41 protein-coding genes (1 of these 41 running past the window's edge) are annotated in these 48,630 nt (G+C 30.4%); 27 read left to right on the top strand and 14 right to left on the bottom strand.

Features of this window, described 5'->3' with window-relative positions:
* Positions 1-100 precede the first annotated feature (100 nt).
* The 4 genes from MC378_RS12625 to MC378_RS12610 all read left to right on the top strand — a co-directional run bounded on the left by MC378_RS12625 (position 101) and on the right by MC378_RS12610 (position 4,479).
* Positions 101-487 carry a hypothetical protein gene (locus MC378_RS12625; RefSeq protein WP_242179124.1) on the top strand — a complete coding sequence of 129 codons (387 nt, stop codon included), beginning with the start codon at positions 101-103 and terminating at the stop codon, positions 485-487.
* A gap of 4 nt (positions 488-491) precedes the next feature.
* Complete coding sequence (locus MC378_RS12620) at positions 492-2,486, top strand: TonB-dependent receptor plug domain-containing protein (protein WP_242179123.1); 1,995 nt, start codon at positions 492-494, stop codon at positions 2,484-2,486.
* Positions 2,487-2,503: 17 nt separating this feature from the next.
* On the top strand, positions 2,504-3,376 hold the full coding sequence (locus tag MC378_RS12615) for an MbnP family protein (RefSeq protein ID WP_242179122.1): 873 nt from the start codon (positions 2,504-2,506) through the stop codon (positions 3,374-3,376).
* Positions 3,377-3,453: 77 nt separating this feature from the next.
* Positions 3,454-4,479 carry a cytochrome-c peroxidase gene (locus MC378_RS12610; protein WP_242179121.1) on the top strand — a complete coding sequence of 342 codons (1,026 nt, stop codon included), beginning with the start codon at positions 3,454-3,456 and terminating at the stop codon, positions 4,477-4,479.
* Positions 4,480-4,505: 26 nt separating this feature from the next.
* Here the strand turns inward: MC378_RS12610 and MC378_RS12605 are convergent, their stop codons facing one another.
* From MC378_RS12605 to MC378_RS12595, 3 genes are all read right to left on the bottom strand, one after another.
* On the bottom strand, positions 4,506-5,480 hold the full coding sequence (locus MC378_RS12605; protein WP_242179120.1) for a bile acid:sodium symporter family protein: 975 nt from the start codon (positions 5,478-5,480) through the stop codon (positions 4,506-4,508).
* 113 nt (positions 5,481-5,593) lie between these two features.
* Positions 5,594-6,886 carry an aminopeptidase P family protein gene (locus MC378_RS12600; protein WP_242179119.1) on the bottom strand — a complete coding sequence of 431 codons (1,293 nt, stop codon included), beginning with the start codon at positions 6,884-6,886 and terminating at the stop codon, positions 5,594-5,596.
* 57 nt (positions 6,887-6,943) lie between these two features.
* Positions 6,944-8,260 carry a DEAD/DEAH box helicase gene (locus MC378_RS12595; protein WP_242179118.1) on the bottom strand — a complete coding sequence of 439 codons (1,317 nt, stop codon included), beginning with the start codon at positions 8,258-8,260 and terminating at the stop codon, positions 6,944-6,946.
* 163 nt (positions 8,261-8,423) lie between these two features.
* Between MC378_RS12595 and MC378_RS12590 the strand changes: the two genes are divergently transcribed.
* From MC378_RS12590 to MC378_RS12570, 5 genes are all read left to right on the top strand, one after another.
* Positions 8,424-11,249 (top strand): VPS10 domain-containing protein, encoded by a 2,826-nt coding sequence (locus MC378_RS12590; protein WP_242179117.1) that lies wholly within the window; start codon positions 8,424-8,426, stop codon positions 11,247-11,249.
* A 44-nt stretch (positions 11,250-11,293) separates the two neighbouring features.
* Entirely contained in the window at positions 11,294-11,914 is a 621-nt protein-coding gene (locus tag MC378_RS12585; RefSeq protein ID WP_242179116.1) for a DUF6973 domain-containing protein, read from the top strand.
* Positions 11,915-12,017: 103 nt separating this feature from the next.
* The gene (locus MC378_RS12580; RefSeq protein WP_242179115.1) at positions 12,018-12,695 is read left to right on the top strand and encodes a succinate dehydrogenase cytochrome b subunit; all 678 of its coding nucleotides are present in this window, start codon (positions 12,018-12,020) and stop codon (positions 12,693-12,695) included.
* 12 nt (positions 12,696-12,707) lie between these two features.
* Positions 12,708-14,720 (top strand): fumarate reductase/succinate dehydrogenase flavoprotein subunit, encoded by a 2,013-nt coding sequence (locus MC378_RS12575; protein ID WP_242179114.1) that lies wholly within the window; start codon positions 12,708-12,710, stop codon positions 14,718-14,720.
* Between the two features lie 8 nt (positions 14,721-14,728).
* Positions 14,729-15,469, top strand: coding sequence for a succinate dehydrogenase/fumarate reductase iron-sulfur subunit (locus tag MC378_RS12570; RefSeq protein ID WP_242179113.1), 741 nt, complete (start codon positions 14,729-14,731; stop codon positions 15,467-15,469).
* A gap of 121 nt (positions 15,470-15,590) precedes the next feature.
* Here MC378_RS12570 and MC378_RS12565 read toward each other — a convergent pair whose 3' ends face one another.
* Both MC378_RS12565 and purN read right to left on the bottom strand, forming a co-directional pair.
* Positions 15,591-16,226, bottom strand: a complete 636-nt coding sequence (locus tag MC378_RS12565; RefSeq protein ID WP_242179112.1) for a ribonuclease H1 domain-containing protein — start codon at positions 16,224-16,226, stop codon at positions 15,591-15,593.
* Positions 16,219-16,791: a phosphoribosylglycinamide formyltransferase gene (gene purN / locus MC378_RS12560; RefSeq protein ID WP_242179111.1), complete on the bottom strand. Its 573-nt coding sequence runs from the start codon at positions 16,789-16,791 to the stop codon at positions 16,219-16,221. Before purN ends, MC378_RS12565 begins: the two co-directional genes overlap by 8 nt.
* A 171-nt stretch (positions 16,792-16,962) precedes the next feature.
* On the opposite strand from purN, the gene MC378_RS12555 reads away from it, so the two are divergent.
* From MC378_RS12555 to pyk, 5 genes are all read left to right on the top strand, one after another.
* On the top strand, positions 16,963-17,199 hold the full coding sequence (locus MC378_RS12555) for an acyl carrier protein (protein WP_004569249.1): 237 nt from the start codon (positions 16,963-16,965) through the stop codon (positions 17,197-17,199).
* Between the two features lie 7 nt (positions 17,200-17,206).
* A complete protein-coding gene (fabF, locus tag MC378_RS12550; protein WP_242179110.1) occupies positions 17,207-18,460 on the top strand; it encodes a beta-ketoacyl-ACP synthase II in 1,254 nt (417 codons plus the stop codon).
* A gap of 3 nt (positions 18,461-18,463) precedes the next feature.
* Positions 18,464-19,201, top strand: a complete 738-nt coding sequence (gene rnc, locus MC378_RS12545; RefSeq protein WP_242179109.1) for a ribonuclease III — start codon at positions 18,464-18,466, stop codon at positions 19,199-19,201.
* 91 nt (positions 19,202-19,292) lie between these two features.
* Positions 19,293-19,763, top strand: coding sequence for an IPExxxVDY family protein (locus MC378_RS12540; RefSeq protein ID WP_242179108.1), 471 nt, complete (start codon positions 19,293-19,295; stop codon positions 19,761-19,763).
* A gap of 2 nt (positions 19,764-19,765) precedes the next feature.
* Positions 19,766-21,193: a pyruvate kinase gene (gene pyk / locus MC378_RS12535; protein ID WP_242179107.1), complete on the top strand. Its 1,428-nt coding sequence runs from the start codon at positions 19,766-19,768 to the stop codon at positions 21,191-21,193.
* 68 nt (positions 21,194-21,261) lie between these two features.
* On the opposite strand, the gene MC378_RS12530 is transcribed toward pyk, so the two are convergent.
* The gene (locus MC378_RS12530; protein WP_242179106.1) at positions 21,262-23,559 is read right to left on the bottom strand and encodes a M28 family peptidase; all 2,298 of its coding nucleotides are present in this window, start codon (positions 23,557-23,559) and stop codon (positions 21,262-21,264) included.
* 103 nt (positions 23,560-23,662) lie between these two features.
* Between MC378_RS12530 and MC378_RS12525 the strand changes: the two genes are divergently transcribed.
* Positions 23,663-24,130, top strand: a complete 468-nt coding sequence (locus tag MC378_RS12525) for a CBS domain-containing protein (RefSeq protein ID WP_242179105.1) — start codon at positions 23,663-23,665, stop codon at positions 24,128-24,130.
* Between the two features lies 1 nt (position 24,131).
* Here MC378_RS12525 and MC378_RS12520 read toward each other — a convergent pair whose 3' ends face one another.
* A complete protein-coding gene (locus tag MC378_RS12520; protein WP_242179104.1) occupies positions 24,132-24,434 on the bottom strand; it encodes a hypothetical protein in 303 nt (100 codons plus the stop codon).
* A 1-nt stretch (position 24,435) separates the two neighbouring features.
* Complete coding sequence (locus tag MC378_RS12515) at positions 24,436-24,789, bottom strand: hypothetical protein (RefSeq protein WP_242179103.1); 354 nt, start codon at positions 24,787-24,789, stop codon at positions 24,436-24,438.
* A 157-nt stretch (positions 24,790-24,946) separates the two neighbouring features.
* Between MC378_RS12515 and MC378_RS12510 the strand changes: the two genes are divergently transcribed.
* From MC378_RS12510 to MC378_RS12500, 3 genes are all read left to right on the top strand, one after another.
* Positions 24,947-25,282, top strand: coding sequence for a single-stranded DNA-binding protein (locus tag MC378_RS12510; protein WP_242179102.1), 336 nt, complete (start codon positions 24,947-24,949; stop codon positions 25,280-25,282).
* Positions 25,283-25,426: 144 nt separating this feature from the next.
* Positions 25,427-25,888 (top strand): (2Fe-2S)-binding protein, encoded by a 462-nt coding sequence (locus MC378_RS12505; protein ID WP_242179101.1) that lies wholly within the window; start codon positions 25,427-25,429, stop codon positions 25,886-25,888.
* A gap of 19 nt (positions 25,889-25,907) precedes the next feature.
* Positions 25,908-28,103, top strand: coding sequence for a xanthine dehydrogenase family protein molybdopterin-binding subunit (locus MC378_RS12500; RefSeq protein WP_242179100.1), 2,196 nt, complete (start codon positions 25,908-25,910; stop codon positions 28,101-28,103).
* A 369-nt stretch (positions 28,104-28,472) separates the two neighbouring features.
* Here MC378_RS12500 and MC378_RS12495 read toward each other — a convergent pair whose 3' ends face one another.
* Positions 28,473-30,854: a hypothetical protein gene (locus MC378_RS12495; protein ID WP_242179099.1), complete on the bottom strand. Its 2,382-nt coding sequence runs from the start codon at positions 30,852-30,854 to the stop codon at positions 28,473-28,475.
* A gap of 161 nt (positions 30,855-31,015) precedes the next feature.
* Complete coding sequence (gene metG, locus MC378_RS12490; protein ID WP_338048450.1) at positions 31,016-33,085, bottom strand: methionine--tRNA ligase; 2,070 nt, start codon at positions 33,083-33,085, stop codon at positions 31,016-31,018.
* 92 nt (positions 33,086-33,177) lie between these two features.
* Between metG and MC378_RS12485 the strand changes: the two genes are divergently transcribed.
* From MC378_RS12485 to MC378_RS12460, 6 genes are all read left to right on the top strand, one after another.
* Complete coding sequence (locus MC378_RS12485) at positions 33,178-34,203, top strand: S66 peptidase family protein (RefSeq protein WP_242179097.1); 1,026 nt, start codon at positions 33,178-33,180, stop codon at positions 34,201-34,203.
* Positions 34,204-34,247: 44 nt separating this feature from the next.
* Positions 34,248-34,607, top strand: coding sequence for a YraN family protein (locus MC378_RS12480; protein ID WP_242179096.1), 360 nt, complete (start codon positions 34,248-34,250; stop codon positions 34,605-34,607).
* A 99-nt stretch (positions 34,608-34,706) separates the two neighbouring features.
* On the top strand, positions 34,707-37,625 hold the full coding sequence (locus MC378_RS12475; RefSeq protein ID WP_242179095.1) for a sensor histidine kinase: 2,919 nt from the start codon (positions 34,707-34,709) through the stop codon (positions 37,623-37,625).
* A gap of 3 nt (positions 37,626-37,628) precedes the next feature.
* Complete coding sequence (locus MC378_RS12470) at positions 37,629-38,381, top strand: LytR/AlgR family response regulator transcription factor (RefSeq protein WP_242179094.1); 753 nt, start codon at positions 37,629-37,631, stop codon at positions 38,379-38,381.
* 97 nt (positions 38,382-38,478) lie between these two features.
* Entirely contained in the window at positions 38,479-43,083 is a 4,605-nt protein-coding gene (locus tag MC378_RS12465) for a T9SS type A sorting domain-containing protein (RefSeq protein WP_242179093.1), read from the top strand.
* A gap of 107 nt (positions 43,084-43,190) precedes the next feature.
* On the top strand, positions 43,191-43,511 hold the full coding sequence (locus MC378_RS12460; protein WP_242179092.1) for a hypothetical protein: 321 nt from the start codon (positions 43,191-43,193) through the stop codon (positions 43,509-43,511).
* 77 nt (positions 43,512-43,588) lie between these two features.
* Here the strand turns inward: MC378_RS12460 and MC378_RS12455 are convergent, their stop codons facing one another.
* The gene (locus MC378_RS12455; RefSeq protein ID WP_242179091.1) at positions 43,589-44,953 is read right to left on the bottom strand and encodes a TlpA disulfide reductase family protein; all 1,365 of its coding nucleotides are present in this window, start codon (positions 44,951-44,953) and stop codon (positions 43,589-43,591) included.
* Positions 44,954-45,060: 107 nt separating this feature from the next.
* Between MC378_RS12455 and MC378_RS12450 the strand changes: the two genes are divergently transcribed.
* Positions 45,061-45,855, top strand: coding sequence for an SDR family oxidoreductase (locus tag MC378_RS12450; protein WP_242179090.1), 795 nt, complete (start codon positions 45,061-45,063; stop codon positions 45,853-45,855).
* Here the strand turns inward: MC378_RS12450 and MC378_RS12445 are convergent.
* Positions 45,852-46,208 carry a hypothetical protein gene (locus MC378_RS12445; RefSeq protein ID WP_242179089.1) on the bottom strand — a complete coding sequence of 119 codons (357 nt, stop codon included), beginning with the start codon at positions 46,206-46,208 and terminating at the stop codon, positions 45,852-45,854. The two genes, MC378_RS12450 and MC378_RS12445, sit on opposite strands and share 4 nt — an antisense overlap.
* An 81-nt stretch (positions 46,209-46,289) precedes the next feature.
* On the opposite strand from MC378_RS12445, the gene MC378_RS12440 reads away from it, so the two are divergent.
* On the top strand, positions 46,290-46,805 hold the full coding sequence (locus MC378_RS12440; protein WP_242179088.1) for a CvpA family protein: 516 nt from the start codon (positions 46,290-46,292) through the stop codon (positions 46,803-46,805).
* A 46-nt stretch (positions 46,806-46,851) separates the two neighbouring features.
* Positions 46,852-47,241, top strand: a complete 390-nt coding sequence (locus MC378_RS12435; protein ID WP_242179087.1) for a hypothetical protein — start codon at positions 46,852-46,854, stop codon at positions 47,239-47,241.
* 39 nt (positions 47,242-47,280) lie between these two features.
* On the opposite strand, the gene MC378_RS12430 is transcribed toward MC378_RS12435, so the two are convergent.
* Positions 47,281-47,907 carry a carbonic anhydrase gene (locus tag MC378_RS12430; RefSeq protein WP_242179086.1) on the bottom strand — a complete coding sequence of 209 codons (627 nt, stop codon included), beginning with the start codon at positions 47,905-47,907 and terminating at the stop codon, positions 47,281-47,283.
* Between the two features lie 9 nt (positions 47,908-47,916).
* Positions 47,917-48,630 carry the final stretch of a SulP family inorganic anion transporter gene (locus MC378_RS12425; RefSeq protein WP_242179085.1) on the bottom strand. It continues 1,149 nt past the right edge of the window, so the window shows 714 of its 1,863 coding nt (coding positions 1,150-1,863); the start codon falls outside the window, past its right edge — the gene reads right to left on this strand; the stop codon is at positions 47,917-47,919.

Here is a 48,630-nt window from a genome sequence, read left to right as displayed (position 1 = left end):
ACTTTTCTTGTTAATATTAATTTTAAATGTAATTAATTCTAACAAAGTATTTAACACTTGACAAACATAGGATGACAACGAGCAGTATTTTATTGCTTTGGTGGCTCCACAAAGTCCAAATGTAGCAGAAAATGATTTAGTTGCTGGCATTTACAAATACAATCAGCCTACAAATATCGCAGGAGATTTTCCAGATCCAACACAGTTTTCGTATTCCGTTGTCGAAAACCACACGTTATTAATAGATCCGAGAATGTCAGAACCTTCTATGGGGAATCATTCTTCGTTAAATAACGTCGATTTAACGCAACAAGACGATAATCTGTACCATGGAGTGGTAAATTATACAATGACCGGAAATTGGACCTTAAATTTCATTTTAAAGGATGAAAATAATGAAGTTGTAAAAGGAACAGAAGTCTCTACAGATTTTACACCCGGAATTGAAGGTGAAAAAGGAGAATTATTTATTGACATCTTATTTTAAAACAATGAAAAGAATAACCTTAGTAATTCTTTTGGTAGCATCTTTTGCAAATGCACAAACTAAAGAAACTGTTCAAAAGAAAAAAGACAGTTTAGGAGGTGTTTTAAAGGAAGTTGTAATTATCGCGGCTAAAAAAAAGAAAATAGAAACAGATATGAAAATGGCAGTTTCTGTGGATGAGTTTTTAGCCTCTTCAGATAATATCAGTTTTATTAAACGTGGTGCATATGCGTGGGAGCCTTTATTAAACAATATGAGCACAGAACGCTCTATAATCACTGTTGATGGAATGCACATTTTTGGTGCTTGTACCGATAAAATGGATCCCGTAACTTCTTATGTAGAAAGTAATAATTTATCTGATATTGATATAAAATCAGGACAAGAAGGTAGTCTGCATGGTGCAACTGTAGCGGGTAGTATCGATTTAAAAAGGAAAAGCACTGCTTTTGGACGCATTCAAAAATGGAGTGGATCATACCAAACAGGTTTCGAGTTTAATAATAAGCAGTTTTTAAATCTTGGGAATGTTTCTTATTCTAGTGATAAGTTGGTTGTAGACGGTAGTATTTCTAATAGAAAAGCAGAAAATTATTCGGATGGTAATAATGAGGAAGTACATCATTCTCAGTTCGAAAAATTAAATGCTTCTATAGGTGTTGCTTATAAAACGAGCGATTTATCTTCTCTAAGAGTAGACGCCATTTTTGATAGAGCAAAAGACGTAGGTTTTCCTGCATTGCCAATGGATTTATCATTGTCTAGAGCATTGATTACATCCGTTGCATACAAACAATTTTTTGAAAAAGGAATTGTAAAAGTATGGGATTCTAAAGTGTACTTTAATGCTGTAGAACATTATATGGATGATACAACACGTCCAGAAAATTTGGTTCATATGGACATGCCAGGTTGGAGTACAACCTATGGTTTGATTTCTAAAGTGAATCTTCAAAAAGAAAATGTATCTTCAGAAGTGCAGTTGAATGCATACAATAATGTATCGATTGCAGAAATGCGTATGTATCCGCAAGACAGAAGTAAACAAACCATGTTTGCCTATAGTTGGCCTTGGGTTACTACAACTTATGTCGGACTTTCCATGAATAATTTATGGGATATTTCTGACGCAAGTCAGTTAAGTTTTGGAGGCTCTTTAGGTGTGAATTACAATTATTCTAAATATGTAGAATTCAATTGGATTTTTCACCCAGGAACACCACAAGAAAAAACGAGGTTTTTACCAAGTTTAAACGCAAGTTATAACCTAAACGTAGGAAATTTTAATTTTTCTGCTGGTGGTGGTTATGGCCATAGAGCGCCTTCTGTTTCTGAGGGTTATGGGTATTATATTTATAACAGTTTCGATCGGTACGATTACATTGGAAATCCGGATTTGAAAAATGAAATTTCTTATGAAACCAATGCAAGTGCAGGTTTTAAAAATGAAAAACTGAGTGTACAAGCCAAAGTGAACTACTTCTATATTCAGAATTATATTATAGGAAGAATTTTAAGTTTGGGGAGTCCTATGAATTATCAATCTGTAGGTGTAAAAGGATATACCTCTTTAGATTATGCCACACTTTTTAATTTTTCATTAAACACCAAGTACACACTTTTACATAATTTGCATTGGGATGGAACTTTAACTTATGCTAGAGGTTTGGATGATAATCAAAAGAATTTACCATTTATTCGTCCTTTAAGTTACCAAAGTTCCTTGCATTTTTCACATAAAAAATTCAGTGTATTAACCTCGTTAAATGGCGATTTAAAACAGAAGAATTACAGTCCAGAATTTGGAGAAGATGAAACACCTTCTTACAAAAACTGGAATGTTTCTGCAGATTATACTTTTTATATTAAAGATTACAAAACAGTTTTTCAGGTAGGTGCGGAAAACTTGTTTAATGAATATTATAGCACTTATGCAGATTGGGGAAATATCCCAAGAATGGGGCGTAATTTTTTTACGTCTTTAAAAATAATTTTTTAAAATTAAAATAATACAAAATGAAAAACTTAAAAAAATACCTTTTACTATCATTCATCTCTTTAGGAATTATATCTTGTAGTGAAGATAGTATACCCGTTGCAAATGAAGTAACATTAGAGTTTAACAATACGTTTGGAAATAACACAATTGTTTTAGGAGATGCTACTTCTTCAGAAGCTACGGTAAATACTTCTGTCGCAGGACAAACACACCATTTTTCTGAGTTGAAATACATAATCAGTAATATTCGTCTTATAAACTCAGAAGGTGTAGAGTTTCCTTATAACGTAAATAATTTAGACAATGGAGCAACTATTGTAGATCAATCCAATCCTGCAACATTACAATATGTTTTAAGTAATATTCCAACTACTGAGTATACCCAAATAAAATTTGGTTTAGGAGTAAAAACAGCATTAAACACGTTAGACCAAGTAAGTTTTCCAAATTTTTATGCACAAGCAGAAGAAAATGATACAGAAATGATGTGGGAATGGGGAACAGGATATCGTTTTACAAAAATTGAAGGTTTTTATGATACAGATAATAAAAAATTATCGATCCATACAGGTAGCACACTTGATGAAGACCCTAATGGTGGAGATGATTTAGTTATAGGTGTTGATGCTTATAGAGATATTACCTTAGATTTGACTACAAATGCTAAGGTTGGTAGTAATGCACCTAAAATTGTTATTAAAGCAGATTTTGATAAATTATTAAGTGGAGATAACGAAATAATTACACTAAGTTCAGGAACTGGTATGTCTAACAATGCAACACCTAATATTCATACAGCTGTTCAAATGACAAAATTTGTTAATAATATCGGTGGTAATAGTTCTACAAATACTAAAGGAATGTTTTCTATAGAACGTGTAGAAAACTAAATTAAAATGATAGAGCTGGCTTAGGTTTTATACTCTAGCCAGCTTTTTTAATATTTTACTCAACTAATTTATTTGTAATGAAAAACTTTATAAGAAACATCTTTATCTTGCTGCTGCTTGCTTCTTGTGCGAACGAAGATTATGACCCTATTTCTTATGATAATCCAGAAGTAACATTAAATATTCCTGCTGATTTTCCAGATTTAAATACTTTTTTTTATGACAATGTACCTACAAAATATGGGGTTGAATTAGGAGAGAAATTATTTAAAGAAAAGAGATTGAGTACAGATAATACGATTTCTTGTTCTAGTTGTCATATGCAAGAAAATGCCTTTGCCGATCATAATGCAATAGGGATTGGAATTGAAGGAAGAGTGGGGCTTAGAAACACACCTCCTATTCAGAATCTGGCTTTTATGCAATTTTATAATTGGGATGGGAGCAAACGTCAATTAGAAACTCAGCCTTTAGTTCCTATTATTACACATGAAGAAATGGATTCTTCTATATTAGAAGCAATAGGTAAAATAGCAACCGAAGAAGACTATATCAATTTGTTTTATAAAGCTTTTGGAGATGAGGGTATTACGCCAGAAAAAATTTACAATAGTATTGCTCAATATGAATATACTTTAATTTCAGCCAATAGTAAATACGATAAAGTAAAACGAAATGAAGGAGGAACTTTTACAGAAAAAGAAGAAAAAGGATCTATAATTTTTCAGCAAAAATGTGCAAGTTGTCATGGCACAGAATTATTTACAGATCAAAGTTTTAGAAATATAGGTTTTCCTGTAAACCCAAATACAGATGAAGCTGGACGTGCAAGAGTAACAGGAAAAAATGAAGATTTGTATCGTTTTAGAGTCCCTACTTTAAGAAATATAGAATACACTGCTCCTTACGGAAGTTTTGGGCAATTTGCTACTTTAAAAGAAGTGTTAGATTATTTAGATAGGGGTGTTTTAGATGCCGATAATTTGGATCCAATTTTGAAAGATAACAACAATAGAATTCCACTTACAGAAGATGAGAAAGAGAGCCTTATTTCATTTCTAAAGACATTAAGTGATGTCGATTTTGTAAGTTCTGAAGAGTGAAAAAAGTAATTTTTATTGAATTATTTCTACAATTCAGCACTTTTTCGCTTTGCGAGTTTTGATGCAACAATACTAATAATTAAAATTTGTGTAGCATGAAATAACATTAAAGGCAAAAGAATAATACCAATAGAAGCCATATTACCAAACAGTATTTTAGAAAAAACCGTCCCATGAACTAAGGATTTTTTAGTCCCACAAAACTGAGCCGTAATCTTATCTTCTATATTCAATGATGCTTTATTCGCTATAATACCGGTTACAGAAAAAGCAACAATAAACAAAATAACAACACCTCCAAAAATTAATAATAAATCTAAAAAAGAAACGGTACTAAAAATATCTCCACTAAAAGATTCTGCAAAACTTTTATAGATGATTAATAAAATAATCGATTTATCAAATAGTGTTAATTTACTACTGTGTTTGTAGGCAAACTTTCCTAAAAAACGTTGTAATAAAAGTCCTAAAACTACAGGTAAAATAATTTGAACAATCAACTTGATGTATATACTTGTAAAATCAAAATCGGTTTGCGCATTATCAACAAACAACCCCATCCAAAGTGGTGTAATTGCAATTCCAATAATTCCCGAAATACTGGCATTAAATATAGCTGCAGGAATATTACCTTTTGCCATAGAAACCATAACCACAGACGACGATACTGTAGATGGTAAAGCTGCCAAGAAAAAGAACGCTAGCCAAATGGTTTCTTGCTCCTCATTTTGAATAAATGGATGGGCTAACAATACCAATAACGGAAACATTAAAAACGTAGCACTTTGTACTAAAAGGTGTAATTTCCAATTTTTAAGTCCTGCTTTTAATTGTGTCGGATTTAATTTTAACCCGTAAAAAAAGAAGATAAGCGAAATTCCTATCGCACTAATCGTGTCGATAGGAATTTTACTCTCTTGTACTCCCCATTTCGGAAAAAAATAGGCTACTATTATAGTCCCAATTATAGAAAGGACAAGCTTATCAATTTTTAATTTCATGTTTATTTTCGATACGTTTATTAGTAAGAAAAAAGATAGTTTAAAAATCAATTCAAAAATTATGAAGAAAAAAGCGAGTCTTAAAACTCGCTTTTTTTATTTATTTCAAAGATTTAACCTCGCATCAAATCTTCAATTTCATCTGCTTCAATAGGAATATTTCTCATTAAATTAAAAGGTTCTCCTTTTTCTTGTACAACAACATCATCTTCTAAACGAATTCCAAAACCTTCTTCCGGAATATAAATTCCTGGTTCTACAGTAAAAACCATATTTGCTTGCATTTTTTCATGTAACAAACCATAATCATGTGTGTCTAAACCAATGTGATGTGAAGTTCCATGCATAAAATATTTTTTATATGCTGGCCAATTTTTATCTTCATTTTGTACATCAGCTTTGTCTAACAATCCAAGTTTTAATAATTCAGAAGTCATAATATTACCAACTTCTACATGATATTCTTTCCATAAAGTTCCCGGAACTAATAGCTTTGTAGCTTCTTTTTTAACATGATTTACAGCATTATATACAGCTTTTTGTCTATCGGAAAACTTACCAGATACAGGTACAGTTCTAGACAAATCACTTTTATAATTTGCATATTCTGCAGCAATATCAAATAAAATTAAATCGCCACTTTTACATTGTTGATTGTTTTCTATATAGTGTAAAACATTGGCATTATTTCCACTAGCAATAATTGGTGTGTATGCAAATCCCTTAGACCTGTTTCTTATAAACTCATGTAACAATTCTGCCTCAATTTCATACTCCCAAACACCAGGTTTTATAAAGTTTAAAATTCTACGGAAACCTTTTTCTGTAATATTACAAGCATGCTGCATTAAATCCAATTCTATTTGATCTTTTACAGAACGCAACCTTTGTAAGATAGGATTGCTTTTTGCAACAGCATGTGCAGGATATTTTGCTAACAACCATTTGGTAAAACGATCTTCACGAGTTTCTGTTTCTACACGTGCTCTATAATGTTCATTTGTGTTGATGTAAAAAGTATCCGCATAAGTAGACATTTCAAATAAGATTTTTTCTAAATCTTGTAACCAATAAACGGTTTTAATTCCACTTGTTTTAAAAGCAGCTTCTTTTGTAAGTTTTTCTCCTTCCCAAACAGCAATATGATCGTTTGTTTCTCTAACAAACAAGATTTCTCTTAAATTTTCATTTGGGCAATCTGGAAATAACATTAGCACACTTTCTTCTTGGTCTACACCGCTTAAATAAAATATATCTCGGTGTTGTTCAAAAGGCATTGTACTATCTGCACTTATTGGATAAATGTCATTAGAATTAAAAATCGCTAAACTATTTGGCTTCATTGCTGCAGCAAAGTTTTTACGATTTTTGATAAAAAGGGCTGAATTTATTTGGTGATATTTCATCTGAATTTATGTTTAATAACACAAATGTAGGAATAATATCACCAACAAAAAATGATGTTAGAAACGTTTCTTTTTTGGAGCACCGGTTCTTCCTCTTCCAGAAGTACTTGTGGGTTTATTTCCTTTAAAATGAGGCTTTCTTTTGGCTTTGTTTCCCTCCGAAGAATTTGAGTTTCCAGGTCTTTTCTTTTTTCCAAATGAACCTTTACTTTGAGATGCAGCTCTTTTTGGAGGGGCTGTATCTGTAGGTTCAAAACCTTCTACGATGTTAGATTTTAGTTTTTCGTTTAGTAGTTTTTCTATTTCATTTTGATATTCTGTTTCTTCACTACAAACTAAAGAAATAGCTTCTCCTGCTGCTCCTGCTCTACCTGTTCTACCTATTCTATGTACATAATCTTCGGGTACGTTTGGTAATTCAAAATTAATAACATGTGGTAATAACGGAATGTCTAAACCACGCGCAGCAATATCTGTAGCAACTAAAATTTTAATAGAATTGTCTTTAAAATTCTTTAATGCTTTTGTTCTTGCTCCTTGACTTTTATTTCCGTGAATTGCTGCTGCAGAAATTCCAGCTTTTATCAGTTTTTCTGTTAATTTATTGGCGCCATGTTTTGTTCTTGTAAAAATTAAAACTTGGTTCCAATTATTGTCTTTGATCAATTTAATTGTAAACTCCGTTTTTTTATTTTTATCAACTTTAAAAACTTTGTGAGTTACCTTTTTAGCTGTTGAGTTTTGTGGAGCTGTTTCTACAGAAACAGGGTTTCTTAAAATCCCTTCGGCTAATTTTTTTATATCTTTAGAAAAAGTTGCAGAAAACATTAGGTTCTGACGCTTTTCTGGCATAAAGCTAATGAGTTTGTTAATGTCTCTAACAAATCCCATGTCTAACATTCTATCGGCTTCATCTAAAATAAGCACATCAATTCTTTTAAAAGAAACTGCTTTTTGATCATGTAAATCTAACAACCTTCCTGGTGTTGCAACTAAAATATCTACTCCACTTTTTAGTGTGGCAATTTGTGGTTTTGCATTTACACCTCCAAAAACTACAGCAGATTTTATATTTACATATTTACTATATTCTCTAACATTATCATAAACTTGCGCAGCTAATTCTCTTGTTGGGGTTAATACTAATGCACGTAAAGGTCTGTATTTTGGGTGTTTTGTGTCAGATAGATACTGTAAAACAGGTAAAGTAAACCCTGCAGTTTTTCCTGTTCCGGTTTGTGCAGAAGCTAAAATATCTTTTCCTTCTAAAATATGCGGAATTGCTTTTTCTTGTATTGGTGATGGTTTTGTGTACCCTTTTTCTTCAACAGCTTTTATCAAAGCTTCTTTTAATCCTAATGATTTAAACGACATAAATTCTATTTGCGAAATGAACCTTAATTGGTAATTTCAATCTACAAAGATACGTTGTTTTAAATTGAAGCTATAAGAAGTCCAAAATGGATATTATGTTAATTTTTTTGTTTTTGAATTTACAAGTGGTAATTTCATCGCTTTAAACAAATCGAACTTTCTTATGAAAAAATTTTCCCAACTTTTATTATGGTGTTTTTGTACATCAATAATTGCTCAAACACCTACTAAATCTCAGGTAGTTCAGCAATCTTTAAATAAAAAAGAGCAATTAGAAAAAACTTCTTTAGTAAAAAACATCTCTTTTGCGAGTATTGGCCCAACAGTTATGAGCGGTCGTGTTGTAGATGTTGATGTAAATCCAAACAATTCAACAGAATTTTATGTAGGCTATGCGTCTGGTGGAGTTTGGTATACAAATAATAATGGAACAACTTTAACTCCTGTTTTAGACAATGCTCCAACTCAAAATGTAGGAGATATTGCGGTTGATTGGAATTCAGGAACCATTTGGGTAGGAACAGGAGAAAATAATTCTTCTCGTTCTTCTTATGCTGGGATTGGTATTTTAAAATCTACAAACAAAGGTGAAACATGGATGAATGTAGGTCTAAAAGATTCACATCATATAGGGCGAATTTTGATCAATCCAAAAAACCCTGATGAGGTTGTTGTAGGTTCTATTGGGCATTTATACTCTCCAAATATAGAACGTGGAGTTTTTAAAACTACTGACGGAGGGAAAACATGGACAAAAACCTTATTTATTGATGAGAATACAGGTATTATTGATATTGCTTTTGCTCCAGAGAATTTTAATATAATGTATGCTGCAGCTTGGGAACGAGAACGTAAAGCATGGAATTTTGTAGGAAATGGGAATAAATCAGGAATATACAAAAGTACAGATGCAGGAAAAACTTGGACAAAAATAGCAGATAAGAGTGGTTTTCCTACAGGAGAAGGTGTTGGAAGAATTGGTTTAGCTGTTTTTAATGAAAACACAGTCTATGCATTACACGATAGCCAATATAGAAGAGCTCCAAAAGATAAAAAAACCGCTCACAATTTTTCTAAAGAACAATTTAAAAATTTTACTTCTGCGGATGTTTTAGCGCTTAGAAACAAAACCTTAGACAGTTATTTAAAAGCTCATGGTTTTCAAGAAAAATTTAGAGCAGAGAATGTAAAACAACTTTTAAGACCTGGAGGGATGAAACCCAAAGAATTAATGACTTTTCTAGAAAATGAAATGGCTGTTGCTTTTGAAGAGCCTGTGATTGGTGCAGAAATTTTTAAAACTACAGATGGTGGAAAAAAATGGCAAAAAACTCATACCAATTATTTAGATGGTATTTATAGTTCTTATGGATATTATTTTGGTGAAATTAGAGTTGACTTACAAGATGAAAACAGTATTTATGTTTTAGGAGTTGCTATTATAAAATCTAAAGATGGAGGAAAAACATTTACTTCTATAAGTAAAGAAAATGTACATGCAGATCATCAAGCTTTATGGGTAAACCCTAAAAAAAGTGGTCATTTACTTGAAGGAAATGATGGTGGTTTAAATGTTTCTTATGATGACGGAGAAAGTTGGGTTAAGTTAAACAATGTTGCAGTTGGTCAATTTTATTCGGTTTATGCAGATAATCAAAAAAATTATAATGTTTACGGAGGTTTACAAGATAACGGTGTTTGGGTAGGACCTAATAATGCTAGAATAAATAAAAGTTGGCAGCAAACAGGTCAAAATCCATATAAATCTTTAATGGGAGGAGATGGAATGCAAGTTCAGGTTGATGATAGAAATCCAAATATTGTGTATACAGGTTATCAATTTGGAAATTATTATAGAATTAATAGAGAAACAGGTAAAAACGAATACATTCAGCCAGAACCTAAGAAAAAAGAAAAGCCATACAGATTTAACTGGCAAACGCCGATTCATTTATCAAAACACAATCAAGATATTTTATATTTAGGAAGTAATAAATTGCATCGTTCTTTAAATAAAGGAGATGATTGGGAAGAAATTTCTGGAGATTTAACACAAGGAGGTAAAAAAGGAAATGTTGCTTACGGAACCTTAACGTCAATTTCTGAAAGTCCATTTCAATTTGGATTGATATACACTGGGTCAGATGATGGTTATATCAATATATCTAAAAATGGAGGCGGAAGTTGGACGCGAATTTCTAATAATTTACCGCAAAATTTATGGGTTTCTAGAGTGATTGCTTCAAAATTTAAGAAAGAGCGTGTTTATGCTACTTTAAACGGTTATAGATTTGATGATTTTACACCGTATGTTTATGTTTCTGATGATTATGGTCAAACATGGAAAAACATTCGCAATAACATTCCTACAGCAGCGGTAAACGTTATAAAGGAAGATTCTGAAAACGAAAACATCTTGTATTTAGGGACCGATAATGGGCTGTATATTTCTTTTGACAAAGGAGCTTCTTGGCAAAATTTTAGTAAAAATTTACCAAATGTAGCTGTGCACGATTTGGTTATTCAGCCAACAGCTAAAGATTTAATTGTAGCAACTCACGGACGTAGCTTGTACAAAACAAATGTTAGTGCACTTCAAGAAATGACAGAAGAAATTTTAGAAAAACCTACACATATTTTTACAATTAGTAAAATTAAAAAAAGTAAAAGATGGGGAAGTTCTTGGAGTCAATGGAGGGCAGCAAATACACCAAAAATCAAAATTCCTTTTTATACAAATGAAAGTAAAAAAATGACAGTAGATATTTTTGCAGGAAAAGTAAAAGTAAGCTCAATATCTGTAAACGCAGATAAAGGGTACAATGAATTAATGTTTGATGTTTCTTTTTCTGAAAAAGGAAAAAAGGCATTTCAGAGAGCTAACAAGAAAGCTAAAATTAAAGCAGCGCAAAACGGAGTTTTTTACCTTCCAAAAGGAAAATATACAGTTAAAATTGGAGATGCATCAGAAATCATTGAGGTAATGTAGTGTACCTTTTTTTAAAAATAGTTTTAAAACAGTACTTTTATCACATGAAAAAAGTACTGTTTTTTGTTTTTATTCTGTTTGTAAATTCTCTCTTCTCACAATCAAATTTTAAAAGTTTTTTTAAACTTTCGGGGCCAAAAAAAACATGGGTATTGTTGCATCCATTTAAAGCTACAAAATCTTTAAAAATTTCTAAAGAAACCAATAGAGTTACAGATTCTATTAAGAAAACAAACTTATTAGATGGTGATGCTGCAGGCGGACAAGTAGATGCATTTAGACACGCATATTGGATGGCGAGATTACGACAAGAAATAGGAAAATCTGCTGCTCGTTCTTTAGGGAAAGCACATGAAAAAGAGAATTATTTTATGTATAAAAACAGAAAGTTAGAAGATGGACAAGCACCAGATAAAATTTCTTCTGAAATGGATTTATATAATAATGATGAAGGACTGAAGTTGATTTCAAGAGGAAGTAAAACACCTAAAAACGGATTAATTTATAGAATTGTAAATGCAATAAAAGCAGGGAAAATGAAAATTATAAAGAAAGATAAAAAAGGAAATTTTTTATCTTGCGATGGTTTGGTGCTTTTAAAAGAAGATTTGAAAGGAAAGTGGCAAAACAATAAATGTTTGGTACCTTCTAATCAAAAACATTAGTAATTATTTAAAATAATTCTAAATATTATATAAAATAATTCATAAATTTTGTGAAGCCCCTACTTTAGCCTTAAGTTTGTACTAACTTTTAATTAACTATACAATGAGCGGATTTTTTAAATCTTCAATTGGAAGAAAAGTAGCCATGGCGCTATCTGCGTTCTTCCTGATGTTTTTCTTACTTCAGCATTTAGCAATAAACCTTTTATCGGTTTTTAGTCCTGAGAAATTTAATGAGGTTTCTCACTTTATGGGAACCAATTCATTAGTTCAATTTGCACTTCAACCAGTATTAATTTTTGGTGTAGTTTTTCACTTTGTAATGGGTTTTGTTTTAGAATTAAAAAATTCTAGGGCAAGAAACATTTCTTATGCAAAAAACAACGGAGCGGCTAATTCAACATGGATGAGTAGAAATATGATTTGGAGTGGTATTGCAATTTTAGCTTTTATCATTTTGCATTTCATTGATTTTTGGTTTCCAGAAATTAACACCAAATTTATTCAAGGTGATTGGTCTGGACTTCATAACGGAGAATTCAGATATTTTCATGAATTACAAGAAAAATTTGTAAACCCACTTAGAGTTGGAGCTTATGTGACAGCTTTTGTTTTCTTAGGATTGCATTTAGCTCACGGTTTTACATCGGCATTTCAATCTATGGGTGCTACAGCCGGACGTAAAAAAACATTACAAACAATTGGTAAAGCATATTCGATAATTGTTCCTTTAGGATTTATAATTGTTGCGCTTTATCATCACTTAAATCATAACCATTAATCTTAAATAACTATGGCTTTAGATTCAAAAGTACCAAAAGGTCCAATTAAAGATAAATGGACAGATTATAAAAATCATATAGACTTAGTAAATCCAGCAAACAAACGTAATATTGATATTATTGTAGTTGGAACAGGTTTGGCAGGTGGTTCTGCTTCTGCAACATTGGCAGAATTAGGCTACAATGTTAAAGCGTTTGCTTATCAAGATTCTCCGCGTAGAGCGCATTCAATTGCAGCTCAAGGAGGAATAAATGCAGCAAAAAACTACCAAGGAGATGGTGATTCTTTTTACAGATTATTCTATGATACTGTAAAAGGAGGAGATTACCGTTCTCGTGAGGCAAACGTTTATCGTTTGGCCGAAGTTTCTGCAAATATTATCGATCAATGTGTGGCACAAGGTGTTCCTTTTGCACGTGATTATGGTGGATTGTTAGATAATCGTTCATTTGGAGGAGTTTTAGTTTCTAGAACTTTTTATGCAAAAGGACAAACAGGGCAACAATTATTATTAGGTGCTTATTCTGCAATGAACCGTCAAATTGCTCGTGGTAAGATTGAAATGTTCAATCGTCATGAAATGTTAGACGTTGTTAAAATTGATGGAAAAGCTCGTGGAATTATTGCTCGTAATTTAATTACTGGAGAAATTGAGCGTCATTCTGCACATGCAGTGGTGATTGCTTCAGGTGGATATGGAAATGTATATTTCTTATCAACCAACGCAATGGGTTCTAATGCCACTGCAGCTTGGAAAATCCATAAAAAAGGAGCCTATTTTGCAAATCCTTGTTATACACAAATTCACCCAACATGTATTCCGCGTTCTGGAGATTATCAATCAAAATTAACATTGATGTCTGAATCGCTTAGAAATGATGGACGTATTTGGGTTCCAAAAAAGATGGAAGATGTTTTAGCAATTCGTGAAGGACGTAAAAAACCTACCGATTTGTCTGAAGATGAAAGAGATTATTATTTAGAAAGAAGATATCCTGCATTTGGTAACTTAGTACCTCGTGATGTGGCATCGAGAGCAGCAAAAGAACGTTGCGATGCTGGTTATGGTGTAAATGCAACAGGAGAAGCGGTTTATTTAGATTTTAAATCGGCTATAGAACGTTACGGAAAAGAGCAAGCAAAATTGCATCATTTAACAAACCCTTCGAATAAAGAAATTTATGATTTAGGGAAAGCAATTGTAGAGGCTAAATATGGGAATTTATTCCAGATGTATGAGAAGATTATAGATCAAAACCCATATGAAACTCCAATGATGATTTATCCAGCAACCCACTACACAATGGGAGGTATATGGGTAGATTATAATTTAATGACTACAGTAGACGGATTGTATTGTATTGGAGAAGCAAACTTCTCTGATCATGGTGCAAACAGATTAGGGGCTTCTGCATTAATGCAAGGTTTAGCAGATGGATATTTCGTGTTACCTTATACAATTGGTGATTATTTATCAAACGATATTAGAACAGGGAAAATTTCAACGGAAACCAAAGAATTCGAAGAAGCAGAAAACGAAGTGAAAGAACGTATCAATTTCTTTATCAATAATAAAGGAAAATACTCTGTAGATTATTACCACAAAAAATTAGGAAAAATTATGTGGGATAAATGTGGAATGGCTCGTAATGCGAAAGGTTTACAAGAAGCTATGGTAGAAATTAAAGCTTTACGTGAAGATTTCTGGAAAAACGTAACTGTTCCTGGTACTGCAAATGAAATGAATCCAGAGTTAGAAAAAGCAGGTCGTGTGGCAGACTTTTTAGAACTAGGAGAGTTGTTTGCAAAAGATGCTTTAGATAGAAACGAATCTTGTGGAGGTCATTTTAGAGAAGAGTCTGTAGAATTAGATGGTTTACAAAAAGGAGAAGCAAAACGTAATGATAAAGATTATGCATACGTTGCTGCTTGGGAATACAAAGGAGAGCCTTCAGAAGCAGTATTACATAAAGAAGAATTAGAGTTTAACGATATTGAATTAAAACAACGTTCATATAAATAAAAGACAAAATGAATTTAACACTTAAAATTTGGAGACAAAAAGACTCAAGTTCAAAGGGTCAAATGGTTGATTATAAGGTGACTGATATTTCAGAACACATGTCTTTTTTAGAAATGATGGATGTTTTAAATGAACAGTTAGTAAATTCTGGTGAAGAACCGGTTGCTTTTGATCATGATTGTAGAGAAGGTATTTGTGGTATGTGTTCTATGTACATAAACGGAGAAGCACATGGTCCAGATAGAGGTGTAACTACGTGTCAATTACACATGCGTATGTTTAAAGATGGAGATACTATTACGATAGAACCATTTAGAGCAGCAGCATTTCCTGTAATTAAAGATTTAGTAGTAGACAGAACTTCTTTTGAACGTATACAACAAGCAGGTGGATTTATTTCTGTAAACACTTCAGGAAATACACAAGATGCAAACTCAATTCCAATTTCTAAACACGCAGCTGATGAAGCAATGGATGCTGCAACTTGTATTGGTTGTGGAGCATGTGTTGCAACGTGTAAAAACTCTTCTGCAATGTTGTTTGTTGGAGCAAAAGTATCTCAATATGCATTATTACCACAAGGGCAAATAGAAGCTACAGATCGTGTTTTAAACATGGTAGCACAAATGGATGCAGAAGGCTTTGGTAATTGTACAAATACAGGTGCTTGTGAGGTAGAATGCCCGAAAGGAATTTCTTTAGATAATATTGCACGTATGAATAGAGAATTAATGAAAGCTTCTATTTAGGTAGAAACAAAATCATTGTGTAAAATAAAAGCCCAAAACTAATTTTAGTTTTGGGCTTTTATTTTATTTACCTCACCTATTTGTGGTTCTATTTTTTAATATTGATAACTGATAGTTGAGATTATTTCCGTCCAAAATCGGCAGGAATTTCTCCCCAAGCTTTGGTTTCCCATTTTAAAATAGGGTTTTTAAATGTATGCTCTTTTAGCCATTTTTCGGCTCTTTTTATCAGTTCTAGAAGTTCTTTATTAGAAGGATCAAAATGCATATTTGTTTTACAACGTTTCTGTTTTACCCAACTCATAGCAATTTTAGAATCAGAATAAATTGGAATATTTTCTTTGTTTTTACTCTTTAAAAGTGCAATACCATGCACTAAAGCTAAAAATTCACCAATATTATTAGTTCCTTTTTCAAAAGGTCCTTTTCTAAAAATTTCTTTTTTATTGTGTGTTAAAACACCTCTGTATTCCATTTTCCCAGGATTACCAGAGCAAGCGGCATCCACAGAAATACTTTCTAAAATAGGTTTTCCGTATTTTTCTTTTTCTGAAGATGACAAGGTTGGTTTTTTAGTGTTTTTACCTTTATAATCATCATATTTACCTTTAGATGCAATTTCGGCTTCTTCTAAGTTTGCAAAAGATTTGTATTGTGCACCATCAAAACCATCAATTTGCGCTTTACAAACTTTCCAGGAAGTAAATACTCCTTTTTTGCGTCCGTTCCAAACCACGTAAAATTTTTTCTTACTCATTTATATCTAAAATTACATCTTCTATAACTCTAGGAAAATACTCTTGTTCTAAAAAATGAATTTTTTTGGCAATAGTTTCGGGAGTATCTTCTTCATTTAAGCTTGTTTTTGCTTGAAATATGATGGCTCCTTCATCATAATTAGCGTTTACGTAATGAATTGTAATGCCAGTTTCACTTTCATTATTTTCTTTTACAGCCTTATGAACATGCATGCCATACATTCCTTTTCCTCCATATTTTGGTAACAATGCAGGATGAATATTAATGATTTTATTCGGAAAAACATCAATTATTTTTTCAGGAATTTTCCATAAAAAACCAGCTAAAATAATATAATCTGCTTCGTTTTTTAAGATATTAAAGATCTTATCTGTATTATAAAAATCATCTTTTGTAAAGTATAAGCACTTGGTATTTAAACTGTTACATCTATCAAAAACTTTGGCTCGTTTGTTGTTACACAACACTTGAGTAACTTTAGCAGTTCTAGTGTGATTAAAAAATTGAATAATATTTTCTGCGTTCGTTCCAGAACCAGAAGCAAAAATAATAATACGCTTCATATCTATATATCTAGAGTACAAAAAAAAGAATAATTATTAACAAACGGATTATTTTAATGGAAGATTAAACTTTTTTCTTTACTTTTAATAATCATTTATCGGACAAAAATTAGTTATAATTAATAAGATTTGTATTTTTGCCCCGATTAAAATTTTAAAAAACACAAAATTATGTCAGACATTGCATCAAGAGTAAAAGCGATTATCGTAGATAAATTAGGAGTAGACGATAACGAAGTAACAACAGAAGCTAGCTTCACAAATGATTTAGGAGCAGATTCATTAGATACTGTTGAGTTAATTATGGAATTCGAAAAAGAATTCGATATTCAAATTCCAGACGATCAAGCTGAGAACATCGGTACCGTAGGTCAAGCAGTTAGCTATATAGAAGAAGCAAAAAAGTAATATTTATATGCAATTAAAACGAGTTGTAGTCACTGGACTTGGCGCATTAACGCCAATTGGTAATAATATTGAAGAATATTGGAACGCTTTAGTTAACGGAGTTAGCGGGGCAGCACCTATCACACACTTTGATGCTGCCAAGTTCAAAACTCGTTTTGCATGTGAATTAAAGAACTTTAACGTAACCGATTTCATCAATAGAAAGGACGCACGTAAAATGGATAGATTTACACAGTACGCAATGGTAGCTTCTGATGAGGCAATTGCGGACTCAAATCTAGACTTAGAAAAAATTAACAAATTACGCGTTGGTGTAATTTGGGGAGCAGGAATTGGAGGCTTAGAAACTTTTCAAAATGAAGCAATGAATTTTGGCGCTGGTGATGGAACACCAAGGTTTAATCCATTCTTTATCCCAAAAATGATAGCAGATATTGCTCCAGGAAACATTTCGATTAAAAATGGATTTATGGGGCCCAATTATACAACGGTTTCTGCCTGTGCATCATCTGCAAATGCAATGATAGATGCATTAAATTATATTCGATTAGGATATTGTGATGTAATTGTTACTGGAGGATCTGAAGCAGCTGTTACTCAAGCAGGTGTAGGAGGTTTTAACGCAATGCATGCTTTATCAACTAGAAATGAAAGCCCAGAAACAGCATCAAGACCTTTTGATGCAGAACGAGATGGGTTTGTTTTAGGAGAAGGAGCTGGAGCCATTGTTTTAGAAGAATATGAATACGCTAAAGCAAGAGGAGCAAAAATTTATGCAGAAGTTATTGGAGGCGGAATGTCTTCTGATGCTTATCATATGACAGCACCACACCCTGAAGGAATTGGGGTTATTGCTGTAATGAAAAATTGCTTAGAAAATTCAGGAATAAAACCAGAAGATGTAGACCATATTAATACTCATGGGACCTCTACACCTTTAGGTGATGTTGCAGAATTAAAAGCAATATCTGAAGTTTTTGGTGAACATGCTAAGGATATCAATATTAATTCTACAAAATCTATGACAGGTCACTTATTGGGTGCTGCAGGAGCTATAGAATCTATTGCTGCAATTTTAGCAATGAAACATAGTATTGTGCCACCAACAATTAATCATGTTAATGTGGATGAAAATATCAATCCAGAATTAAATTTAACTTTAAATAAAGCTCAAAATCGCGAAATTAAAGTAGCAATGAGTAATACATTTGGTTTTGGGGGTCATAATGCATGTGTTGCTTTTAAGAAAATACAGGAATAATTTATGGGTTTTATTCGTAAAATAATTCATTCGCATTCTGATGAAGATGTAGAATTGTATAACGAATTAAAAAAACTTCTTAAGTTTTCTCCAAGAAAAATTAAAAAGTACAAAAAAGCATTTACTCATAGATCTATACAGATTACAGACAACAAAGGAATTCCAATAAACTACGAACGTTTAGAGTTTTTAGGAGATTCTATTTTAGGCTCTGTAATTGCTGCATATTTGTACAAAAAAGTTCCAACAGGTTCAGAAGGGTATTTAACTCAAATGCGATCTAAAATAGTTAGCAGAGAGCATTTAAATGAATTAGGTAAAGACTTAGACTTGATTCGGTTTGTAAAAAGTAATATTGATCAAGCAAATGTTGGTGATAATATTCACGGTAATATTTTTGAAGCTTTAGTAGGTGCTATTTATCTAGATAAGGGATATAATTTCTGTCAAAAATTTATTTATAAAAATGTAATAATTCCTTATGTAGACATACAAAAACTAGAAGGAAAAATTACTAGCTATAAAGGACTTATTATAGAATGGTGTCAGAAACAAAAGAAAAAATATACTTTTGATACTTATGAAGATTCTGGGAACGAGTCAATCAAACACTTTAGTGTAAAAATAAGTATTGATGGAGAGCAAATAGCCAAAGGAAGAGCAACCTCCAAAAAGAAAGCAGAAGAACAAGCATCAAAAAGAGTGTATTTTGCATTCCAAAATCAAATTTCTTCAAGTTAACTACGACAACGTTTTCGTTAATTTTCAAGTAAAACTCGCAAACTATTAGTAATTTAGCATCTTATAAAAACTAAAAAAAGAGTTATTATTTATGCAAATTCATTCTCTAGGTTTAGATGATTTTTGTCAAGAAGAGTATTCTTTAATTGGTATTCACACAACTCTAGAAGACTATAGGTTGGCTTATTTATTGAATAAAAATCTAAATACAAGTTTTTATAAATCTAAAGAAAACTTAGAGTTTGAGAATTTCGAAAATAAAGCTTCTTTTTCAGTCTTTAATTATTCTAACACAGAATACGATTTTGATTGGTTTTTAATAGCAAACAGCTTTAAAAGAGAATACCAAACAACATCAAATGAACTTTTACTTACATCAGAAATAAAAACCTACTTAATTCCAGAAAAGAAAAAAATAGATTTTTTTATTAAAATTTCTGGAGATGTATCACATAGTTTTGTTGTAGAAACGATAGAGAAAATCAAAAAAATAGATCAAGTAATAACTTCTTATTATGTTGATAAACAAACATTAAAGTCTAAAGACTTTTTAATATTTTAAATATGCCAAATAATAAAAAAACTAAGATTGTAGCTACATTAGGACCCGCAACAGATACGAAAGAAATCTTAACAGATTTAGCAACTGCAGGAGTTAATGTTTTTAGAATTAATTTTTCTCATGCAGATTATGAAGATGTAAAGAGAAAGGTAAAAATAATTAGAGAAATTAATGAAGAAAAAGGATATAATGTTGCAATTTTAGGAGACTTACAAGGGCCGAAACTTCGTGTTGGAGTTATGGAAGACGATGTAGTTCTTAAGGATGGAGACACCTTTACTTTTACTACAGAACAATGTATTGGAACTAAAGAAAAAGCCTTTATGACGTACCAACGTTTTCCTAAAGATGTAAAAGCAGGAGAACAAATTTTAGTAGATGATGGTAAATTATTATTTGAAGTAATTTCTGCTGATAAAAAGACAGAAGTTGTAACAAAAGTAATTGTTGGTGGTGCTTTAAAATCTAAAAAAGGAGTTAATTTACCTAACACAGCTATATCATTACCTGCCTTGACAGAAAAAGATATGAATGATGCTGTTTTTGCTTTAGAGCAAGAAGTAGATTGGATTGCTTTGTCTTTTGTTAGAACTCCAGACGATTTAAGAATGTTACGCGATTTAATTGATCAACACTCAGAATACAGAGTACCTGTAATTGCAAAAATAGAGAAGCCAGAGGCTGTAGAAAATATTGACGCATTAATTCCGTATTGCGATGGATTAATGGTTGCTCGTGGAGATTTAGGGGTAGAAATACCAATGCAAGAGGTACCATTAATTCAAAAAATGTTGGTTCATAGAGCAAAAAGAGCAAGAATTCCTGTAATTATTGCAACTCAAATGATGGAAACGATGATTGATAACTCTGTACCAACAAGAGCAGAAGTTAATGATGTTGCCAATTCTATTATGGATGGTGCAGATGCAGTTATGTTATCTGGAGAAACTTCTGTTGGGAAACATCCTTTAAGGGTTATTCAAAAAATGACAGAGATTATTAATAGCGTAGAACACTCTTCTTTAATAGAAGTACCTCAAAACGCTCCTCATATTAGAACAAATAGATTTGTGACAAAATCAATTTGTTATCACGCTGCATTAATGGCAAATGATACAGATGCAGCAGCAATTTCTACATTGACAAATAGTGGATATACTGCTTTTCAAATTTCTGCTTGGAGACCAAAATCTCATGTATTAGCATTTTCTTCAGAAAGAAGAATTTTAGGAAAATTAAATTTACTTTGGGGTGTTAGAGCTTTTTATTATGATAAGAATCTAAGTACAGATGATACCGTTGTAGATATTAATGAAATTTCTAAATCTAAAGGTTTTGTAAAACGTGGTGATTTAATGATAAACCTTACTTCTATGCCTGTTGAAGCTAAAGGAATGGTAAATACCTTACGTGTATCTGAAATAGATTAACTGCAGGCCTTATTATTAATATTTAAAAAAGCATTCTAATTTTTTAGGATGCTTTTTTATATTGTATACTATAGGTTTAATTTTTTAGATATTATTATTGCATCATTTGTTACAAAGGGCATAGGCATCATTTCTTCTGTTCTTGGTATTAAAGAAAAATTAGGGTTTTCTAATAAATCATAAGAGATTTCATTTAAAATTAAATCTAGTTTTTCATTCTTTAAAAGAGTAAAAGAAAGGTTTATTTTTTTATCTTGATTGGCTACATGATAAACTAAAAAAGTGCCACCTTTTATATTGTATACTTTTCCATCATTTACCAATACGTCGTTTACTTTAAATTGATGTAATTTAAGCTCTTTTTTTGTGATAAACTCAAACTTGTTTATTTTTCTTGTTGGCAGAATACTTACTTCTAGAAAGCGTTTATCTCCAATTAAAGTATCCATTTCTATTGTAACTTCTGAGGTAGAAATATTTTTAAAAGTTATTTTCTTATGATACTTAAAACGCGTATTGTATTTACTTTTTGTTTCTGCATTTACAATACTTCCTTTTATGGCGTTTTCATCAAAGATTTGCTTTGTGTATTCATCTAAAGATGAATTGTAAGTTCCATAATAAGCTGTTTTAGTATCATTATTCTGAATGTAAACGATACTGTTTGGTTTTTTCTTATCAATAGAAAAACCACTGTTATATGTTGCGATACCAAAGAACAGAATTGTTAAAAAACCAACAGTTTTTTGCATCCAAAAAGATTTTTTTTGATAAAATGTTAGTACCATCAAACCAAAAATTAAGGCAATGATGATTCCGCTTATAAATAAACTTTTTAAACCTAAACCAACGGGAAACATCTTAATTAATGGAGCAAAAATGTAAATGGTTGGAATAGATAGAAGGGTAAATAAAATACGTTTTGATTTGTCTTCTAAATTTAAAAAAACAGCAATTGCTAAAATTAATAAAGCTGCAAAAACAGGAATAATGAAAAAACCTGCACCTTTTAAAGAGTTGCTAATTAGAAAGTTTATAACTAGCCAAATAAAAATAGGAGCAATTAATAAATCTGTAGTTTTTTCTTGCTTTAAAAAGTATTTATAAATTTTAAATAAAATCCAAAGGTTTAAGAATACAAAAGCGGCAATATAGGTATAACCATTATAGGTAAACCCATGTAAAATATCTTGGTACTGTGGGTGAATAATTAACAACAATTTCCATAAACCAAAAGAAATTCCTCCACATAAAAGAACAGAAATAATAAAAGGAATAAAGCCTTTAAAAAGACCTTTTACAGTTATTTTATTCATCGAAATTCCGAAGAAAAGTAAAATAATAAAAATAATTAGAGAGCCTATTGACATAGGTGAAACCCAAGAAAAGGGAAAGGTTAACATTTTTATAAACGGAAAGTTAACATAAACAAAATCTTCTTCAGAGCTTAAGTTTGATATATCTGAATTTGCAAAATAATTTAAGGTAGTTGTTAAATAATCTGCCTGATGTAATAGGGTTTCTCTATCTAATCTGGCATAAGAATCTTGTGCGGTATGATAATCGAAATGATCTCCAATAAAGGCAAAGTTAAAGCCATTTATGTTTGCATTTTCTCTAAAAACGGTTAAATCTGTATCGTTTGGGAGCTTCTTGTAGATACTATACATTAGCGAATTTGCAATCGGAAAATTAGGTTTTGCAGCTAAAAATTCTGATAATAATTTACTGTTTTTCCCATTTGTTTCCATCAACATATAGCTTGGTCCGCCACTTCCTCTAGCTTCAAAATTTAAAACTAAACCAACCTCTTTTGTCCATTTATGTGCATCAACAAATGCCTGAGCACCTAACAATCCTAATTCTTCTGCATCAGAAATTAAGAGAACAATGTCGTTTTTCGGTGTTTCATTTTTAGCTAAGTAAGCCCTCATGCCTTCTAAAATTGTTACAACACCAGAACCGGCATCACTTGCACCTAAAGAGGAGTGTGGACTAGAATCATAATGTGTAAGTAACATTAAAGCTTTCCCATTTTCAGAGCCTTTTAAACGCGCAATAATGTTTTCTGCAGTTGTTGCCGCAAACCATTTTTTGTTAATGGCAGTTTGAGTTTGAATTTCGGTTTGAAATCCCATTTTTTGAAGCTCTTCTACAATATAATTCTGAACAATTTTATGTTCGTCAGAACCTACATGATGAGATTTTTCACTTATTTTTTTTAGGTGAAAAAGAGCATTGTCTAGAGAAAACTCCGTTTTTAAAGCTGTATCCTTATTCGATATAGAAGGTTTTGCATCAGAAAAACTCCAATAAATTACACCTAAAATTATAAGAATTGAGATAAGAGAAGAAAATGCTTTCATGTATGAAATAAATTTTTATAAATGTATGAAATAAAAAAAATGTGAACAAATTGTAATAATATAGCTAAAAATCAGTATTTTAGGTCTATTAAAACCAACTATTATGGCAATAAAAAGTTTTCAAGGCAAGAGAGATACCTCAAAAGAAAAAGAAAAATCAGAGATTTTAGTTTCTGATTATATGACAACAAAATTAATTGTTTTTAAAGCAGAAGACTCTTTAGATCATGTGATTAACCAGTTAATTACATATAAAATTTCTGGAGGACCTGTAGTTAATGATAAAAATGAGTTAATTGGAATTATTTCTGAAACAGATTGTATTAAACATATTTCTGAAAGTAAATATTACAATATGCCTTCAGACATCAATAATACTGTAGGTAAATACATGGTGAAAGATGTAGATACAATTGATAAAAACATGAATATTTTTGATGCAGCCTTTAAGTTTATTAGTTCTCACAGAAGAAGATTTCCGGTTGTAGAAAACGGAAAATTAATAGGTCAATTAAGTCAGAAAGATGTTTTAAAAGCTGCAATTAAAGTTCAAGGTAGTACTTGGAAATAATTTATTTCTTTTTTGCATCTATTTCAGCTTGAATTTTTTTCTGAGCTTTTTTTAGTTCTTTCATTTTAGCATCCATTTCTGCTTTTTTAAATGCATTTATAGAATCTAATCTTTTTTGTGTTTTTTCTTTTTGGATTGCTAAGTCTTTTTCTCGTTGATTTTTTTGAGTTTTTTTATAAAGCTCAATATTTTTTTCATTTTGCTTTTTAAGAACTTGTTGTCTGTCATATTTTTTATACAAGCGTAAACCAACTACAGCAATAATTATAATGACTAATGTTAAAATACTTGATTTCTTTTTCATATTAAGTTTCTTTTTTTATTAATAAAAATGTTTCATTTTCTAAAGGTAAATACCCTTGGTCATAAATATAAAAATAAGTGTTTCCTGTTTTGGTTTTATAAAGCGATGTAAAAAATTGAAAATCAAAACCTCTATCATATAATTTAGATCTAGTAACTTTTGTTTTTCCAGATACATTTAATTCAGATAAAATTTTATAATTTTTTCTAAGACGATTGTTGATGTTTCTAATTAAATTTTTACTGTCTTTATTTACCCTGTTATTATATGCGTTTCTACAATAATCAGAGCAAAATTTCTTGTCTATTCTACCTTTTACAGGCTCATTACATTCTAAACATTGTCTTGTATCCATATTTCAAATATAAATAAAATTATCCGTTTACAAACGACTACAAACAATTACATACGAAAGTAATTGTTTTGTAACCGAATAAAACTTTAATGCTGTCGTAATTTTGCAGTGTCAAAACGAATTGACAAAAACAAATAATAATTTAAAAACTTATCTTATGAGTACGTTAAGAAACAAAGTACAGTTAATTGGAAACCTAGGAAATAATCCGGAAATCATCACTTTAGATAGTGGTAAAAAACTGGCTAAATTTTCTATAGCAACAAATGAAACTTATAAAAACGCCCAAGGCGAAAAGGTAACAGACACGCAATGGCATAATATTGTTGCTTGGAATAAAACAGCAGAAATTGTTGAAAAATATTTAGAAAAAGGAAGTGAAGTTGCTATTGAGGGAAAATTAACTTCTAGAAGTTATGAAACTAAGGAAGGAGAAAAAAAATACATTACAGAAGTAGTTTGTAATGAGTTGTTGATGTTAGGAACAAAATAGTTTGCGTATAGTTTTGTGAAAATTAAAAAGCTGCTTTTTAAAAGTGGCTTTTTTTATTGTTAATTAACTTTCAAATTTTTAGCAAACGAAAAATTAGTACTATTTTTTTGTAACTTACAACATCAAATTCAAAATTAGCTACTTATGTTAAATTACACACTTTATATTAATGGAAAAAAAAGAGTGGTTACCGCAGATGCCGATACCCCTTTGTTATGGATTTTAAGAGATGAATTGAATTTGATTGGGACAAAGTTTGGTTGCGGTATTGCAGAATGCGGAGCTTGTACTGTACATATAGATGGAGTTGCTACTAGAAGTTGTCAAATGAAAGTTTCTTTTTTAGATGATGTTAAAATTACTACAATAGAAGGTCTATCAGAAGATGGGAAGCATCCTGTTCAAGAAGCATGGAAAGAAATAGATGTACCTCAATGCGGCTATTGTCAAGCAGGACAAATTATGACTGCTTCTGCTTTTTTAGCAGAAAATAAAAACCCTTCTAAAGAAGAAATAAGAGAAGCAATGCATGGTAATATTTGCAGATGTGCTTCATACAATAGAATTGAAAAAGCTGTAAAAGTTGCCGCAGAAAAAATGTCTTAATTAAAAAGAACGTCACAAAATGGAATCTCAAAATAAATATAACTTTAGCAGAAGAAACTTTTTAAAGACATCAGTTTTAGCAAGTGGTGGAATGTTAATTGGTTTTAATTTACTTACAGCCTGTAAACCAGAAGCTGTAATGCCTGTAGATATTAAAAGTTTAAACTTTAATGATTTTAATGCTTTTATAAAAATTTCAGATGAAGGATATGTTACTCTTTTTTCGCCAAATCCAGAAATTGGCCAAGGTGTAAAAACATCTATGCCAATGATTATTGCAGAAGAATTAGATGTAGCATGGAGCAAAGTAAATGTAGTGCAAGCTACGTTAGACACTAAAAATTTTCAAAGACAACTTGCTGGTGGAAGTCAATCCATTAGCTTTGGATGGGATGCTTTAAGGCAAACAGGAGCAACGGCTAAACAGATGTTAGTAAATGCAGCTGCTATAAAGTGGAACGTTGATGCAAGTACCTGTAAAGCTTCAAAAGGAATTATTACAAATGCAAATGGCGATCAACTAGGATATGGAGATGTTGTAAAAGAAGCAGCTTTATTAGAGGTTCCAGAAAATGTAAAATTGAAGGAGGCTAAAGATTTTACAATCATTGGACAAGAAATAGTAAATGTAGATATTGATAAGATTATTACCGGAAAACCTCTTTTTGGATTGGATTATAAAGCAGCAGATATGTTATATGCAACTGTTTTAAGACCTCCAGCTTTTGGTCAAGTATTAGATAGTTTTGATGCTACGGAAGCAAAGAAAGTGAAAGGAGTAATTGATGTGATTACCATTGGTGGTAAAGTAAGAGACTATATAAATTCTGGTAAAAATGATTGGACATTTGTAATGTCTGAAACCGATAAAGTAGTGGTAGTTGCCAAAAATACTTGGGCTGCCATAAAAGGGAAAAAAGCTCTTTCTGCAACTTGGAAACAAGATTCAAAACTAGAGTCTACAGAAGATCATGATACAATTTTAACTAAAATTTTAGAAGGGAATAAGTTTGACGTAAGAAGAGAAGATGGAAATATAAAAAAGGCTTTCATAAACGCTGATAAAGTAATTGAGAAAACATATCACTCTCCTTTTTTGCCTCATAATTGTATGGAACCAATGAATTTTTATGCCAATGTTAGCTCAGAAAAAGTACATTTAGTTGGACCTGTTCAAACTCCAGAATATGCAGCAAAAGTGGTTGCAGATATGTTAAATGTAGACTTAGATCGTGTTTCTGTAGAAATGACAAGAATGGGTGGAGGTTTTGGAAGAAGATTGTATGGCGATTTTGTATATGAAGCAGCAGAAATTTCAAGTGCAATTAAAAAACCTGTGAAATTAATTTCTACAAGAGAAGATGATATGACCATGGGGGTTTATCGTCCTGCAATAAAATACAGAATAAAAGCTGCAATTAAAGATGGAAAAATAACAGGATACCATTTAAAAGAAGCTGCAATTAATGGAAATATGTATGGCTTAATTCCTAATTTCTTTCCTGCCGGTTGTATTCCTAATTTTAAGGTAGAAACAAGTAATTACAAAAGCAATATTACTACCGGAGCTTGGAGAGCACCTTATACTAATTTTTTAGCATTTGCAGAACAAAGTTTCTTTGATGAATTGGCTTTAGAATTAAATATTGACGCCCTTCAATTACGTTTAGATTTATTACAAAATGTAAAAAACACTACTGACAAAAGGATAGAATATTCAGGGAAAAGAATGGAAGATACAATTAAGTTAGTCAAAGAAAAAGGGAATTGGGGGAAAGTAGAAAAAGGAGTTTTCCAAGGTTTTTCTGCTTATTATAGCCATAATACACATGTTGCAGAAATTGCAGAAATTGTTTTAAAAGAAGGCTTTCCTATTGTTAAAAAAGTAACAGTTGCGGTAGATTGTGGGGTTGTAATAAATCCTACAGGAGCAAGAAATCAAGTTGAAGGGGGCGTTATAGATGGAATTGGGCACGCTATGTATGCAGATTTTTCTTTTAATAAAGGAAAACCAAAATATAAAAATTTTAATACCTATAGATTAATAAGAATGCAAGAAACTCCTAAAGTAGCCGTTCATTTTGTAGAAAACAATTTATCTCCAACAGGCTTAGGAGAACCTGGTTTACCACCAGCGGGAGGTGCAGTTGCTAACGCAATAAATATAGCTTTAGGGAAAAGAATTTACAGCCAACCTTTTATAAATGAATTATAGAGTAATTTTATTTTGAAAGCGGTAAGTGGTTTGTTGTAAAAGAATTACAAAAATCAATTAAGATTTTTGCAATTCTACAGCCTAAGCTGCACAGGGGGAATAAAGTTTTCTTTTTAACAGCACACAAATATACTATGCACGCATAGTATATTTGTAGTAATTCGACAAGTACATGCTTAAGTACTTTAAATGGGAACAATTACCTGTTAAAGCAATGTTTTTTTTAGTATTAAAACGCAGTTATTATATCTTTTTTAGATTTTACAAAAACTAATTTATCCTAAAAAGAATCTATCTTTAAATTATTGTTTTTCTAAATAGTAGAAATATAGGGTTGTATTTTAAGTTCAATAGATTAAAAATTGTTGTTTATTCTGTGTCAACTGTTATTTCTTTTGAAATGAATTTACCATCAGTTGTTATTCCTTCAACAAATAAACTTACATAATTTTGTTTATTATTCTTAAACACTACATTTAAAATTCCGTCTTCTGTAATTTTGTTTTTAGGCAGCCAATCTATAACACCATAATTTTTATAAAAGGAGTTTTGATAGTTCTTATATTTTGGCACATAAAACTTTTTAGCGCTACTAAAAGTAATTGGAAATTTTAATTTTCTTACAGTTTTTTTATTTTTAACATTTAATAATGGATCTGTTTTTATTCTAATAACACCCCCGGTTCCGTAAGCTAAACCACCAGACATGTCTCGTAAATTAATGTCTATGTACTCAACATCATAAAGGTTATAATAGAACAACATACGCTTATCGGGTACTAGAAAACCATCTAAGAAAAAAGCAATTGGAGAGTTTTGTGCTCGGTTAATCGCTACAATTTCTCCTGTATTGAAATCATCATAGGCGAAAATACCAGGTTTAAAACCTATAAAATTTGCAAGTGTAGAGTTTCTGTCAAAATCATTTAAAAAATGAACCCGCCCCATAGATTGATTTTTTATTTTTTCAATTCTTTGTTCTTTTAGGTTTGTTTTAATAATAACTTCATCTAGAGTATTAGAGCTATTTAAAGCATAAAAATTAGGGTAATAGTTTTCAATTTCTTTTTCGCTAGTATTATAAAGGTTTTTAGGAATTAAGAATTTTCTTGTTGATGTATTTAATTTAGGAATATGATTAGGAAAATATTGAACATATAAAGAAGGTTCTACAAGCTTGTTCTTTTTTCCTATTTTAGAAATAAATAGATTTTCATTATCCATGGGGAAATAAGAATACAGTTGAAAAGATTTAACCTCTTCTTGAAAACTTAAAATATTTCCATTTCTATTTGATAAATGATGTATTAAATAATGGCTTTCTTTTTCAATATTTGGAATGTTTACTTTTATAGATATTCCTTTTTCAAATTGATGTATTTGCTTCTTATTTTCAGTTCGGACTTCTTTCCAATCAAAGCTACTCCATCCTTGGGTAATCAATAGATTATCAATATCGTATTCTTTTTGGTTGTTAATATTTTTAAAGTAATAACTTCCATTTTCTACAACCCCTTTTAAATAGGGGGTTAATAGTGTTTGAGAAATAATATTTGAGTTTTTGTTGTACGACTTAGTTTCTTTTGGAAGTATAGAAACACTAATGTTGTTATTCTTAAAATTATTTTTATTGTCAAATTTAAAAGAAACCTTTAAAGAATCTTTTACCTTTTTTATTGAAGATTGATTAAAATTTAAAATTGGTAACCCTTTATAATTAAAAAACATTCTTTCTGCTATAGGATTGTTCATTTCATCGATTAGAGTAAAAATATTTATTCCATAAGCTAAATCATTAAGGTTTATTCTTTGAATGATAGTTGTGTTGTTTTGAAACTGAATTTTTAGTTTATTTAGTTCTCCTTTGTTTTGAAACACTAAAAAATAATTCTTTTTTTTAATTTTTGATAAAGTATTTTTATTGGTAGCCAAAGCAACAAAAACCTCTTTTTTTGTTTTAGAGAGTTTTATTAAAATACCTTTTTCTTTGGTATGAGTGTTTATTGTTTTAGTTATTTTTTTTCCATTAAAATTTATAATTGCAGAATAAAAACTGCCTTTTTTTGGAGTAAATGAAGCCCTTCCTATTCCTAAATTATTTAATTGAAACTTTCTTATAACGGAGTTGTTTTCTAGAATTTCTCCAGAAATATTAGGAATTCCATAACCTAAAGTGTCTTTTGCAATAATACCTATTGTGTTGTTAATGTTAGATAGAAAAGTACCGCTTTCAGGTAAAAATTGAATGTCAATTTCATCATTTTCTATGATGTTGTTGTTTTTGAGAGGTTTGTTAGAATCAATTACCTTAATTGTTCCAACAAAGTAATTTTGTTCTTTAAAGTTTAACATCCAGTTGGTATAAGTTTTAACCTTATAAATTCCAGTAGTAAAAAGAGAATCTAATAGAAAACTTCCAGAAGCAATTCCGTTTTCAACTTTAAAAAGTTTTTCTTTTATAACGGTGTCGTCTTTGTCTGTAATTACAGCGTAAAGATTGGTGGTTAAAAGAGAAGGTTTTTTTGTTTTTTTGTTAATTACATAAGAGGTAAACCCCATTTCTTCTCCTTTTATATAGATAGATTTATTTAAATGAGAATAGACGGTTTCTTTATAATTTTGCTGTGTGTTTTTATAAATAATACTATCAATATTTTGATTGGCACTACTTTGTCCAAAGGACAAAAAGATCGAGAAAATCAGACAATATAATGTTACAGTAAACTTTTTGTTAGGTAATATTTCTATCATATTGTTTGTTTTAAAAACAATATCAATTATTGTACCAATTAGTTTGTTTTTATAAAGAAATGTAATGTTTACCAACTAATTCTTATTTAATTAAAAAAAAGAAGCCATTAATTTTCATTTGAAAACTAATGGCTTTTAAAATAATTGTATTTCTTTAAGTATTAACTTACTTGTTGTCCGTTTTTAACGGCTTTTTCTGGCTCTACAAAAGCTAATTTACCATCAGGGGTATCCGTCATTAAAATCATTCCTTGGCTTTCTACACCTCTAATTTTTCTTGGCGCTAAATTAACCAAAACAGAAACTTGTTGGCCAATAATATCTTCTGGATTAAAGCTTTCTGCAATACCAGAAACAATGGTTCTTGTATCTATACCAACATCAACCTTTAATTTTAATAGCTTTTTAGTTTTAGCCACTTTTTCTGCTTCTAAAATAGTACCAATTCTAATATCTAGTTTTGTAAAATCATCAAACTCTATGGTTTCTTTTTGTGGTTCTACTACTTTATTTTCTTGCTCGTTGGCAATTTTAGTTGCTTCTAATTTTTCTATCTGAGCATCAATTGTTTTATCTTCAATTTTAGAAAACAACAATTCTGCTTTGTTTATTTGATGAGCTGCAGGTAATAAAACATCTTTTTCGGTAACATCTGTCCAAGAAAGCGAGTCATCAATATTTAAAATTCCTTTTAATTTATCCGAAGTAAACGGTAAAAATGGTTTAGAAGCTACTGCCAATGCTGTAGAAATTTGCAAAGCAACATACATAATTGTTTGTACACGTGCTGCATCAACTTTTATAACTTTCCAAGGTTCTTCATCCGCTAAATACTTGTTACCAAGTCTTGCTAAATTCATTAATTCTTGGCTAGCTTCTCTAAATCGGTATCTTTCTATAGACTTACCAATAATATTCGGAAACTCTTTTACAGCTGCTAAAACATCTTCATCTACTTCTGTAAAATCATTTGGTGCAGGTACAATTCCCTCGTAATATTTGTTGGTTAAAACCACAACTCTATTAATAAAGTTACCAAAAATAGCAACCAATTCGTTGTTGTTTTTAGCCTGAAAATCTTTCCAAGTAAAATCGTTGTCTTTACTTTCTGGGGCGTTTGCTGTTAAGGTATAGCGCAAAACATCTTGCTGATCTGGAAATTCTTCTAAATACTCATGCAACCAAACTGCCCAGTTTTTAGACGTCGATAATTTATTACCTTCTAAATTTAAAAATTCATTGGCAGGTACATTATCTGGTAAAATATAATCTCCATGTGCTTTTAACATGGCCGGAAAAATAATACAGTGAAAAACAATATTGTCTTTTCCTATAAAATGAACCAATTTTGTATCGTCTTTTTTCCAATAATCTTCCCAGTTTTTTCCTTCTCTTGCTGCCCATTCTTTGGTTGATGAAATGTAACCAATTGGTGCATCAAACCAAACGTACAAGACTTTTCCTTCCGCATCTTTTAATGGAACCGGAATTCCCCAATCTAAATCTCTGGTAACAGCTCTTGGTCTTAAACCATCTTCTACCCAACTTTTTACTTGTCCGTAAACATTGGGTTTCCAATCTTTTTTATGACCCTCTATAATCCATTCACGTAAAAAAGCTTCGTGTTTATTTAAAGGTAAAAACCAATGTTTTGTTTCTTTTAAAGTAGGTGTGTTTCCTGTAATGGCAGATTTTGGGTTGATTAAATCGGTTGCATTATGACTTGTTCCACAACTTTCACATTGATCTCCATAACTTTCTTCGAAACCACATTTAGGGCAAGTTCCTACTACAAATCTATCTGCTAAAAACTGATTTGCTTCTTCATCATACAATTGTTCAGAAACTTCTTCGATAAACTCGCCATCATTATACAATTTTGTAAAAAAATCAGAGGCAGTTTCATGATGAATTTTAGAGGAAGTTCTAGAATAGTTATCAAATGAAATACCAAAATCTTCAAAAGATTTTTTAATCATTCCATGATATTTATCGATAATAACTTGGGGAGAAACTCCTTCTTTTTTAGCTCTCATTGGTATGGCAGCTCCATGTTCATCAGAACCAGAAATGTAGGCAACATCTTTACCTGTTAAGCGTAAATAACGCGCGTAAATATCTGCAGGAACATAAACACCTGCTAAATGACCAATATGTATTGGCCCGTTTGTGTATGGTAAAGCTGCTGTAATAGTATATCTTTTTGGAGTATTCATAGAATTTTCCTTGATTTTATTTGTGGTTTGATTTTTGCGTGACAAAAGTACAAAAATCCGAGTTTTAAAAACCACTGAAAATTAATACATTTACAAAAACTAGTATTATGAGTAAAAAGAATCTTTTTAGTTTATTATTTATATCACTTTTAATGATGAATTGTAAAACAATTGCACAGTCTAAAGTAGAAAAAAGTACAAGTGAAATAACTAAATTGGTGACACCTCCATATTTAAAGGTAGGTGATAGCATTGTAATTCTGGCACCAGCAGGAATCTTAACACATCGTCAAGAAACCATTGAAAAAGCAAAAGAATTGGCAGAGAGTTGGGGTTTAAAAGTAGTTTTAGGAAAACATATTTTTAATAAACACAGTCATTTTGCAGGTACAGACGAAGAAAGAACAGAAGATTTGCAAAAAGCATTAGATAATCCAAATATAAAAGCAATTTGGTCTGGACGTGGAGGATATGGTTCTGTTAGAGTTTTAGACAAGTTAGATTATACTACTTTTTTACAACATCCAAAATGGATTATTGGGTATTCAGATATTACAGCTTTTCATAGTCATATTCACAATTTAGGTGTAGAAACCATGCACGCTATGATGGGTACGAGTGTAGATGATGATCCAGAATTAATTATAGAAACAATATCTAGCTTTAAAAAAGCACTTTTTGGAGATCAATTAACGTACACAATTCCGTCTTCTACGTATAATAAAACAGGAATTGCTGAAGGACAAGTAGTAGGAGGAAACCTTGCGTTATTGGCTTCTATGTTAGGCTCTAAAAGTCAAACAGATACTAATGGAAAGATTATTTTTATAGAAGAAGTAGGTGAATATAAATACAGTATTGATAGAATGTTACAAAGTTTAAAAAGAGCGGGATATTTTAATCATTGTACAGGTTTAATTATTGGCGATATTTCTAATATCAAGAAAAACTCAACCGATTGGGGATATACAATTGAAGAACTTGTTTTAGATGTTGTTAAAGAATATGATTTTCCTGTAATGTTTGATTTTCCTGCAGGACATAAGCCGGATAATAGAGCTTTGATTTTTGGTAGAAAAGCAGTATTAACGGTTAAAAGTTCAGGTCAACAATCTTCTTTAGAATTTGATTAATTTTTGATTTAATTATATTTTCTACTTTTAAACAAAAAACCAAATTGGCAACTCATAACGAACTTGGTAAAAAAGGAGAAGAATTAGCAATTGATTTTTTAATTAAAAACGATTATACAATTCTTGAAAAAAATTATCGATTTTTAAAAGCAGAGGTTGATATTATTGCTCTAAAAAAAGGTGTTTTAGCTGTTGTAGAAGTAAAAACAAGATCTACAGATTATTTTGGAAATCCTCAAGACTTTGTAAACCCTAAAAAAATAAAACTATTACTTTCTGCTATTGATTATTATGTAAGCGAAAAAGATTTAGATGTAGAAGTCCGTTTTGATATTATTGCAATCATTCATCAAAAGAATAAAATAAAAATAGAGCATTTAAAAGATGCTTTTCTATCTTTTTAAGAAGAACAGGCTACGCTTTAGAAACTATAAACAAGGTTTTAGAAATTAAACTAAAAATAAAAAGCATTAAATTGTATTTTTGATCAAATACATAAGGCCTTGTTTAGATTTTTAGTTACTTTTTTAGTAGTACTTTATTATATTCCTATTGTTTCGCAAGAACCTGTAGCTATTCATCTTTCAGAAAAAGATGGTTTGCCAGACAAAGAATTCTACAATATTATAGAAGATAAACAAGGCTTTATTTGGCTTTGTGCTGATAAAGGTTTATTTCGTTACGATGGAAAAACTTTTAAAAATTACACAAATAAAGAAAAAAAAGGACATTCTGTTTTTAATCTTTTAGAAGATAATGAAGGCCGTATTTGGTGTAATAATATAAGTGGTCAGTTTTTTTATGTTGAAGAAGGTAAACTAAATACTTTTATTGATTTAAGTCTAGTTTTAAAAGGAGAACTTACTTTTTTTAAAGTAGAAAAAGAGCATCTAATTGTATTTAGTCAATCGGTTATTTATTATATCAACAAAAACACTAAATTAATAGAGAAAGAACATGCTTTTAATACAGCAATAAGCCAACCAATTTCAATAAAAAAGGAAATGTTTATTGCTAGTATAGATTCTATAAGTGTATTTAATAATAAATATGATCTTAAAGAAAAATTTTCAATAAAAGGTAAGAACGAATCAAAGTTAGTTGAAGGAAGAACAAAAGTGTTTAAAATAGATTCTCTTTTATTTATCAACCAGGTTCGTGGTAAAATAAACACGTTTTTTAAAATTAATTTTTTAGAAAAAAAAGCAACAAAATTAGAAAATTTAAAAGGAGTAGAAAAAGAACAAATTTATGATGTTCTCAACAAGGATGATCAAATATGGTTTTCGACAACCAACGGTGTTTGGGTTTACAATTGGGTTAACAATAAATTTAAAGAAGAAAGGCAGTTCTTAAAAGGGAAAAATGTAACAAAGACTATTACAGATAAAGATGGAAATTTTTGGTTTATTACTTTAAATAACGGGGTTTATGTAGTGCCTAATATTTATATTGAAAAATATGCCATCTCAGAAGCTTCTAAAGGGATAAGTGTTTTAGATAAAATAGATGATCATACACTTTATTTTGGCTCCAATAATGGTAACGTTGGTTTATATAATATACATACCAATACAGAAACAACCATTGTTATGCCTAACAAATCTAGAGTTTCGGCAATAAAATATAATCCTAGAAAAGAACTAAGTTATATTGGTAAAGATATTAATGGTTATGTTTTAGATCATAAAACAGGTCTTTTAAAAGATGTTTTTAAAGTTTCTTCAGTTAAAAATTTTTTAATTTTAGAGAATAACGATGTGCATATTGTAGATCATAAAAACACTTATTTATTAAAAGAAGGCAACTTTAAAAAGCTAAAATATATCTATACTAATAAACGCCCATACACTTCCTTTTATCATAAAAAAGATAAATCTATTTACATTGCCTATGTAGATGGTTTGGTTAAAAATGATTCATTACGGAGCTCAAAAACTATAACGTATAATAATAAACCTATTTACGGCTTGTCTATTACAGATACTAAAGATGGTATTTTATGGGTTGCCACTTTTAAAGACGGTATTTTTGGTTTAAAAAACGATACAGTAACACATCATTTTACAACTAAAAATGGCTTGGTTTCTAATAGAATTGAAAAAATTAAAGCAGATCATAATAATTTGTGGATAGCAACAGATGCGGGGATTCAATTATTAGATACTAAAACAAATATTTTTAAAACCTTAACAAAAAGAGATGGTATTATTTCTTATGATATTTCTGGAATAGAAATTATGAAAGATAAAGTTGTTTTTTCATCTAGTGAAGGCTTATTTTCTGTTGATAAACAAAATGCATTTAAAGAACAAAAGGCCGTAGAAGTCTATTTTACAGAAGTTGAAATAAATGAAAAAGAAACCAAATTAGCAGCGAATTATAAACTAGGGTACAATCAAAATGCTATTAAATTTAGTTTTAATGTAAATGGATTAAAATTTAATAAAAAAGGAAAATATAAATACAGGTTACTAGGTTTTAATAAAAATTGGATTACTACTGCTATTGGAGAAACAAGTGTAAAATACAATAGTTTACCAGCAGGTGATTATACATTTCAAGTACAACCTGTTTTAACTGAAACACAAATTAAAAATAAAATAGCAGCACTTAATTTTTCAATTAAAAACCCTTTTTGGAAAACATGGTGGTTTATTTCTGGTGCAGTTGTTTTTGTATTTGTATCCATCATTTTGTATTACCGAAGAAAAATAAGAAAGGAAGAACAGCAGCGTTTAGTTGAGGTAAAACAATTGTCGTTAGACAAAGAATTAATTGCTTTAAAATTAGAAAACTTGCGCTCTCAGATGAATCCGCATTTTATTTTTAATGCATTAAATTCTATTCAAGAGTATATTATTTTAAATCAGAAAAAATTAGCAAGTGAATATTTAGGCAAATTTGCCAATTTAATTCGAACATACCTTAATCATAGCATAAAAGGGAATATTACTTTACAAGAAGAAATTGATTGTTTAGAAATGTACCTTGAGTTAGAGAAACTTCGTTTTGAAGAGAAGTTAAATTATACCATTGTTTCTTATGGAAATTTACATCCATCAGATATAAATATCCCAACAATGCTTATACAGCCTTATGTAGAAAATGCATTAAAACACGGTTTATTACACCGTAAAATAAATAGAGTTTTAAAAGTTAATTTTCATATTAATGATAAAACAAATGTTGTTAAATGTATTATAATAGATAATGGTGTAGGTAGAGAAAAGGCAGAAAAATTTAAAGCAAGAAGCTATAAAAAACACAAACCTTTCGCTACAAAAGCAACCGAAGATCGTTTAGCATTATTAAACTATGGAAAAGAAAAGCAAGTCGGTGTAATTATTACAGATTTGTTTGAAGATAATAACCCAGTAGGTACTCAAGTAACTATTAGCATCCCCTTTACAACCCTTTAAATTATGAAAGTAGTAATTATAGACGACGAACCTAAAGCTAGAAACTTACTAGAAGTTTTAATAAGAGAAAATTGCCCAAAAATCACCTCAATATTCAAAGCAGAAGATTTATTAAGTGGTGTTAAAATAATTAAAAAAGAACAGCCAAAAATTGTTTTTTTAGATATAGAAATGCCAGAACATTCTGGATTAGAAATTTTTGATTTTATAGATAAATCAACTCATAATTTTGAGATTATCTTTACTACAGCTTATAGTGAATATGCAATTCAGGCTTTTGAACTTTCTGCGATAGATTATTTATTAAAACCATTGCGCACCAATAAATTGATGGAAGCGGTAGAAAAAGCAATAATAAATTTTGGGAAATCTCATATTAATCTAAAACTAATCGAATTACAGAAAAGTTTAAAGTCGGCGAATTTTAAAAAAATAGGATTGCCAATTGCAGACGGAATTAAATTTGTAAATTTCGAAGATATTATTTTGCTAAAAGCAGATGGTATGTATACAAAAGTGAGTATAATAAATACACCTCAAATATTAATTAGCAAACCACTAAAACATTTTGTGGAGTTGTTAGATGCAATTCCTACTTTTTATAGACCACATCGTTCTTATTTAATCAACTTAAAATATATTAAAGAATATTATAAAAAAGATGGTGGTTATATTATTATGGATAATAATGAAACTGTTTCCATTTCAAAAGATAAAAAAGAAGAGTTTTTAACGATTGTACAGAATATTGGATAAACTTCAGCAATTGAAAATAGCTTTTCAGAAATTCAATCCAAACTAAACCCTTTTTTAGTGTAAAATTTGTTTTCATAACCAAAAAAATAAATTTATTATGAAAACAAGATTACTATTATTGCTGCTTTTTGTGAGTAGTTTGGCATTCGGTCAAATACCAACAAATGGTTTAGTTGGCGAATATTCATTTACAAATGGTGCTTTTACAGATGGCGCAAATGGTGTAAATTTTACACAAACAGGAACTGCGCTTACCACAGAAGATGATAGAGTTAACACAACAAATAATGCTGTGGGTTTAAATGGTGATTATTTAACAAGATCAGATTTAAACTGGGCACAAGAATTATCGATAAGTTTTTGGGTGAAAACAGACACCAATTCTGCGGATATAAAAACTATAATTGATGACCGAAACACTAGTGATTATGGTTATTACATCTATTTAAGAGATGGTAAAATAGGGATTTCAACAAAATATAGAGAAAAACATTTTAGCGTAGGTACTTTAGTAGATAGAACTCAAGGAGCTTTATCTACAGAGTTTATTGCAGACGGTGGTTGGCATCATATTGTAGCAACTATAAAAACAAATACTGTGTATAATGGTAGTTTCGATTCTACCCAAATTTGGTTAGATTTATTTATCGATGGAGAAAAAAAAGGAGATAGTCTTGCATACCATTCTTTTTATTATTTTAACATTCCAATAAATGCAAATACAAACCTTAAAATTGCAAGTAATGCTAATAATACTTTATCAACTGCAAATCAATATCAAGATAATTTAGACGATATTTTATTTTACAATAAAATATTATCTGCTTCAGAAATAGATCAAATAGGTACAATTAATAACTTTTGTTTTCCTTTAGCTTCAACAGATATTACAGTTTCAAATAACACAGAAACTTCGTTTGATATTACTTTGGCAAATAGTGGCGATTATGAATTAGCGTATGCATTAAAAGGACAACCATTTTCTACGGCAACTATTATTCCTTTAAACGGATATGTTTCCGGGAATTCACAAAGTATAACAGGTTTAACAGCAAGTAATTATTACAATATTTATGTTAGAAGCAAATGTAGTTCTACAGTTTGGTCTTCCTGGTCTAGCCCTAAAGAAACAAGAACCAAAGGTAAAATATTTGTAAACGTAACTGCAACAGGTAATAATGATGGAAGTTCTTGGGTAAATGCATTTTCAGATTTACAAGATGCTATTGCTGTTTTAGAAGACGACCAAGAAATATGGATTGCCCAAGGAACTTATATTCCTGGAGTTTCTGATAGGGATGCAAGTTTTATAATTGATAACTTAAATGTAAAGTTATATGGTGGTTTTAACGGAACAGAAACTACTTTACAACAAAGAGATTTTAGGACTAACGAAACTATTTTATCTGGAGATTTATTAGCAAATGATGCCGGTACAATTACAGGAACTTTAAGAACAGATAATGCGTATCATGTTGTAGAGGTAAATAATAATGGAGCAATTTTAGATGGTCTTACTATTGCAAACGGAGTAGCAAATAGCTCTGGAGACAATGCAGCTGGCGCAGCTATTTTTAAAGCAAAAGCTGTAAAAACACTTGTTGTAAAAAACTGTACTATAAAGAATAATCTAGCATATAATGCTGCAGGTATTTATGCAGAATATACTACATCTGGAGTTGGATCTTTAGTTATAGGAAACTGTATTTTTGATAATAACCTTGCACGTCTTTGTACTGCTTTTAGTGCTTGGGCAAGAACATCTGGTACGTTTACATTTAATATAAGCAACTCTTTATTTAGTAATAATGAAACTAAAGATTTAAGCGGAAGTAATAACGGAATCGCCGGAAGTGCAGGTTGGATAAGAGCAATTGGTAACAGTAGTACAATTGTAAATGCAAGTTTAAGCAATAACACCTACACTAATAATAATGATATAGGTACGCATACTTCTATGAGTAACTTTACAAGAGCAACTGTTGGTGCATCTGCAGAATATGGAGGGACAATAAACATGGAGGTTGCTAATAGTGTTTTTTGGAATAATACTATTTCTGGTGGAGCAATAGCAAACTCTATAACACAACTTAGTGGTGCTGAATTAGGTAATATTACAGCTGTTAATTCTATAGATGAAGATGGTTTTTCTAAATTAACAGCAGCTAATTTAACAAATACGAGTACTGCAGATCCATTATTTACAGATGCAGCAAATAATGATTTTACATTACAGGCAGCTTCACCAGCAATAGATACTGGTGATAATTCTAAGATTTCTACAAATAATATTATTGATTTATTAGGTAATTCAAGAATATTTAATACAACTGTAGATTTAGGTGTTTATGAGTTTGGTGCTTCTACACCGGTAGATTATACTTTAACAACCAACGCAACCAATGGGAGTGTTACAAACAATCCAAGTGGTAGCGTTTTTACGGCTTTAACAAGTGTAGAGCTAACAGCAACACCAGATACCGGTTATCAATTTAGTTCATGGACAGGAGATGTTACAAGTACAACCAACCCATTAACAGTTACTATGAATACGAATAAAAATATTACAGCAGTATTTATTAACGCTCAACAAACGTTAACAACTACAGCTGTAAATGGTAGTGTAACAACAAATCCAAATCCTGTAAATGGAACCTACGATTATGGAACACCCGTAGAAGTAACAGCAGTTCCAAATGCGGGTTATCAATTTAGTTCATGGACAGGAGATGTTTCGTCCAATACAAAAACAACAACGGTTATAATGGATGGAGATAAGTCTGTTACGGCTAATTTTATTGAAGGACCTGCTTTTGTAGATAGTAACGCTACAGGAAATAATGATGGAACTTCTTGGGCAAATGCGTACACCAATTTGCAAACTGCAATAAGTAATACAGCAGCAACAAAAACTATATGGGTTGCCAAAGGTATTTATAAGCCAGCAGGTAGTGGTAGATTATCAACATTTAGCCTAAACAAAAAACAAAAAATTTACGGAGGGTTTAATGGTACAGAAACCATCTTTTCTGAAAGGGATATTAATGCGAATCCGACCATTTTATCAGGAGATTTAAATGGAGATGATAATAATTCTATTTTAGATACCGAACCTACTAGACAAGATAATGCATATCATGTTATAACTGTTAAGGGAAATTTTGCTGAAGGAGGAGAGTTAAATGGATTTATTATAACAGGAGGAAACTCAAATGGAAGCTTAAGCGCTAGTTGCTCTACAGCTTCTGCAAGTCAGTATGATCATAGAGTTGGTGCAGCTATATATTCAAATCCAGAAGGAGAAAACTATAAAGTATATATGAAAATTACCAACTGTATTTTAGAAAAAAATACAGGTAAATATTATACTGTATTAGGTAGGTTTAGTCCTTGTGGTGATTTAGGAACACAATCTCATGTAGATTTTGAAAGTTGTATTATAAGAGATAATTATTCTGCAAGTTCTGCTAATATTGCCTATACAGGAAGTCAACAATATAATATTAAAAGTTATGGTACAATAGTAAATTCTTTAATTACAGGAAATAGCAATGGTACTACAGATAAATCTTCTGCATTATTAATTAGTAGTGGGGCTGGTGGTACTAATCCTTCTGCATTTGTATCTGTTATAAATACAACTATTGCGAATAATAATTCTACTAATAACAAAGCTGTAACCATAAACTTAAATAGCGCAAGTAGTTATCCTGTTTATTTTTATAATTCAATCATTTATAATAACGGTGGAACTACTTCAATTAATATTACGAGTTCAAATGGAGGATCAGCAACTTTTGCAAATAATATTGTAGAAGGAGGGCATTATAGCTCAACCAATTTAGACCCAATGCTAGGAAATGATTATGGCTTATTAGCAGGTTCGCCAGCAATTGACGCAGGAGATAATTCTAAATTACCAGGAAATATTACCATAGATGTAGCAGGAAATAATAGAGTTCTTAATACAACTGTAGATATTGGTGCTTATGAATTTGATGCAACAGCAATTATAAATAGAACTTTAACACTAGCAGCAACAAACGGAATAGTTGCTACAAATCCAAATCCAGTTAACGGAACCTATGCAGATGGAGCAACAGTAGCTTTAACAGCAACTCCTGATGCAGGTTATCAATTTGACGGTTGGTCTGGTGACGCAACAGGAACTACCAATCCATTAACAATTACAATGGATACAGACAAAAATATTACAGCTATTTTTAGTCCAATTCAAAGAGCGTTAAATGTAACGATTGTTGGAGGTGGAACAGTAACATTAGCAAACGGTTCATCTCCTAATGGAAACTATGCAGAAGGAACAGTTGTAACTTTGACAGCAACTCCTGACGCAGGTTATGGATTTGTTGATTGGTCTGTTGATGCAACAGGTACAAATAACCCTTTAAGCATAACTATAGATTCTGATAAAAATATTACGGCAACTTTTAGTACAACGGCAGGAGTTTCTGATGAAAATAAGATTGATTTTTCAATATTTCCAAATCCAACTTCATCAATATTAAATATTGAGATGAAGAATAATATAAAACAGATAACCATCTATTCTATAATAGGAGCCAAAGTTTTAACAACCAAATTAAAAACAATTGATACATCTAATTTAAATACAGGTGTGTATTTAATTATGGTTGAAGATGCAAAAGGAAATAGGATTAAAAAACGATTTGTAAAACAGTAACTGTTTAAACAAAAATCTCGTTAGTATTTATTCTAACGAGATTTTTCTATGAACTCATAAATCTTAATAAATGACTATTACAGTTTTTAATTAAAACATAAAAAAAAATGAAAGTATTATTAATAACATTAAGCCTGTTTGGAATGTTGTGTTTATCTAAAACTCAAAACACTCAAGAAGGTAATCAAGTAAACACCGAATTAACAATAGGTGGAAGTTTTAAACTGATTAATGACACCAAGCAAAAAGTAAGTATTTATACTGGCTCAGGTTTTGTGTCGCTTAATAAAGGTTCTAAAACTAGTATCAGTTGTAATACAGGAAAAGAAGTTTGTTGGGCAAATAAAGGGAAAAAAGGAAAAGTGATTTTTAAAATAACATCAAAACATTGCGGAAAAACAATTAAACTATCTACAGTAATAGATTAATTAAGAGCCGAATTCTTATTATAAAAAGAGAAAGTAATTTAAAAAGATGAATTGTTTTAGTTCATCTTTTTTTGTTCTTATTTATTTTCTAAAAAAGCTTTTACATCTGAAATATTATCGGGTTTAGCAATAATTTTTTTTGTGTTGTCTAACACAAAATAAGTAGGAGTTGCATTGATATTATAAACTCTAGCAGTTTTATTTTCCCATTTGTTTAAACCTAAAATATGATGCCAATTTGGTAATGTTTTTTTCATCTCATTCCAAGTCGAATTATTTCTTTCCATAGCAAAAGCAATTACTTTTGTTTTTGTGCTTTTCTGCATAAATTTATGTAATTCAGGAATTTCTCTTAAACAGTGAGAGCAATCTGTACTCCAAAAAACCAATACATAATTTTCGGCATCATTTAATTTAGAAAGAGAATAATTTTTGTTGTTTTCTTTCCATGAAAAATCAGGTGCTATACTACCAATTTCTGTTGCAAAAAGAGATAGTTTTTCATTTATAAATTTTTTATTTTGAATGTTTTCTGGTAATCTTTTATAATAATTTTCAAAAAGATCACCAATCAGTTCTAAGTTTTTAGATTCTTCGAATTGTGTTACTAAAAACTCAATTACATCTTTTTTAAAGGATAAATCTGTAATTTTTGATAAAACAGTTTTAATAGAGTTTTTAAATAACTTTTGTTGTGTTTCTTTATTGTCAGAATAGTTAATGTAAAAAATATAATCTGTAATTCTATCTACTAAAAAAGAAGAGTTGATAAGTGTTTTATTAGAAAAATCCATGTTGTCAAAAAAAGTAGCAACCATATTAGACATGTACTCATTAGGAGACGTTTTTATTTCTTTAGGATTTGCTCTTAATGTGGCCTTAATAAATGGTTGTACATACATGTTTTTAGAAGCTGTTAAATAGCCTTGTTGTATGTTTTCTACTTGTTGTAAAGCGGTTTTATAATCTTTTTTTAAATCTAAACTTGGGTTTCTTAATGCCGTAATTTGAAGAGAATCTAGTGTTTGTTGTGCTTTAGAAATTTCAGATAAATACTGCTTGTAAAAAATGTTTTCACTAGATTTAGAAAACAATACAGATTGGTCTGGATAGTCTGGGTTAAAAACAAATGTGATATCTTCTTTATCAAAAATAAAATCTATATAACCATGTTCTTCTAAACGATAAGTTGCTCTGTAAACCCCAGGGGCTGCATCATTAGGTAATGTAAAATTAAAGTTTCCAATAGCTTGCTTTTTATCATCAATTAAAATAGAATCTACTTCAATTTTTGTGTTTTTTATAAAGATTTGTTTGGCTCCTTCGATTTTATATAAAATCACCCAATCACTCTTTAAATCGGGGGTTATTGTTCCTTTTATATTGTATTGAGCTTGTGTAATTGAAGAAATTAAGAATATAAGTACAAATATTTTTTTCATCGTTTTAAAGTTGTTTTTTTGTTCTTGACGAACTATTTTCAAGAAGCGTACCAAAAATACTATTTCTGCTACAAATTAGGTATATTGTAACACAAAAAAACGCAAAAATGTCTTTTACTAATAAAGTAGTTTGGATAACGGGTGCTTCTTCGGGAATCGGAAAAGCACTAGCAATAGAATTATCTCATCAAAATGCACGTTTAATTTTATCATCAAGAAAAAAAGACGCTTTAGAGTTTGTAAAGCAAGAGTGTAAAGATTCTAATGAAGTTAAAATCATAACATTAGATCTAGAAAATTATAGTAATTTTAAGATTAAAGTTGATGAAGCTATTTCTTGTTTTGGTAAAGTTGATATTTTGGTAAATAATGGAGGAATAAGTCAGCGCTCTCTAGTGAAAGATACACAGATTTCTGTGGATAAAAGAATTATGGATATTAATTATTTAGGTACTGTTGCTTTAACAAAATCCATTTTACCACATTTTATCAATAATAAGAAGGGTCAATTTGTTATTACAACAAGTATTGTTGGTAAAATAGGTACTCCATTACGTTCTTCTTATGCTGCAAGTAAACATGCTCTGCATGGTTTTTTTGATAGTTTACGAGCAGAACACTATAAAGATAATATTGATGTTACTTTGGTTTGTCCAGGTTTTGTAAATACAAATGTTTCTAAAAACGCATTAACGGGTGATGGTTCTTCACAAGGAAAAATGGATGTTGCTACAGAAAACGGAATTTCACCAAAACGTTTTGCTAAATTGATGGCAAAAGCAATTCAAAGAAAAAAAGAAGAAGTTAATATTGCTGGTGCAAAAGAAAAATTAGGGGTGTATACAAAAAGATTTTTCCCTAAACTTTTGTCTAAAATGATAAGAAAGATAAGTGTAACTTAGTTTAAGTAGTTTAAATCATCAAAATAATTAATAATTGCTTCTTTCATTAATACAGTTTGTTCTCCTGGTTTTAAGTTGGGTAATTCTGTAAGTATTTTGTAATGTGGCCAGCTATCATCATCAAAATAATCAAATTCATAATAACCGTATGGTTCTAGAAGTTTACAAATTGCAATGTGCATTAGGTTTACTTTTTCGTCTTTTTTAAATGTTCTCTTACCTTGACCTAATTCTTGGACACCAATTAAATAGATGATTCCATCCATATTTAATTCATCACCATCCGCAAATTGTTTTGTTAATTTGTTTACGAGTAAGTCCCATTTTTCTTTAAGATTGATAACTTTTTGCATGTAAATTGTTTAAAGGTGTAAAGATACAATGCCTATTTTTAAATTGTAAAAAAAAGATGTAGGTTTGATAAAATTATTTTAATGAATATTTTTGATATAATTATTGCAGCATTATTGCTTTTTGGTTTTGTTAGAGGAATAATGAAAGGACTCTTTGTGGAGGTTGCTTCTTTGATTGCTTTAATTGGTGGAGTTTATGGAGCAATTCATTTTTCGTATTTTATTGGAGATTTTTTAAAGGAATCTGTTTCTTGGAAAGAAGAATACATTTCTTTAGCAGCTTTTGCAGGAACATTTGTTGTGATTATAATTGTAATTGCATTATTAGGAAAAGCACTAACTAAATTGGCAGACTTTGCTTCTTTAGGAATTATAAATAAAATTTTAGGAGGAGTTTTTGGTGCCTTAAAAATAGGATTAATTTTAAGTGTTGTTTTTATTTTTTTTAGTAAAATGAATGATACAATTCCTTTTGTAGATAAAGAGGTTTTAGATAAATCGATTCTGTATCAGCCAGTTAAAAAAATAGCACCAACAATTTTTCCTTCGATTATTAAAGAAGGGGTCGTAGAAGAAACCTTTATTAAAAACATATAACTATTACAGTAATTTTTGTAAATTGCAGAAGAGTAAAAAAATATTAATGAAAAAAACTTACATATCCCTAGCTTTCTTAAGCTTATTTGCATTAATGTCTTTTGATAATTTAGATTGCTCTATATTAAAAAATAATACGTTTACTTATAGAAATGCCAAAAAAGATGTTTTGGTTGTTTTTAAAGATAAAAAGCATGTAGAATACCACAACAATATGGCTCACTATATAAAGTCTGATATTGATTGGGTTTCTGACTGCGAATATTATTTAGAGATTAAAGAAACAACACTGCCAAATTTTCCTTTTAAAATGGGAACAAGGTTACATATAAAAATCACAAAAGTTAGTGGCAAAAAAGTGTATTATACATCATCTCTTGCTGGAAGAACTTGGGAAGGAAGATTAACTAAGGTAAAGAGGAAAATTTTTGAATAAATAAAACCCCCAAGAAAATTTTCTTGGGGTTTTTTTATTTTAATCTAAATGATAAATTTCCATTATATCTTCTAAATATTTCTCGAAATCTATTTTTAAATCAATTAGTTTTCCTGTGTGAATATCAAAAATCCAACCATGTACTTTTAAACCATGATCTCTATATGCTTTTTGTACGGAAGCAGTTTTAATTAAGTTTACACATTGTTCTTTTACATTTAATTCTACTAACCTTTCATATTTCTTTTCTTCACATTCAATAGAATTAAGCTCTTTTGAATGAATTCTATAAACATCTCTAATATTTCTAAGCCAAGGATTTAGGATGCCTAAATCTGCAGATTGCATTGCGGCTTTAACACCTCCACAACCGTAATGTCCACACACTATTACGTGCTCTACCTTTAAGTGAACTACGGCATATTCTACAACAGACATGGTGTTTAAATCTAAACCAGAAACCATATTTGCTATATTTCTGTGTACAAAGACTTCTCCTGGTTTTGCGCCCATTAGTTCTTCTGCTGTAGCACGACTGTCTGAACAGCCAATATATAATAATTCAGGACTTTGTCCTTTTCCTAATTCCTCAAAATAATTTTTATTAAGAGATAATTTCTCTTTTACCCATGATTTGTTATTACTAAATACTGTATCTAAATTCATAATGTTTTTTTATTGTTTGTTTTCGATGTTTTGTTTTGCCCAACTTACACAATCTTTAAATGATTTAAAGATATGCTCTTGTGGAATAAAGTCAGGTATAATTCCAATTCTCTCCATCATATACCTAGGTTGTTGTAATAAATTTACAAATAAAACATCTATGTTTTTTGTTTTTAAATCTTGTAACATGTCTTCCATTGCGTATAGTCCAGATTGATCCATATATTGCATTCTTCCTAAACGCATTATTACTGTTGATGCTGTATCGGGAATTTGCAGAGAAAGTGCTTGAAAATCACTTGTAGAGCCAAAAAATAAAGGTCCTTTAATGTGTTTGATGAATACCTCTTCTTTTAAATCTTTAGGAAAACCTGTTTCATCTTCCCAAGCTTCCTCTTTTAGTGTTTTTACGTCAGAGCGTTCTGCAGTTAAATCTCCTATTTTTTTCATAAACATTAAAGAGGCGATAACTAAACCAATCCCAACAGCATAAATTAAATCCCAAAAAGTTGAAAGTAATAAAACGATAAGCATGATTAATACTTCTGAACTCAATTTTATTGGTCCCAATTTTATGTCTCTAGGCAAACTAGGGATTGCTTTTAAACCTTTATAATCCATTACTCCAATACCAACGGTAATTAATATTCCTGCCAAAACAGCTGCAGGTATTTTAGATGCAATAGGAGCTAATGCTAACATAATTATTAATAGCATTATACC

Source organism: Polaribacter marinus (assembly GCF_022662535.1).
Lineage (GTDB): Bacteria > Bacteroidota > Bacteroidia > Flavobacteriales > Flavobacteriaceae > Polaribacter > Polaribacter marinus.
The sequence above is the reverse complement of the archived record's forward strand: the minus strand, read 5'-3'. Positions and strand labels throughout refer to the sequence as shown.

Bases quoted from the DNA above. Each gene is read 5' to 3' on its own strand.
- purN (WP_242179111.1), bottom strand. From the start codon at position 16,791: ATGAAGCGTATTATTATTTTTGCTTCTGGTTCTGGAACGAACGCAGAA.
- MC378_RS12540 (WP_242179108.1), top strand. From the start codon at position 19,293: ATGCAAATTCATTCTCTAGGTTTAGATGATTTTTGTCAAGAAGAGTAT.
- MC378_RS12530 (WP_242179106.1), bottom strand. From the start codon at position 23,559: ATGAAAGCATTTTCTTCTCTTATCTCAATTCTTATAATTTTAGGTGTA.
- MC378_RS12500 (WP_242179100.1), top strand. From the start codon at position 25,908: ATGGAATCTCAAAATAAATATAACTTTAGCAGAAGAAACTTTTTAAAG.
- MC378_RS12445 (WP_242179089.1), bottom strand. From the start codon at position 46,208: ATGCAAAAAGTTATCAATCTTAAAGAAAAATGGGACTTACTCGTAAAC.
- MC378_RS12465 (WP_242179093.1), top strand. From the start codon at position 38,479: ATGAAAACAAGATTACTATTATTGCTGCTTTTTGTGAGTAGTTTGGCA.
- MC378_RS12615 (WP_242179122.1), top strand. From the start codon at position 2,504: ATGAAAAACTTAAAAAAATACCTTTTACTATCATTCATCTCTTTAGGA.
- MC378_RS12605 (WP_242179120.1), bottom strand. From the start codon at position 5,480: ATGAAATTAAAAATTGATAAGCTTGTCCTTTCTATAATTGGGACTATA.
- MC378_RS12555 (WP_004569249.1), top strand. From the start codon at position 16,963: ATGTCAGACATTGCATCAAGAGTAAAAGCGATTATCGTAGATAAATTA.
- MC378_RS12610 (WP_242179121.1), top strand. From the start codon at position 3,454: ATGAAAAACTTTATAAGAAACATCTTTATCTTGCTGCTGCTTGCTTCT.
- MC378_RS12510 (WP_242179102.1), top strand. From the start codon at position 24,947: ATGAGTACGTTAAGAAACAAAGTACAGTTAATTGGAAACCTAGGAAAT.
- rnc (WP_242179109.1), top strand. From the start codon at position 18,464: ATGGGTTTTATTCGTAAAATAATTCATTCGCATTCTGATGAAGATGTA.
- MC378_RS12505 (WP_242179101.1), top strand. From the start codon at position 25,427: ATGTTAAATTACACACTTTATATTAATGGAAAAAAAAGAGTGGTTACC.
- MC378_RS12600 (WP_242179119.1), bottom strand. From the start codon at position 6,886: ATGAAATATCACCAAATAAATTCAGCCCTTTTTATCAAAAATCGTAAA.
- MC378_RS12585 (WP_242179116.1), top strand. From the start codon at position 11,294: ATGAAAAAAGTACTGTTTTTTGTTTTTATTCTGTTTGTAAATTCTCTC.
- fabF (WP_242179110.1), top strand. From the start codon at position 17,207: ATGCAATTAAAACGAGTTGTAGTCACTGGACTTGGCGCATTAACGCCA.
- MC378_RS12485 (WP_242179097.1), top strand. From the start codon at position 33,178: ATGAGTAAAAAGAATCTTTTTAGTTTATTATTTATATCACTTTTAATG.
- MC378_RS12515 (WP_242179103.1), bottom strand. From the start codon at position 24,789: ATGGATACAAGACAATGTTTAGAATGTAATGAGCCTGTAAAAGGTAGA.
- MC378_RS12470 (WP_242179094.1), top strand. From the start codon at position 37,629: ATGAAAGTAGTAATTATAGACGACGAACCTAAAGCTAGAAACTTACTA.
- MC378_RS12495 (WP_242179099.1), bottom strand. From the start codon at position 30,854: ATGATAGAAATATTACCTAACAAAAAGTTTACTGTAACATTATATTGT.
- MC378_RS12575 (WP_242179114.1), top strand. From the start codon at position 12,708: ATGGCTTTAGATTCAAAAGTACCAAAAGGTCCAATTAAAGATAAATGG.
- MC378_RS12460 (WP_242179092.1), top strand. From the start codon at position 43,191: ATGAAAGTATTATTAATAACATTAAGCCTGTTTGGAATGTTGTGTTTA.
- MC378_RS12590 (WP_242179117.1), top strand. From the start codon at position 8,424: ATGAAAAAATTTTCCCAACTTTTATTATGGTGTTTTTGTACATCAATA.
- MC378_RS12620 (WP_242179123.1), top strand. From the start codon at position 492: ATGAAAAGAATAACCTTAGTAATTCTTTTGGTAGCATCTTTTGCAAAT.
- MC378_RS12455 (WP_242179091.1), bottom strand. From the start codon at position 44,953: ATGAAAAAAATATTTGTACTTATATTCTTAATTTCTTCAATTACACAA.
- MC378_RS12565 (WP_242179112.1), bottom strand. From the start codon at position 16,226: ATGAGTAAGAAAAAATTTTACGTGGTTTGGAACGGACGCAAAAAAGGA.
- MC378_RS12450 (WP_242179090.1), top strand. From the start codon at position 45,061: ATGTCTTTTACTAATAAAGTAGTTTGGATAACGGGTGCTTCTTCGGGA.
- MC378_RS12440 (WP_242179088.1), top strand. From the start codon at position 46,290: ATGAATATTTTTGATATAATTATTGCAGCATTATTGCTTTTTGGTTTT.
- MC378_RS12595 (WP_242179118.1), bottom strand. From the start codon at position 8,260: ATGTCGTTTAAATCATTAGGATTAAAAGAAGCTTTGATAAAAGCTGTT.
- MC378_RS12570 (WP_242179113.1), top strand. From the start codon at position 14,729: ATGAATTTAACACTTAAAATTTGGAGACAAAAAGACTCAAGTTCAAAG.
- MC378_RS12525 (WP_242179105.1), top strand. From the start codon at position 23,663: ATGGCAATAAAAAGTTTTCAAGGCAAGAGAGATACCTCAAAAGAAAAA.
- MC378_RS12580 (WP_242179115.1), top strand. From the start codon at position 12,018: ATGAGCGGATTTTTTAAATCTTCAATTGGAAGAAAAGTAGCCATGGCG.
- MC378_RS12435 (WP_242179087.1), top strand. From the start codon at position 46,852: ATGAAAAAAACTTACATATCCCTAGCTTTCTTAAGCTTATTTGCATTA.
- MC378_RS12520 (WP_242179104.1), bottom strand. From the start codon at position 24,434: ATGAAAAAGAAATCAAGTATTTTAACATTAGTCATTATAATTATTGCT.
- pyk (WP_242179107.1), top strand. From the start codon at position 19,766: ATGCCAAATAATAAAAAAACTAAGATTGTAGCTACATTAGGACCCGCA.
- MC378_RS12430 (WP_242179086.1), bottom strand. From the start codon at position 47,907: ATGAATTTAGATACAGTATTTAGTAATAACAAATCATGGGTAAAAGAG.